Raw genomic sequence first — 57,671 nt, 5'->3', positions numbered from 1 at the left:
GGCTCTACAGTGAATTATTTCATTGAAGAGTTGGGTAAGATAAAACATAGGATTGATGCTTGTGTTGCCAGCTCAAAAGATACGGAAACACGGTTGCGCGCTTTAAATATTCCCGTCATTGATTTAAATGTGGCGGATGAAGTGGCAGTGTATATTGATGGGGCTGATGAAGTTACTGTCAGAAAGGAAATGATAAAAGGCGGTGGTGGCGCTTTAACACGGGAAAAAATCATTGCCACCGTAGCCAAGCAATTTATTTGTATTGTGGATGAAGGCAAGCTGGTGCGGCATTTGGGGTTTTTTCCTTTAGCAGTGGAAGTAATCCCCATGGCCCGCAGTTTCGTGGCACGGGAAATTGTAAAGCTGGGCGGCGACCCGCAATATCGCGAAGGATTTGTAACCGATAACGGGAATATTATTCTTGATGTTTTTAATTTGACCATGGAGCAGCCCCAAGCCTTGGAAACGGCGCTTAAAATTATCCCAGGCGTGGTAGAGACTGGCTTATTTGCCAAGCGGTTGGCAGATAAGGTGCTCATAGGCAAACAAGAGACGGTTGAGACTTTGTAGCTATTAAGACTGCATATAAAAGGATTTTAATATGAGTGAAAGTTGCGATGTGCTCGTTGTGGGAGCAGGGCCTGTCGGTTTATTTTGTGCTCATGAACTCATAAGAAATGGATTAAGCTGCCGCATTATTGATAAAAAGTTGACTCTGAGTGAACGATCCAAGGCATTGGGGATACATATCCGCACTCTGGACATTTTTGCGGATTGTGGTGTGATTGGAGATATTCTTGGCGCGGGGCATAAAGTTCAGCGGGTGATATTTAAATCTCAAGGAAAAGAATTGGGCGAAACTTCATTTGCCGACCTTGATGCGAATTACCCTTATTTAATTGATTTGCCGCAAAGCAAAACTGAGCGCATTCTACATGATCACCTCTTGCATAAAGGCACCAGCGTGGAATGGCAGACGGAATTGCTTGACATTAAGCAACTGGACAATAAAGTCCGGGCCATTCTTAAAAAAAGCGATCATACGATTGAAAACTTGGAATGTTGCTGGATTATAGCTTGTGATGGAGCGCATAGCACCACAAGAAAACTAATGGGGGTTCCATTCCTTGGTTCTGCTTATAAGCAAAACTGGTGGTTGGCTGACGTGCAAATCGATTGGGCGCTTCGCGAAGATTACATGTTGGTATACGTTAGCGAGCATGGACCATTGGCGTGTTTTCCTATGGGTGATAAGCGTTACCGTATTGTGGCGACAGCTCCTAAATATAATTACAGCGAGCCGAATTTGGATGACATCACGGCTATGTTTACCCAACGCTGTTCTGATCCTGCCCGTTTGTCCCACCCTGTTTGGATTAACAAGTTTCTCATTCATCACCGTCAAATTAAGAATTATCGGGCTGAGCGCATATTTTTTGCAGGCGATGCCGCGCATGTGCACAGCCCCATTGGAGGGCAGGGGCTTAATACGGGCATACAGGATATATATAACCTCATTTGGAAGTTGGCATTAGTGCAGAAAGGACATGCCAGAGAAGCGTTATTAGAAAGTTATCATTTGGAACGTTTCCCTGTTGGTAAAGACGTGTTGAAGGAAACTCATCTTATGACCAAGATGATTTTGTTAGAAAATACCGTGGCCATAAAATTAAGAAATACAATGGCATCATGGCTGTTATCTTTAGAGTTTGTGAAAAACAAATTGGCAAGACAACTGGCTGAACTGGAAATTTCCTATAAAAAAAGTCCTATCGTAAAGGCTTTAGGCAAGCGTAAAAAATATTTTAAAGCTGGTGCTATCTCTGCCAATTATCACTTTTATGCCAAAGAGCGCGCGAAAACTCATGCGCTGTATGAAATCCTGCAGGGGACAATGCATCATTTATTTTTATTTTCTGGAATGGGTTATGTTGATATTGGTCTGTTGGCGGAAGTGGCAAATACGGTTAAAGAGCAATATCCGCAAATTATTGTTCCGCATTTAGTGTTAGGTGAGAAGCAACCAGAGCCTAGTTGCTGTGCATATATATGGAGAGACGAGCAATCGATCAATCAATTCATTACGGAGCCCACAGCCGTCTTATTTCGGCCGGACAAATACATTGCTTTGACGCAAACTCCCATAGATTTGGAAGCTTTATTACATTATCTATCCAAATGGTTCGTCGCTGCGACGAATAAATAGGTAATTATGGGTAACTTACGTGTATAATGCGTCATTTAGTCGGGATTTATGATGAATCATCTGCCTAATTGCCTCATGTGCAACTCAACGTATGTTTATGAAAATAATGGCTTTTTTATTTGCCCAGAATGTGGGCATGAATGGGCTGTCACAGAAGAAATGCCTTCTGCTTCCGAAAAAGCGGTAACCGATGCTTTTGGCAACGTATTACAGGATGGCGATACGGTGATTGTCAGTAAGGATTTAAAAGTAAAAGGGTCTTCTGCCGTGGTTAAAGTAGGTACAAAAGTAAAAAATATAAGATTGGTTGAAGGGGATCATAATATCGATTGTAAAATTGAAGGCATTGGGCCGATGAAATTGAAATCCCAGTATGTAAAAAAAGCATAATCACTAAGAGCGGTTCCTTGGTATTGTATTTTCATTATCCTGGTCTATATTAATTTTGTAGTTAAAAAAACAATAACCATTATAAGGAGATGACAATGGCTAATACACCTAATAACAATAAAGGAACCAAGGAAGCTTCACAACAAAACCGTCCAAACCAAGGCCAACAAAAACAACAACCAGGTAAAACCCAAGATTGGAATTCTACCCATAAAAATGGCAGCAACCCAACCAAGCGCTAATTTTTGTTAGGAAGAATGACTAAGATGGTGCGATGGGAGCGGTTGCAGCTGCTTCTTCCGCATGATCTTGGCAGCAGCTAGAGATACAGCTTATAGAATAAATAGGACTTTTAAGTCCTATTTATCATTGCCCAAGGTTGGCCTGCAACATTCCATAAAAAACTGCCAGCCATATAAGTATTAATTACAAATCTGCGCCTGCATAGTGCTATGTGCAAAATCAAAAGATGCGAGATTGCGTGAAACAGTCCGCGAAACCATCGGTGTAGTCATGTATTTCTGTGTCGTTCAAACATGCCCATCATCACGGTTTTGGCTAAGACAAATAGAGAATCGAACATTTTTGGGTTATAAGTCAAATGTAATCTTCGAGCCGTGCAAGGCTTTTTTCAAATTTTTCTTCATTAAAATTAAGTTTTTCTTAAGCTTCTGTGTTTTATACTCCTCTTCTATCGGATAGGAGGAGCAGTGATGCAAGTATTAGTAGTTGAAGATAGCCCATTTAATGCGTTTTGTTTGTCTCGCTTGTTTCAGTTAGCTTGTTCTAATATCCGTGTTTCTGTAGCACTTGATAGTGAAGATGCATTAAGGCAATTGCGGGAAAATGAGCCTGCCTTAATCATTTTGGATGGAAATCTGAATGCTGCCAACGGGCAATATTGTAACGGTCCTGCTTTGGCGGATGTAATTTGGAGAAATTATCCAAATCTTCCTATTATTGCCTGGACGGATTGTGAAAAAATGCTGAAAGGATTTGCCGAAGTATTCAAACAGCATGACAAACCGTTTAATGAATACAGCAGTTGGGCTAAAGTTATTTCGCCAGCTCATATCCGGCAATCATTGGCTAATTTTGCCTTTGAATTCACTGCTGAGGATGAGCAAAATTCTGCACTTAATGAGCTTCATCCCAGTTCGGCCCCACGCCAATTGACACCACTAATGGAACCGATAACTCAACCGTGGTTTCCATTAAGCGCTGGATAACTGGTTTTACGCTTTCCACTGCTTCTTGTTTTACTTCAAAAATTAATTCGTCATGTACTTGCATGATCATGCGACAGCTTGCGGCTTGCGTTGAATCTTCCCATTTGGCTATAGCCAGCATGGCTTTTTTAATAATATCAGCAGCGGTACCTTGCATGGGCGCATTGATGGCTGTCCGCTCAGCCGCTTTCTGGCGCATCATATTGCGGGCATTTATTTCAGGCAAGTGCAGTCGCCTGCCAAATACCGTTTCTACATAACCTTGCTGATGCGCTTGTCGCCGCGTTCTTTCCATGTAATGCAAAACGCCAGGGTAGCGTAGAAAATAACGATCAATATACATTTGCGCGTCTTCCCGCTCTACACCGATTTGTTTAGCAAGACCAAAAGAAGACATGCCATAAATTAACCCGAAGTTGACTGCTTTGGCCCGACGGCGTTGTTCATGAGAAACCTTATCCAAATCGATGCCGAATATTTCGCTGGCTGTGGCGGTATGAATATCCCATCCTTGTGTGAAAGCATTTAACAAGTTTGCATCCTGGGATAAATGGGCCATGATGCGCAATTCAATTTGCGAATAATCGGCGGCGAGCAATACGTGGCCTGGGGGAGCGATGAATGCTTTACGGATCATGCGGCCTTCTTCCGTGCGGATGGGGATGTTTTGTAAATTGGGATCACTAGACGACAAGCGCCCAGTGGCCGCTACGGCTTGATTATAAGAAGTGTGGACACGCTGCGTTTTAGGATTAATGCGCTTGGGTAAAACATCAATGTAAGTACATACCAGCTTATTAAGGCTGCGGTACTCAAGAATAACGGCTGGCAAGCGGTAATCAAATGCAAGTTCCTGCAAAACGGCTTCTGCAGTGGAAGGCTGGCCTTTGGGCGTTTTAGCAATTACGGGCAATTGCAGTTCGGTAAATAAAATATCTTGCAGTTGCTTGGGTGAATTTAAATTAAAAGGTTTGCCGGCCAACTGCAGAGCTTCTTTTTCAAGCTCGGCCAGTTTTGTTTTTAGCCGCGAACATTGCTTCGCCAATGTTTCCGTATCAATAAGTACACCATGGCGCTCCATATCGGCAAGAACGGTCAGCAAGGGCATTTCTATTTCATGAAATACGGATTGCAATTTTTCATCAATCATTGGGTAGAGCGTTTGATGCAACTTTAAAATAATGTGTGTCTTTTCCGCGGCATAGGGTGCAACGGTGACGACAGGCAATTGATCAACCCGCAATTGCTTGCTGCCAACCCCTGCGATATCAATAAAGGCGATGGGTTTATGTCCTAAATATTTTAACGCCAGCGATGCCAAATCATGGGTTGCTGCGGTACTGTTGATAACATAAGATTCAAGTAATGTATCAAAAGCAATGCCTCTTAGTGTGATGCCATAATGCTTCAGAATGGTGTAATCGTTTTTTAAATTGTATCCAATTTTCTTGATATTTGGGTTTTCAAGAACAGGCTTTAATATAGCCAGGGTTGCATCGCGCTCCAATTGGATGCTGCCATCCTGATGGCTTAAGGGCAGGTAGACAGAATGCTCTTCATTTTCCAGGGTAAATGCAATCCCGGCTAAATCAGCACGCATGGTATCCAAATCGGTAATTTCCGTATTTAAGCAAAATTCTGCAGAAGATTGTAATTTATTTATCCATGGAGTTAATTGTTCAATTTGGGTAATGACGTCAACCGTTGGTCGCACAAAATTTTCAGCCAATGCTTCTTCTGTTGCTTCTTCTTCACTCAGTAATTCCTTCAACCACGTTTTGAATTCGAATTCGCGCGTCAAGGCCAGCAATTGTTGCCGGTTTTGCATCCGCGGTTTTAAATCGGAAATAGTAACAGGAAGATCGATATCCGTTTTAATGGTGACCAATTGTTTGGATAAAGGCAATTGCGGTAAGCTGGCCCGTAAGTTTTCCCCAATTTTTTGTGTAATTTTCCCTGCGTTGGCAGTTAAGTTTTCCAGTGTTTGATATTCTTCCAGCCATTTCGCCGCCGTTTTCGGCCCGCATTTGGCAACGCCAGGAATGTTATCGATGGAGTCGCCAATCAAAGTTAAATAATCAATGATTTGGTCGGGCCTTACCCCAAATTTTGTTTTGACTCCAGCTGAATCCAGCATTTGGTTAGTCATGGTATTGATGAGGGTGACGTGTTCATTCACCAATTGCGTCATGTCTTTATCACTGGTTGAAATGAGGACGGGTAAGCCTTGGGCTACTGCTTGCTGTGCCAGGGTGCCTATGACGTCATCTGCTTCAACGCCTTCAATCATGAGCAGTGGCAAGCCCATAGCTTCTATTAAAGTCAATAACGGAGCAAACTGGCAGCTTAGCTCAGAAGGCATGGGCGGGCGATGAGCTTTGTATTCAGGATATAAATCCTCTCTGAATGTTTTACCTTTGGCATCAAATATAACAGCAATGTGTTGAGGTTGATGGTCTTTAATTAACCGCTTAATCATGTTGGCAACGCCATAAATGGCGCCGGTGGGTTGCCCTTTAGAAGTTACTAAGGGAGGCAAGGCATGAAAAGCCCGGAAAAAATAAGAAGAAGCGTCAATTAATACCAAAGGATCAGACATTATTGCTGGGTCTCCTGCTGCTTTAAACGCAGCGCAAGTTCATCAACTTTTTCGCTAAGCGTTTTTAAATTTTTGCGCATGATTGGAATACGGGTAGTAGCCAATTCTTGCTCAATTGCTTTATCTTTTGGCCTTGCAGGATTGCCTAAATAAATATTGCCTTGTTTGAGGTGTTTTTTTGGAGGTACGCCTGCGCGTGCGCCTAAAATCACACCATCATCAATACGTACGTGGTCGCTGACCCCTACATTTGCAGCAAAAATTACATGGTTTCCACTGGTCGTACTGCCAGCAATCCCAGTAAATGCACAAAGAATATTATGTTTTCCCAATTTCACAGAATGCGCAACTTGCACCAAATTGTCTATTTTCGTACCTTCGCCGATTACAGTGGCACCAAGAGTGGCGCGATCAATTACTGTATTAGCACCAATTTCAACATCATCTTCAATGACCACACATCCGACGTGCGGGACTTTTAAATGTTTCCCATCATCCACAGTATAGCCGAATCCATCCGAGCCTATGACGCTTGAGGCATGAATATTGACGCGCTGGCCAATCTGGCAATTATCATAAACGGTTACATGAGGATGAATGGTCGTATTTGCACCAATCGTGACGCCGTGACCTAGGTGAACATGACTTTTAATAACGCAGTTATCCCCCACCTTGCTCCCTGCTTCAACAATAACGTAAGGACCAATGGCAACATTCTTGCCTAATACCACATCAGAAGCGATAACTGCCGTGGGGTGCACTCCGCTTGCAGGTTTTTGTTCGGGATAGAAATGTTGTATTAAAGTGATGAATGCTTTGAAGGGTTCTGAGACTTGTATAATAGGCTTGTTAAGACCATTTACATGTTTGGCCACCAAAATGGCAGCGGCATCCGAGGCTTCTGCCTGTTTAATGTTATCATCGCCTTCGGCAAAGACTAACGAGTTTACGCTGATGTTATCAATTGGAGATAGAGTCGAAATTTTTAACCGTTCGTTACCGCCAACAACCACCCCTTGCACTAAAGCTGCTATCTCAACAAGTGAAGCATTCATGTATTACCTTCTGATTTTACAAAATTCGACAATTATAACTCGATGTGGATAAAGTTGCGAATTTCTATCAGCTGCGCCAGCTGGCAATAAATGGCGGTTATTAGCATGGTTGCAAAACAATTCGGTATAGTTTAGTGAAAGTCATATGGCATTATGTATGCCCGCATCTTTTTCTATGGGTGAAAAAATGAGTTGGGCTTGTGGCAATGGTTGACTTAAAGACAGATGCAAGCCTTTTACCCCCATTATTCGTTGGTTCGCCTTAAGATCAGCGTCGCGTTAGCGCCGCCAAATGCAAAATGATTGGATAATGCAATATCGACATCCTTTCGCCGTGCTTCATTGGGTACGTAATCTAAATCGCACAACGGATCGGGATCGTTTAAGTTAATAGTGGGAAGCAGGATGCCATGTTGTAAGCTTAAAGCAGTGGCAATAATCTCCATGGCCCCGGCAGCACCAATCGCATGGCCGGTCATTGCTTTTTGTGCTGTGACAGGGATCTCATAAGCACGCTCCCCAAACACATTTTTTATGGTTTGCGTTTCCGTGATATCATTTAATTGCGTGCCAGTACCGTGTGCATTGATGTATTGGATGTCGCCTATGGAAAGTCTTGCATCATCAAGGGCCATATTAATGGCACGAACTTGCCCGTCGCTGTGTGGGGCGGTGACGTGATATGCATCGCAACTGGCGCCAAAACCAATGACTTCGGCATAAATCTTGGCACCGCGTGCTTTTGCATGTTGTAAATCTTCCAGGATTAAAATTCCCGCACCATCCGCCATCACCATGCCATCGCGGTTTTTATCAAATGGTTTGCTGGCAGTAGCCGGGTTTTCATTTTGAGTGGACATTACCCGCAGCTTGCACCAGGCAGCCATAATGGTTTCCCAAACCAGTGATTCCGTGCCTCCACATACTGCCACAGCTAATCTGCCTTGCGAAATTTGCTGATAAGCCTGGCCAATGGCTTCCGCAGAAGACACGCAAGCATTGGAAACGGTCGAATTGGGGCCGCCTATGCCAAAGGCAATGGCAATATGATTTGCAACCGAATTGGGCATGCCACGGATGACGCTTAAAGCGGGTACTTTCTTCCAGTTGTCTTTAAAAAACAATTCATAGGCAGATTCCAATTCTGGAGTGCCGCCTAGGCTGGTACCGATATAAGTTCCAGCATGGCTTAATTCTTGCTTGGTTAATCCGGCTTGTTCAATGGCGTGGTGCGTGCAAAATAAGGCGTATTGGGCGGCACGGGGATAACGTTTCCTTTTGTCAAATTCTGGTAAGTGTGCCAGCGATAGGGAAGTGATTTCTCCGGCGATTTGGGTAGTATAAGGGCTGGGATCGTAAGCCTGGATGCGTTTGATTCCACATGTGCCACGAATTGCGGCTTGCCAAAACGTTTCTAAACCGCAGCCAATGGAAGAAGTAATTTCCATGCCTGTAATCACAACCCTTTTTTTCATGCGCTATCCCCAATTTGGTGCCGGCTATTCCGTAGTTTTGACTTCGCAGTCATTTAATAAGAGGCTGAATCGCAATACTAAAGGGCGGCTTTAAAATCTGTCAAGTAAATTCTAAGGGTCAGGAAATATTATATTTTTTTAAAAGATTGTTTAGCTGAGTGCTCCAATAATCGCAAATATTGGTAATGATAAAACCTAAATTTGTGTAAATATTCAGAGCGTGTTGATTTCGTGTTTCAACATTCAGGGTGATGGGGGTTTTTCGCATCGTGCGGATGTAGCGAATGCATTGCCTAAGAAGCTCGCTGCCATGTCCTTGCCGTTGTTCCTTAGGCAAAATAGCGATATCGGTTAATTGCGCACTGTTTGCGAGCCAGTGGATATGCGCCTTGCCTATCGGAATGCCAGCATGGCGGGCCAGAAAAATAGTATAGGTATCATCGTTTAGCAAATTGAGAAAACGTTCAACCATATTATTTTGCCCCATAGATTGCTCTGGGAAGCAAAGGCTGTCTATAGAGCATAAAAAGGGTATGTCAACTTCTGAAGCCTGAAAAACCTGCAGTTCTGATTCGTCTGTCTCAGGAAGTTCGGCAATATCCCAAACCATCTCAAACTCGCTTTTCAGATGAGCAAATTGGTTTTTGTTAAACCATGGCTTATGCGTGCTGTGGATGCTGGAAAAAATAACGGTATTCAATTGCAAAGTTGCTAAAATCGGGAGCATATGCAGCAGCATCGCCCGGGCAATACCTTGTTTTCTTACTGACGGAGCTACCATTAAAGCCAGTTCGCAAGCATTTTCATAAAAGCCAAAAGCACTTAAAAAACCTATTAATTGTTGATCTTGATAATAAAGAAGACTAGGCAGCGTCCGCTTGCGGGTTAATAAATGCGCATAGACAGGAATCACATGACCATCGTAATGTTTACACTGTTCAAGGAGGGCACCTAATGCCTGTAAATCCTGGGAAGACAGTTGGTGTGCTTGCTTTAACATAGTTTTAAAGTAAGTAAATGCATCATCAATTTCGAACAGCTGACTATGGATGGTCAGCCACATGGGTTGCGAAGCACAAACGATGCCCGTCCAAATCTTTCAAATTGATTACCCGATCTCCCCAGAATTCATTGGTGGGTGGAGCATCGACACCGACATTGTTGTTTTGTAAGAAATCATACAAGGCATCCACATCGTCATGGTAAAAATAAAGGGTAACTGGGGACACGAAATGACCTTGCAATGGTGGTTTGGCTGTATCGCCATCGACGCCGGCATTGCCACACATGATGACGATGTCTTTATATCTTAATTCAGCATGGAAAATCTTGCCGGCATCATCCTTGGCGGTGCTTAGAATTTCAAATCCAAAATTATGCTGATAAAAGTGCGCAGTCGCTCCTGCATCGGAAACGATAAGATAGGGGATGAGCCAAGACATCTTTTCAGGTTTTGCAGATTTTTGTGTCATTTAGTTGCTCGCTTGCCTTAAAGAAAAAATTCTAACAGCTTAACTTATAAAAAAGAACACCACAAAAAGTAAGCTTAAAACTAATAGCAATGTATTGACACGTTGACGTGTGAGCAATTTAAGCAATACATAAAGGATGAGGCCGGCGCCTATCCCGTCGGCGATGGAAAAAGTAAACGGGATCATCATGATCGTGACCATGCATGGGGCAATTTCGCTAATATCAGCCAATTTTAATTTTCCCAAATGCCGCATCATGCAGCACGCTACATACAAGAGTGCCGGGCCTACTGCAAAATTGGGGATGGCTTTTGCCAGGGGGAAAAAGAACAGCATTAACAAAAAGCCTGCAGCAATCACTAGAGCCGTTTTTCCTGTACGCCCACCCGCTTCTATGCCGGCGGCGGATTCAATGAAAGGGGACGTGCTGGCAGAGCCAAGCAATCCTGCCACGGCAGATGCAGCGGCGTCTGCAGTCAAGCTTTTGCTCATGCGCTCTGTATAATTGGGTTGATCTTTAAAAATGGAAGGGTGCAATAATCCTATCAAGGTTCCTGTCGCATCAAACACTGCTATCAGAAAGAAAGTAAAGATGGCTTTGATGGCATTTGTGCTGCCTAATCCCGAAAAATCCAATTTAAAAAGTGTGGGTTCCAAGGATGGCGGCAAGCTCATTAACCCATACCACGGGGTTATGCCGACCAACAAGCTGAAAACGCTAATAATGAGGATGCCGATTATAATGGCGCCGCGCACCCGATAATAATCCAGCGACAGGATCAATAAAAAGCCTGTTAAAAATAACAAAGTTTGTGGACGGCGTATATTGCCTAAGTGCATGAGGGTGTGCGGGCCGCCGACAACGATTTGGTTGGTTTGCAAAGCAATCAATGCAATCAGGAGGCTGATGCCGATTAAAATGGCAATTTGTAAATTATAGGGGATAGCTTCAATCAATAACTTGCGCAAAGGCGTCAAGCTTACTAGGAAGAACAAGGTGCCCGAGATGAAGACCATGGCTAAAGCGTGTTGCCAATCGATGCCTAAAGTTTGCACAACGCTATAAGAAAAATAAATATTGAGTGCCATACCTGGGGCCACGCCAATGGGCGTATTGGCAAACAAGCCGGTCAACATACAGGCAAAAGCGGTAACTAAACAAGTTGCTGTAAAAACAGCGCCTTGATCCATGCCGGCATCCTGCAAGATAGCAGGATTAACAAAGGCAATGTAAGCCATGGTAAGAAACGAGGTGATGCCGGCTACTATTTCGGTTTTTAAAGGGTGGGAAAGGGAGCGGGATTTTAATTCGGCCATGAATAGTTCCAAAGAAACCGCAAGTTAGGGCATTAAAAATGGAAATTCGCTACATTGAAGATAATTTCAATTGCAATGAGTATAATAATTATCACTTCCAAGCTATGGGCATGCCGATTTTCCAAATACCCATTAAACATATCAAAAATTTCGTTTAATGTATCCAAGCGGTGGTTAATGGCATTTACCCGCCTTTGCATGTGAAGATAACGTTCGAGCATGGTGTAGTATTCTTCCAGCGTGGGGTGTTGCCAGAAAAACTTTGGATGATACAAAAAATTACTGATTAAATTCATCTCACTTTTTGCCCCAAGGATTTCTCCAATCACTTGTCGAATTTGCTTGCGGGAAATACGCATTGCACCCTGCGTGGAAAGACTATGGATTAAAGGCGTATATTTCTCAATCAGTGCTTCCAGAATGGTTTCAAAATATTGTAATTTTACCGATTGCGAAAAACCGTAGGAAAGGCTTAGCTTTAAGTCATCGCTTTCCGTATCAATGCTGATGCAATCGACATCAAAATAATCATGCGGCTCAATGGCAGTTCGGTCACTGATTTGGTAACTGAATTCATCGTGCACCATTAAATTGATGGGTTTATCGGCAAAGAGGCGGATGGTGTCTAGATAAGCATGGATTTGATGGCGTTTGACCCCCCAGGAAACGACAGTACCATTCTTAAAAACAAAAACGGTAGTATTCGAATTATGATGGTTTAATTTTAATGTATCGCGAGAACGGGTAGACGCATAATCACCCAGTTTGGTCTTATAGTGATTATCCAAACGGGTGAGATCAATGCTGTTAGCAATACAATAACTTAGACATTCCATATTACAATACTTGTGGACAAGGGATTTTCAAACTGGCAACGGCCATAATCATGCAAATCATATCAATAAATGCAGCATGCATGCATAGTATACCCTAATCTGGCTAACACTACACGTTTTACGACTCTACCGTTTCGCGCCCCGGATACGTTTTTTTTCTATCAGTGGCGCCGCTTAACCATAACGGACACACTTCAAGGATTTCCGCAATCCGGTCGAGCTGTTCGGAGGAGGGTAAAACATGACCGAAGATCATGGCATTGGCCAAATGGCGGGTAACATTGAATACTTTGGCAACTGCTTTCGTTTTTTCGTTAAGATCTTCCGGAAATCCTAATAAAGATAATTCACGATTAAACCGTTGTGAAAACACCTTGCTGTTCATTTTTCACTCCTTGAAAGAAATAATAACTTATCCTTTTTCACAGCTATTCAGATCCTTCAGTAGAAACACTGCTGAAATTTCACGTATCTTGCGGAAATAATTTGCTTTAAGAGGCCTCTTGCTTGCTTTTTATAACTTATTTTTACTGAACAGAAAAGTAGTTTATAAAAATAAAATTAATTATTTTTTAGTTAGTTATCTTCATTTGGTGCATAAAAATTTAAATCAAGCTCCCGTGCGGCCTTTACATCATCCAAGCGTTTAACCGGCATGGTGAAGGGCGCATTTTGCAAAAGATCCGGCTGGTGCTCAGCCTCATGACGGATAGTTTTCATTGCGCGGACAAATGCATCGAGTTCTTCCTTGCATTCTGTTTCGGTAGGTTCAATGAGTAAACATTCTGGTACAAGCAGCGGGAAGTAAGTGGTTGGCGCATGGAAACCATAATCCAGTAAACGTTTGGCCACATCCATTGCCGTGATGCCAAATTGTTTTTTTTCAGATTTTAATGTCAATAAAAATTCATGGCTGGCACGTCTTGATGGATAGGCGGGTGTAAAACCTGCTTTAGTCAATTCATGCAACAAATAATTTGCATTCAAAGTGGCATATTCTGAAACTCGTAATAACCCTTCTTTCCCCAGGACGCGTATATAGAAATACGCTCTTAACAAAATGGCAGCATTTCCCATAAAACAAGACAACCGGCCTATGCTTTGTGGTAAATCATTTTGATCTGCAAAGCGAAATTGCTCTTTTTCTTGAATGACCATGGGTAAAGGTAGAAAGGGTAGCAAGCGTTTACTCACTGCCACAGGTCCTGAACCTGGGCCACCGCCGCCGTGTGGGGTGGCAAATGTTTTGTGCAGGTTTAAATGCATGACGTCAAAGCCCATATCACCTGGTCTTACCTTGCCCAAAATAGCATTTAAATTTGCCCCGTCGTAATACAGCAAACCGCCGGCTTCATGGACAATGGCCGCTATGTCTTTAATCTGGCGCATGAATAATCCCAACGTGGATGGATTGGTTAACATGATGCCAGCCGTATTGGGGCCCACTTTTTTGCGTAATTCCTGCAAATCCATATCACCATCAGGAGCCGTGGGAATTTCTACTATTTTAAAGCCACACATCGCGGCGGATGCAGGGTTAGTGCCATGTGCTGCATCGGGGATAAGCATTTCTTGCCGGTGCGAGTGACCACGCGATTGATGATAAGCTTTGATCATGGCAACGCCTGCGAATTCGCCTTGCGAACCTGCCATGGGCGTCAAGCATACGCCACTCATACCGGTGATTTCAGCAAGGTAAGTTTGCAGCTCAAAAAGAATTTGCAGGAAACCCTGGCTGTCTTTGTCCGGCGTCAAGGGGTGACGTTGGCTGAAACCGGGCAAGCTTGCCGCTTTATGGATACCCCGCGGATTGTATTTCATCGTGCAGGAACCCAGCGGATAAAAATTAGTATCAATAGAAAAATTATGTTTAGACAAGCGGGTAAAATGACGAATCACTTGCAATTCAGAGCAAGCAGGCCAGCGGGGAAGGGTTTTGCGCAAAAAATTTTCAGGGATGTGGCAATCCTTTGCTTCAAAGTGAGGGAGTTGTGCAGTTGCTTGCCGGCCTGGTTTTGATCCTTCAAAAATCAGCATAATTTCCCTTCCGTCGTTTGAATCAAATCTTTAAGTTCGTTGCAATGTTTTACGGGTGTAAATTCAATAAATTCGTAATCGGCAATTTCCGCTAAAAAATAGGGATCTTGCTGAAAAACCGCTTCCAGTTGCGCTTTGTCTTTCGTCAAGGCGATGATGATGCCACCCGTGCGGGGGTTCATAGGCCCTGAGGCTAGCAGTAAACCTTGTTTGTAATAATAATCCAAAAACTCGCGGTGGGCTTGCAAGTATTTATCCACTTCCGCGATGGGCGCTTTATAAGTTAATTTTATGATAAACATGGGTTATCCACCGACAGAATATGTTTAAGGGCTTGCGCATAATGCGCGATTTCTGCATGGGTGCGCATTTCCGTTGCGCAAACCAACAGCGTGTTGCTTAATTCAGGATAATGTGCGGCAACTGCATAACCGCCGGCAATACCCGCTTGCTGCAATGCGGTTAAAACATAATCCACCGGTTTTTTCATCCTCAGTAAGGCTTCGTGGAAATAAGGAGAGTTAAAAACCAATTCCACTCCATCAATGGCAAGTAAGGATTGCACAAGGCGATGCGTATTGCTGTGGCAATTGCGCGCGACGCTGGCAAGACCTTCTGCCCCCAGTAAGCTCATGTGGATGGTTGCAGCGGTTACCAGCAAACCTTGGTTGGTGCAAATGTTTGAAGTAGCTTTACCTCGACGAATGTGTTGTTCTCTGGCTTGCAGAGTTAGTGTAAAGCCGGTACGGCCATCTTTATCCAGGGTGCGTCCGACTAAACGGCCCGGCATTTGGCGTACATATTCCAAGCGCGTGCTAAAAAAGCCAAAATAAGGACCGCCTGAAGCCATGGGCGCACCGAACGGCTGCCCTTCTCCACAGACAATGTCTACTCCTGCTTTCCCCCAGTGGCCAGGCGGTTTTAGTAAGCCTAATGAGATTGGATTAACACAGGCAATGGCAATACTTTGATTTGCATGCGCCCAATTGCATAACTCGTCTACCTGCTCAAGGCAGCCAAAGAAATTGGGTTGCGCAAGCACCAGGGCGGTAATGTCTTCGCCCCGATATTTTTCCAGCAAATTCAAGTCAATAATCCCTTTTTGCAAATCAAACGGCAAGGTGATGATTTCAACGTGTTGATTGCTGACTATGGTATGTAAAGTTTCCCGATAAAATGGATGAATGGTGCCGGCCACCAGGATGCGTTTTGTTTTACTGTGCTGGTTAATGCGTATGGCCATAAGCACGGCTTCAGCCAGTGCTGTTGCCCCATCGTATAGCGAGGCATTGGCAACCTCCATCGCCGTCAATTCTGCAATCATCGTTTGGAATTCATATAATAATTGCAAAGTACCTTGGCTTGCCTCGGCCTGGTATGGCGTATATGCAGTAAGAAATTCGCCTCTGGATGCTATATCCCATACGGCTGCAGGAATGTGATGATCATAACTGCCGGCACCTAAGAAACACACGCCATTGTTATTTTTAGCGGCGATTTTTTGCGCATGCCGCAGCATATCCATTTCATTAAGCCCGTGGGGTATGCCTTTAAATTCCCCATAACGCAATGAGTCCGGGATTTCATCAAATAATTCTTCGGTATTTTCTGCTTTGATGCTGGAGAGCATTAAAGCGGTATCTTCGCTCGTATGCGGGATATAAGGCATCTTAGTGATCCTCTCCTATCTCAGCCTGATACATTTCGGCGTCCAATAAGTTGCCAACATCGTCAAAATTGCTGGCTTTTACTTTTATAAGCCAGCCTGCACCATAAGGATCTTTGTTTACCAAGCCTGGATTTTCAGTCACTTGCGGGTTAATGGCAATGACAACACCGCTAATGGGCGAATAAAAATCTGCAGCGGCTTTAACGGATTCAATAACGCCTATTTCATCACCGCCATTGATGACATCGCCCACTTTCGGCAATTCTATGAAGACTAAATCTCCCAACAAATTTTGGGCGTGATGGGTGATCCCCATCGTCATTTCTTCTTCATCCTGGCGTAGCCATTCATGCGTGCGGGTGTATTTAAGATTATTGGGAATATTGTTCATGACTTAAATTAATCCTCTTTAAGGGGTTTGCCATATTTTACAAAGCGGGGTTTGCCCACTTTCGCCGGAACAAGCTTGCCGCGTATGTCTATTTGTACCATTTCTGAGGTGTTGACAGGCACTCGGGCTAAAGCAATTGAAGTTTGCAATGTGGGGGAGTATGTGCCGCTGGTGATAATACCTTCTGTCTGGCCAGGAATAATAACGTGCTGGCCGGCTCGCATGATCCCTTTTTCCAATAAAGTTAAGCCTACTAATTTCCGGCGAATGCCTTGTTGTTTTTGGGAAAGCAAAGCTCCCATGCCGATGAAATCACGATCTTGCGGTTCGAGCTTTACTGTCCAGGCTAATCCCGATTCAAGAGGTGTTGTGGTTTCGTCCATATCCTGCCCGTATAGCAATAAACCAGCTTCCAGACGCAAGGTGTCGCGTGCTCCAAGACCGCATGGTTTGATGCCTGCCTGTAAAAGGATATCCCAAAGAGTGGTTATGGTCTCTTGCGGCACGACGATTTCCAGCCCGTCCTCGCCTGTATATCCGGTCCGTGCGAAAAACCAACCGTCTACATCGACGCATTCGAAATGGGTCAGAGTTGAAATAGCATCGCTTTGGGCAGGATTTAGGATAGCCGTCATTTTGGCAATGGCATCAGGGCCTTGGACTGCCAGCATGGCTAAATCGGTGCGTTCTTGCAAGCCTGCGGAAAAGCCATGAATCTTGTCGCGAAGCCAAGCCAAATCACGTGCGCGCGTTGCAGAATTTAAAACCAGGCGATAATTATCGGGAGCTCTTTGGTAGACGATCAAGTCGTCAATAATGCCCCCATGTTCGTTGCAAAGGCAGCTGTATAACGCTCGTCCCGTATGTTCCAGGGTATCTACATCGTTGGCGAGCAGTTTGCGTAAAAATTGTCGCCCGCCTGCTCCCAAAACATCAACAACCGTCATATGGGAGACATCGAACATGCCGGCATGTTGCCGGACGTGATGATGTTCTTCTACTTGCGAGCCATAGTGCAGTGGCATTTCCCAGCCGTAAAAATTAACCATTTTTGCACCTAACGCCACATGTCTGCCATGCAGAGGTGTTTTTGCAATCATTGCGGTCCCTTCCTTAAACAATTGTTCTGATTATACCGTGATGGTTATGGGCAGCAAGTGTTTGTCGGCGGATGAGCAAAACCTTGGCTGCACGGAGTGAAATCTGTTTTAAGTATAACTGATTGTAATGGGTGCGTCGCTTTTAAGAAAATTATCCGGAAATGCATGCTTATGGAAATCCATGCATCACAGCCAGGGGCTTGGTTGTTTGCATAAAGAAATTTTTTTTGGGGTGTATTGTCTTTTTAATTTTGTAATGGTAGCTTAACCGTGGCTTCGCAAAGGAATATTTGGAAACATTTTAGCAAGGACAAATTATGGATATTCTTCAATCCCTTATCTCTGTTGCAATTTACTCAAACTTTCTAACTCCCATTCATTTTTTTACGGCACCTGCCATCACGGTTGTAGCCTGACGTTTTTAATTTATCACACTGCGGCTTTACTGTTTTCAGGAAGAAAAAGTTAATGCTTGACGGGTTAAAGGGATTTTTCCTTGTTAAGAACACACAAACTGGAGTTTTAAAATGGAAAATAAAAATAAGCGAGTCCTCGGTTACACCTTAGCAAAACAAATCTCCAATGAGGAATTGGAGCAAGTGTCTGGCGGGGGAGGACCGCAACTCACCACGCGTCAAACCGTCAAAGTATCCGGAGTCGCTTCAGACGTAATTTATGATGTCGTAGTCGATGGTGATTTATAAGCGAAAGCCCTGGCTAGCTCAGGGCGCTTCATGACAGCAAGTCCAGTTTTTACAGGAAAATAAATGGAATATTTAATTGCGACAGAACCTGATGATACCGATGCAGTGTTGGTGAAGCTGGCATTGGAGGAGTCAGGAGAAACCGTCAGGTTGTTATTTACTGCCGATCATCCCACAAAACAAAAAAATTCCGTGTACGTTACACCCGATAGTTATTGTTGGAAAAGCTCGGATGCCCAAGCTTCTTTTGTACAAAACCAATATGATGTCGTGTGGTGGCGGCGCGTGCGCAAACCTTATCTGCCAACTGGCGCAGTACATGTTGCTGATCATAAATTTGTATTGCGTGAAAATGTCTTGTTCCACGAATCCATGCTTTATAACCTGGCGCCTGATGCATGGTGGGTTAATCCTAAAGAAGCGGCCACCAGGGCCAATGCAAAATTATATCAATTACAAAAAGCCATACAATGTGGCTTATTAATTCCCAAGACTTTATGCTCCAATGATCCGGATGATATTGAGCATTTTATTGCTGGCCATGAAGACAGTGTAATTTATAAGCCATTATGTGCGCATTTTTGGTCAGATGAGAAGAGTATAAAGATTGCTTATACCGCAAAAATACACGGTAGGGATTTCCCAGATAAAGAATTACTGCAATTGTCGCCAGGCATATATCAAAAAGAAGTGCAAAAAGCTTACGAATTAAGAATAGTTTGCTTTGGAGATCATGTCGTTGCCGCAAAATTAAATTCTCAGGAGCATCCCGAGGGGAAGATGGATTGGCGTGCCATTCCGGAAGGTAAGCTTAAGGTAGAACCTTATTTATTGCCCGCTTCGGTTGAGCACAAGATAAAAAAATTTATGCAAAGCATGCAACTGGTATTTGGTTCTTTGGATTTCATAGTCACACCCGAGGGGGAATACGTCTTTTTGGAAGTCAATGAGCAAGGGCAGTTTTTATGGCTTGAAGCGTATTGTCCCGAGTTGCCAATGCTTGATATGTTTATTCATTTTTTAATGCAAAAAACCAGAAATTTTCGCTGGGTGCCCCCACAACATCGGCGGATGATTTCAAGTTACCATGAGGAGGTGGCAAAAATTGTAGATGAAAACATGCAATATCATGTGTATTTAAATGGGCTTTAATATTAATAAAGGATGAGTTAATGAAATATATCGTTGCTTTTTTAACCGGGTTTTTTCTTTGCACGCCTGTATTTGCGCAAAGCATTGTAGATGTGTATGGTGTAGATGAAAAAAAATCAGAGAAAATTTTAAAACAACATGCGGCACAAATAGGTCAGCTTGAAGAAGCCCTGCAAAAAAAAATTTTTAGCGCGCAGGGTAAAGTGGATAAGTCCCTGGAAAAATTATTGTTGCAAAAGTTGCAATTAACGGAATCTATCAAAAAGCAAGGTAATTTTCTTTTTGTTGAATTTCAAACTGTATTTTATCCCACCGAACCTGCTGGAAAACAATTTTATACGACTATAGAAATAATCGAAAAGCAACAGCCTGAGAGAATGCGCTTTGTGACGCCCAAGCCATTTTTTACGGGAAAGCGCAAAGCAAAGAATAATTTAATCGATTCGATGATTGAATACACGCGGCTTGAAACTCAGCTCATAGGAAATAATGAGATAGATGAGAAAAAGATGGTATGCCCTTTTTACCATTGCGCGGCAGGGTTTGCGCATCCTAAATTAAAACCATATTTACAGATTTTTAAAACACACACGCCTCAGGAAAAGCCATTGATTATAAGCACAATGAATGAAGATGAAGATCCGGAACGGCGCGCGGCAGCGGCTTTTTTAATAGGTCAATTCAACGACCCGCAGGAAATTATCACCCTGTTACTTCCGCATGTGCTTGATGCAGATGACGGCGTACGCAATAACGTGATACGTGTCATCGATATGACCATGTTAAGAGCCAATATAAATAAAATTAACGTAGAGCCATTCATCGCTTTACTGGATTCTCCTTATGTATCCGATAGGAACAAGTCCTTGTTTGTATTGCTGCAAGCTTCTAAAAATGGCGAAACCCAAAAAATATTGATTGAAAAAGCAGGAAATAAATTATTGGCTTTATTAAAACTTAAGCAGCTCAACAACCATGAGATTGCCTATGCCATTTTAAAGTCCCTGAGTGGAAAAAATTATGGTGAAAATGATCTTGTATCTTGGCAAAAATGGTTGACCCAGCAAAATAAACCCGCCTGATTATTCACTTCGCATGCAACTGCCTGCGTAAATAGCAGGCGGTTGGCATCGCTTTACTTATTGAAAATAAAATGAATAAAAATTTATTTCGCCAAGCCGTTATCGATAATAAAAAACTGCAAATTTATGGCTCGGTATTTATTAATACGCCAGTGCAATACCGTAACATGGCCTTGGCTGCAATGCTTACTGTGATTTTAATCATTTTATTTTTCACATTTGCCGAATTTTCAGAAAAATTTGTCGTATCAGGTTATATCAATACCAGCAAAGCAGTTTCCAAAGTTTACGCCAAAACCAATGGCTTGATTATTAAGAGTTATGTATCGCAAGGGAAAGAAGTCAAAAAGGGAGACGCGCTTTTTTTAATTGATACTGCTTTGGATGGGTTAAGCGGGCATGATAAAGAAAAGTTATTAAAAGAATTGCAAAAGCAAAAAAGGTGGGTTGAAGAAGAAATTGTTTATAAGACGCAGCATTTACAAGCAGTAAAAAAATTGCTGCAAAAGCACTATGCATCGTTAAGTTCTTTCAATGAAAAACAGGAAGAATTGCTGCAATTAAAACATAAATTGAGCTTGCTTGAGATTGAAATTTTCAAATATCGGCAAAGCCAACTTTATTGCTTGCGAGCGCCTGTTGATGGGGTAATTGCCAGCATAATGTTCACTCCCGGGCAATACCTCGATGTGGCTAAACCTTTGCTGAAAATTATCCCAAAAAACTCGGCCTTGCGTGCAGAGTTATTTATTCCTGTCAAAAAAGCGGGTTTTTTACAGAAAAATACAGCCATTTTAATCCATTATGATGCTTATCCTTACACCCGGTTTGGTACCTACCGTGCCGTTATTGATGACATTAGCGCGAGCATACTCACAGACGCTGAGGAAGAAAAACCGATGCAGGTGGGCGAGCCTTATTATAAGGCTACGGCTAAGTTGCAACAACAAACGGTATTAATTTATGGGAAAGAAAAAGAAATCCAGCATGGCATGACATTAACTGCAGTAGTTATTGGGTCCAAGCGCAAGGTTTGGCAATGGATATTGGATCCTCTTTACAGTTATTACGGAGCACTGTTTGTATGACGAATAATCCAATGTTAGTTTTTAAGCAACGCTTGCGCTTACCTTTAATTCTCCAAGATGAAGCGGCTGAGTGCGGGCACGCTTGCGTTGCCATGGTAAGCAATTATTGGGGGCATGAACTGGATATGCATGCCATCCGCAAGCTTGATAAACCAACGCTGCATGGGGTGACGTTAGCAACGCTAAAAAATTTATTCGAAAAGCTTGGTTTTGCTGCACGGGCCTTAAAAGTGCCATTATCTGAATTGGCGCTGGTAAAATGCCCGGCTATCTTACATTGGAATTTAAATCATTTTGTGGTTCTTAAAAAAGTGAATCGCAATTCGATCACAATTTATGATCCGGCCATGGGGATCCGTCACTGTAATATGCAAGAAGCATCGGCTTCGTTTACGGGTATTTTGCTTGAAGTTGAAAAGAGTGATGGTTTTGAAAAGATCCGCAGCAAAAACAAGCTGGGGCTCCTGGACTTGGTCAAAAGCACGACAGGCATACAGAAATTCATTGTTTTTCTGTTGCTTCTCTCTTTGTCGATAGAGATTTTAGGCTTGTTAAATCCATTATTTATTCAATATGTAACGGACAGCGTATTAATATCTAATGAATTGAACAATTTATTGGTTATCGCATTGGCTTTTAGCATTTTGCTGTTGCTGCAAATCATCATTGAATACACTCGCGGCCACATGGTGATTTATTTAACCAACCACTTAACAGAACAATTTTCCAGTAATGTCTTGCAACATTTACTCCATTTACCGCTCAATTTTTTTGAACAGAGAAATAAAGGGGATATTTTATCCAAATTTCAATCGATTGACCAAATTCAGAAAAAAATCAGTACCGATTTCGTAAATACTGTACTGGATGGCTTCATGATTTTCATCAACGTCTTGGTCATGTTTATTTATAATCAGGTGCTTACGTTTTTTGTCCTAGGCGCTTTATCCGTATACGTCGCTATACGCTATGCCACTTACCAGTTTGTGAGAAAGCAAAGCGAAGCTTCCATACACTTGCATGCGAAAACGGCATCGATATTCCTTGAAACCTTACAAGGTATTTTACCCGTCAAATCCTTTTTAAAAGAACGGTTACGCCTGCATACCTGGCGTAATTCCTATATCCAATCGTTAAATGCAGATATAAAAGTTGCTCGCATGCAAGTGTTTTATCAGACGTTAAGCCAGTTTTTGTTTCACCTTGAGCACTTAGGCATCATTTGCCTGGGCGCTTATTTCGTGTTTGCCAATAAATTTTCCATTGGGATGTTGATGGCTTTTCTTTCCTATCGCTTGATGCTTATAAATAAAGCTTCCTCTTTTATTCAGAATGTATTTGATTACAAGTTGATTTCTATCCAGTTGAACCGTTTAGGCGATATTGTATTCCAGCAACCTGAGTGCATTGGCGAGGCTGGCGCTAAAAGGCAAATACGAGGTTCATTGTTGGCCAAACAGGTATCATTTAAATACAGCGCACATGCGCCTTATGTGCTGCAGGGGATAAATTTTGAGATAAAAGCAGGGGAGAAAGTAGCCATTATTGGGCCATCGGGTTGCGGAAAGTCTACTTTATTAAAAATTTTAATGGGTTTGTTTACCGAAATTGAAGGTGAAATTTTAGTAGATGGCATGGCTCTTGGGGATTTTGGTTTGAAAAATTATCGTGAGCTTACTGCATCCGTGATGCAAGAAGATACTTTGTTAACCGGTTCTATTCTGGAAAATATCTCTTTTTTTGAAGAATGCATAAACATGGATGCACTGCATCATGCAGCAAAAACCGCCTGTATTCATGAAGTAATTTGTCAATTGCCAATGGGATATGAAACGTTAATAGGTGAAATGGGTGCCGGTTTGTCAGGCGGACAAAAACAGCGCTTATTATTGGCTAGAGCCTTATATAAAAATCCGAAAATTTTATTTTTGGATGAGGCGACAAGTCATCTCGATGTAGAGAATGAAAAAAAGATCAACCAAGCTTTAAAAGAATTGGGCATCACGCAAATCATAGTCGCGCACCGCCAGGAAACAATCGATATGGCGGATAGGGTTATTGATCTTAATACATTTAAGAAGCTTAATTATTGAATGCCGAACCAACCGCCGCTATCGCCCCCTGCCCAACAAATTAAATTGCGGCAGGTTGGAATTTTTTTCTTGCAAAGTTGCTTAAAGAAAGTTTCATTGCTGATGTCTTTTCTTTCATAACCGTGAGGACGGCATAACCTGCCTACATAGGTACCCTTTACCCTGATTTGCCCAGTAGCATATATGCCTGGGGAGACTGGATATAAGCCTTTATGTCTCGTATAGCAAAGGATGTAGCAGCCGGGATTTCCCTTATAAGTATTATCGGTAGGCAAAAGTACCTGTTGCATCCCCGGATAGAATTGATTAGCTACCCCAGTTTGCGAAAAATATACTGGAAATGGCTCCGGTAAAAGCGTTGTATTAGCATCCATACTGCAAGCTAAAGAAGGCAGTAAAAAGCTAAGAAGAAAAGTAAACGAGATTTTCATATAATGCGGAAATTTATCATTCTATAATATATAGTCTAAATTTATCTGCTTACTTAGTCTATGAGGCGGTCACGTGACGCAGTTTTTATCCTGGCAGATCCTGGTCGATATAGGTTGGCTGCTTTTTTTGCTCCTGCTTTTTGCCTATTTTTGGCGGGCGCGGCGGGAAATAGTACAAACGCGCTCATGGTGGGTAACCAAAGGGCAGGTAACCCGCTGCGAATGGATGGCCCAGGGGCATCGTTTATGGCCCAAAATTGAGTATATTTATAAAGTGAATGACCGTGAATTCATCGGGGAGCATTTATTTTTTGATACCTTGCACAATAATCCGAATACTCGCTATGCAAGAAAAGTAGCTTATGAAGTTGCCCATGCTTATAAATCCAATGAGAGTATTGATGTATTTTATAATCCGGAGAAGCCCGAGCAATCGGCGATTAACATTACCATTCCGTGGAAATTAAATTTTATACTCCTATTGATAGGGGCTTTTACTCTAGCGCACGTAACATATCTTGTGCTCAAAGTAACGTCTTAATTGCTTGCAAATTTAAAGATGACAGGAGCGGTTGTGATGCCCGCTGCTATCTTCTTCTTCCAATACAATTTTTAGCACTTGCTCGATTGTATGTTCAGTCAACAGATGAGTTAACTGTTCTTCCAAAGTGGAAAGCGTTGGCCTTTTTACCGGGTTTTCCTGCTGGCATAGCACCGCAAGCTGTTTAATTTGGGGATGAATATAAAAGCCTAGCATCCGCTCCATCATGGTACCCAGCGAATAAATATCCATGGTGGGAGCAGCAAGCACGGAATGTATTTTCAAATGCCAGCATTCTGGTGGCAATTGCTTGTATTTAACCTTTTTATATTCAAGCTCAGATTGCGTATCGCATTTAAAAACCCCAGTCAAGGGCGCTTGGGAACAGTGGGATAAACCGCCATCAATGAGGTAACTTACCTTGCTCTCATCCTCGAAAAATATATTTTTTTCGTGTAAATCCATCACGATTATTTTTGCATCATGTGCTTTTTTAAGCGCTCTTACGGCAGACAAAAAAAATTCGGCTTGTTGCACTTTGGTTATAAAAGATTCTTTATAATGTCTATACAATTTGCCGGGAACTTCAGGTAAAACTAAGCGATAAGTATTTTCAAGTTTAACCAAATGGCATTGTTTTGGATGTAGGGCATTGAAAAAGCAGAATTTATTTTGTGCTTCAGAAAAATCTATTTTTTCTTTTTCCTTTTCGTTGGGGCTTAAGACTGCTTTCGTTTTGCCGGAAAAGGGCGAGATGAAACGCCTGGCATAAGCATACTTGCCTTGCCCGATAATTTTTTTTGCATTTTCCCAGCGATAGGTCGTGCCCCCCTCACTTTCATATTCAGAATCATCGCTGCTTTTTGAAGTAGTGTATTTCATCTTATTTATTATCAAGTGTTGGGGCGTCGCAAGTGTAAGTGAGCCCTACCATGACTGTATTGACGATGGGTTTGTACCTTGCGCTTAAGCTTTCTGCCGATAGAGGCTCCATATTTGCCCACTGCGCCGTATTATAATTAGTGTATTGGTAAGTCAACACCAATTCTGTTTTAGGATGGATGTGAATACCAGTCCCTGTCTTAAGCCCCCAACCGGTTAACCATTTGTTAAAATCCCCGGTAACCCCGACATTTCCGGCAGTACTTCCTGAATTCACCGCAAATTTGGCTTGCGAGATGCCTGGCCCTATGAAGAAGCGGATATTGTCTTGATAATGATACTGCGGCAGTAAAAATAATCCCCATCCCGTTTTAAGCTTTTCCTCAGCTCGGGCATCGGTGGTTAAAAACCAGTTATCAATAATAAACTTGGAATTTCCGGTAAACCAGTCAACGTTACCTTCCAAAGCCAAACTGTATTTGTCTTTTATGTGAACGTCATAACCTGCCAACAATTGTCCATGAAAATTATTGTAGGCGCTGCGAAAGCTTGCTGTGGTAGGAGTTGCGCCGCTCAATGGGTAAATGAGGTCTTTTTCAATTTTGACAAAATTGGCGCCTAAATTAACGCCGGCGTACCATCCGGCATGCAAGGCGCTTAAAGGTAGCAAACTCGATGCCGCGAATAAGATGAATTGTATTTTTTTATGCATGTTAAGTCCCTTATAGAATCGCGGGTATGGTTACAGAGTTTGATTGCTGCATAATACCAAAATGACTCGTAATGGATATTGTTACAGCACGTGGAGTATTAACGCCGCTTACGACAAAGCGGTTATGCATTGCATCAAAACTAGCACTTGCTCCAGGCAAGCCATTCACGGTATAGCTGATGCCTGATTGAACAGTTCCAAAATTGCTGAAATAAATGAATGCCACGGTTTTATTCAAAGGGTTACGCACTGCTTGTGTTAATACCGGGGCTGCAAGCAAAGGTTTTTGTCCGCTGCTGACGGAGAGTATTTTTCGGTAATCACTGGCAAACACTTCCACCGTATAATTGGTATTCGCCGCCAAATTACTCAGAGTACAAGTAAAGGTCAATAAATCGGTGCATCCAGGCACAGGTATGCCATTTAAGTAAACCGAATAAACAATAGGAGTAGAGCGCTTAGGCAGCCAGCGCGCCGGCAGCCAGCTGATGGTGGCAAAATTGCTACTTAGTAAATTTATGGTTAAGTTTGCGTTCCATTGTAGTGCGGGAGCAATACTTTGTGCTTGTTGCAGCGCATTGCCTGTATTCAGTATGCCGGCGCCGCAAGATTTAACGCCCACGCAGCTTTTTTCCGGATTGGAGCTTGGCGGGAAAGGGGATACGGTACTAGTGAGAAGCTTTCTTACTCGTTTAGGAGTCAGGGTCGGGTCTATGGAATATAACAATGCAACCACGCCGGCAACATGAGGAGAGGCAAAACTGGTTCCGGCAATACTGATATATTCATTAAGTCCTGTGGTGTAAATAAGGCCATCATTGGGGCCAGGCACGGTCGGGTCGCCTCCCGGTGCGGCCAATGCCACCAAATTACCAAAATTTGAGTAATAAGTACGCAGCCCATTGACATCCGTTGCCGCTGTTGCAATTACGCCACGGCAGTTGGCTGGGAAACTCGTCTCTGTATTGAGGTCTTCATTTCCTGCTGCGGCAGCTACAGTAATATTTTTAGCTAAAATTTGATCAATTAACTCTTGTAAAAGCGGTTCGCATTCATTGGGTATACCATAGCTGGCATTTAATGCTACTAATTGCACGGGCGGGGTTGGCAGGTCTGTAAAAGGTTCTCCAGCTACCCAGGCTAAAGCATTTATAATATCAGCAGCGACGGTAAGCAGGCATGGTGCAGTGAGGCCTGCCGCATTACATCTTGCCGTATCGTCAATTGGAGTGGTTTGATTGACAGGAAGAATTCTAAGGCTGGGTCCAACCCCGTAAACTCGCTCACCATACGCCAATCTTCCTGAGGCAGCTGCTACGCCTGCCACGGCAGTTCCATGGGAAAAGAGTTCGCCGGAACACTCAGGGCCACAGGTTTGTTCAGCACCGACACTGGTTTCCCCGCCATCAAAAAAATGTACGCCGACAACCAGGTTTGGGTTCAGCGAATTATTGTTTACTACACCGGAATCATTAACGGCAATCATGGCATTCGGGTTACCGGTGGTTATTCCCCAAGCTTCTTCGATATTCACTCCACCAGGCGGATTCATCAAGTTCCATTGCTTGGCTTCGATTTGCAGTATTTGCTGCTGAAAGGGAGACTTACCCGTTAAGCCAGTTGCTGCATGAGGAATGATGAAATTTGGAATAACACTTTCCACTTCGGGGTGTTTTTTTAAGTAATTGACGAGTTGCCGCACGCTTTCTCGCGTAAAACAGTTTTTTCGCAAAGTTTTTAATTGAACGGGAGGGTTGGCCATATCTTGTTTTTTATCGAGTTCGAAAAAAACAAGGTATAAGCCGCGGCTTAAAGTTTTAGCGTTAACAAATTTTATGCCAGGGAGTGAGATTTTTTGCAAAATTGTCTGTGGCAGTGGTTTTTTTGTTTTTAAATTAGAAGTGTAATGTTTGAATTTTATAATCAGGGAAGGCTCGCCTCCCAACAAGACGCACTGGGGTGTTTTGTACAAAGGCAGTGCGAATAGGGGTGCTGCAAAAAATAAAGGAAATAATAAAATCCCGTATAGTAGGGAAGACGCCTTCCTGTGCATTTTCCTCTCCCTGGAAAACAAACATATACAGTAAGTGATTCTAAGCATTGAGTAAATACTTTTATGCACACAAGAATTTTAAGTTGTTTTCCTAGGATGAAGGTGCATTTTCTGCGGTACCTACGGATTCATTGGCACATTTGCAGGGCGGTTCAATGACTTTAGACTGGAGGCTTACGATAGCCAAACCCCGAATACCTTGCCCTTTCGGAACGGCAGTAAATTCAATGCTTACTGCAAGCATTTGTTTTTGTACGTATTGAGGGTTTTTATAAACCACCAGCAAGGGCATTACCGCTCGCCAATGGTTATCGCGCAAGCTCGTAATCTCGGGCGGCATGGCGGCAACGGCACTCACCTCATAGGCATTTTTTTGCACGGTTTCAGGCAATTTGGATTCGGTAAATGCCTTGCTGTAATTTATCCAACCCTGGGATGTAAAATAACGGGCAATTTCTTTTTGACGCTGCAAAAAATTTTTATAATCATAAGTATAAGTGGAGACGATGGCTTCATTCACCCACACAGAAAGAGCGGGATTTACAATCGTTTCTGCCCAGGCATTTAAATAAAAAAAACATCCCAAAAAACCAAACAGCACTTTTTTTAGATAAGACATGAAGTATCTCCAGACCATAAGCCATTTTAATTACCGCCTCTCCATTTTACTCCCACAAAAGGCCCTTGCGGTGAAAAGCTCGTTTCATCTATTTGGTCTTCATTTACATGGCCAATTTGCAAGGCATTAAAATAAGTGATCCACAAATAGCCGAGTGTCAGTTCCAGCGTCCCATGGGTGAAGAGATGTGCATATTGCATACCCAGGCTGCCTTCCAATTCCGGGACCAAGCTGGTTTGTCGGCCTGTGGCGCTTCCCGTAACCTCTGCAACCGTGAGGGAGCGGGCAAATTTGTTGGTGCCTAGCAATAAGGATGAGCCTCCTTTCGCGTAAACAGCAAAAGCTGGTAATACGTCATAAGCTAAATCCAAACCAATGCGTGGCCCGGCGCCGCTAAATTTTAATGTATCCTTTTGCATAGTGGGCTCCCCAAGGGTGCTCACATTGTTTTGCGTGATTTTAATCTGGGTATATTGTATTCCGCCATGAAAGCGTATGTATTTCTTCACGTGCAATTGCAGCATTTGCCCGAACTCAAGGTTTACTGCATCCCAGCGGGGATGGAAATTTGCCGCGTCAATGCTGGGAGTAGTAGTGTCTCCGGTAAGATATTGCTTGCCGTAGGATTTATCATAATGATACCAACTGAGTTGCAAATCCCGGCCAGCTTCGAAATGGTAAGCTCCTTGTAAATTAAAAGCCCAGGCATGTCGGGGGCGCTCGGGGTTATAAAGTCGGTTGCCGCCGGCATCAACAAATGAACCGAAATAACTATAGGAATCTGAGTACAAAGGTTGTAAATATAAAGCTTGAATACCTAGATCCCATTTGTTTTCAACACAAGGAGTTGCGACGTTACCCGCGACACAGGCGCCCCCAGTAGTGCCTGCTGCAACCGTTGCGCTTATAGAAAAAAGAATAGCCATGCAGCTTATATTAAATCTCATTATGCATCCAAGTTGTAATTACTTATAAAAACAAAAGCTTAATCATATGCAAGGCAAATGGCGCAGGCAAGGAAAAGCATGCATTGTGCGCAATATTCTTGAAATAATTCCTTCCTGTTTTTTGGGGATTAATTGGCTGGACAAAATAAATTAACTTGCAGGCATTTATATTTTCAACTATTGCCGGGCAGAAAATGAACCAGGCAGGCCAGGTTATTTATAGTTGCAGCCCTATTTGATTTGTTCAGGGAAGACGTCTTAACTCTATTATGGGTTTTTTAACATGATTAAGGACGATAAATGAACGCCATTGACTTTTTAATTCAGGAACACCAGCACGCGCGAAAAATGTTTGCCGATATTATTGACCCCTCCCATCGCTTTGAAACCCAGTTAAAGTTATTTGATGAGCTTGCCCAGACTCTCATTCGTCATGAGAAGATGGAGCAGACAGTCTGGTATCCTCATTTTAAGGATGAATTACCAGACATGGTGAAGCATTTGCTTAAAGAAGAACGGCATGCCGAGCAATCTATAGAAAAGATAAATAAGCTTAAAACGGAAGAAGCCTGGAAAAAGCATTTTCAGCAGTTGAGGGAAGATGTTGATCACCATGCAACGGAAGAGGAAGAAGAACTTTTCCCACAAGTAAAAAAATTGCTCGATGAAGAAGTTCTCCTGGAAATTGGGAAGGAAATGAGGATATTTAAAAAAGAGCACGTAGGATAAAGTAGCTGCGACTGCAAATATGCTAAAGCTTGTCGCTGCTAACGAGAATGCAGCATCTTAAATTGAATAAGGATATTTTATGGCTGATTTAAAGGATTTGTACAAAAAAATAAATCTTGATGATGAAACCCTGCTGCAAGGAATTGGCGGGGAGACGCATAGGATAATGGATAAAGACACCGCATCTTTGACAACGCAGCAAGGGGTACCTGTTTTTGATGATCAAAATACGTTAAGGGTTGGCGGCAATGGCCCGGCTTTAATGGAAGATTTTATTTTCCGTGAAAAGATTTTTCACTTTGATCATGAGCGTATACCAGAGCGTGTCGTGCATGCGCGTGGATTTGGCGTGCATGGATTTTTTGAAAATTATGATACTTTATCTGATATCACTTCGGCACATCTTTTTCAAAAAGCCGGGGAGATAACGCCCGCTTTCGTCCGTTTTTCTACGGTAGCGGGAAATAAAGGCTCGGTCGATTTAGCCAGGGACGTTAGGGGTTTTGCAGTTAAACTATATACCCAAGAGGGTAATTGGGATCTTGTAGGAAACAATATCCCGGTATTTTTTATTCAAGATCCCATCAAATTCCCCGATGTCATCCATGCGGCAAAAGATGAGCCAGATCGCGGTTTCCCCCAGGCGCAAACAGCTCATGACAATTTTTGGGATTTTATTTCCTTGACCCCGGAAAGCATGCACATGGTCATGTGGATTATGTCTGACAGGGCAATCCCCCGCTCGTTTAGGTTCATGGAAGGTTTTGGCGTACATACCTTTCGCATGATTAATAAAAAGGGAAAATCCAGTTTTGTAAAATTCCATTGGAAACCTAAATTAGGCTTACAATCCGTTACTTGGGACGAGGCAGTCAAGATTAATGGCGCCGACCCAGACTATCATCGCCGCGATTTGTGGAATGCGATTAACAGTGGGAATTTCCCGGAGTGGGAGTTAGGCTTACAGATATTCGATGAGCAATTTTGTGAAAAATTTCCCTTTGATGTACTGGATTCAACAAAATTAATTCCGGAAGAAGAGATATCTATCCGCATTGTCGGACGTCTCGTATTAAATAAATGCGTGGACAATTTCTTTGCAGAGACAGAACAAGTCGCGTTTTGCACCCAAAACATAGTGCCGGGTATTGATTTTACAAATGATCCATTGCTGCAAGGAAGAAATTTTTCGTATCTCGATACCCAATTGAAGCGGTTGGGCAGCCCTAACTTCACGCACTTGCCTATCAATGCCCCTAAATGCCCGTTTGCAAATTTTCAACAAGACGGGCATATGGCTTTTTATAACCCTAAAGGCAGGATTAATTATAATCCCAATTCCCTGCATGAAGGACCGGCTGAAAACACCACGTCAGGTTTTAAAACCTACCCCCAATTCATTGAGGATAATAAATTGCGGATTAGGCCTGAAAAGTTTGCCGATCATTATAGCCAGGCGCGGCAATTTTACATTAGCCAAAATGACATAGAAAAAAATCACATCAAAAATGCTCTCGTTTTTGAATTGAGTAAAGTAGAAAATGAGAAAATCCGCATCCGCGTGGTCGCGCATTTGTTAAACATAGATAAAGAATTGGCTCTAGGTGTAAAAAATGGTTTGGGCTTAAAAGAACTCCCTAAACCTTGCCAGGCAGCTAAACCTACCTTGGAACTTCCAGCTTCGCCTAAATTAAGCATATTAGCCAATAATCCGCAAATTTTGGCAGGCCGCCATATAGGCATTTTGCTTGGGGAAAGTGCTGACGCCACATTGTTCAATGCATTAATCCAAAAAATACAAAAAGAAAAAGCGACTTACACCATCGTTTGCCCAACGATTAGCGGCGTTACTTTAAACGATGGGACTGTTGTTGCCGCGCACGAAAAAATAGGCGGGGCGCCGGCTGTTTTATTTGATGCAATTGTCTTATTAGTGGCAAAAGACGATCCCATATTAAACGAGATTAAGGTAAATGAATTTATTTTGGACGCTTATGCCAATTTTAAATTCATTGGCTTTAATGCAGATTTAGAACCTGTTCTTAGCAAAAACCCTCTGGTGAAATTAGACAAAGGGTTGATTCCTTTCAGCTCTGCATCTGCTGTTGCATCATTTATTAAAGAATGCCGCCAGTTGAGGTTTTGGGCAAGAGCTAATCATGTGAAGATTTAAGATGCTAGTGACAGGGCCTGCTTCCGTTTGGAAACGCTTGTTTATGTATGTATTGGCTCTGAATTCAAGGTCCGCGGCTAAATGCTGCAGACCTTGGGTTTAACAGTTACATCATGCAGTCTGGACCAAAAAATTTTTTTCTCGTGCAAACGCCCATGATTAAATTTTGCTTACAGTGAATTTTTTGTTATCTTTCATTCCCTGACAAAACGGAGCATGATTTTTAAACAACTTATGTTAGAATACATCGTTGGATTTACTCTTAAGGTATTGTAAAAATGCTTTGATGAACAAGGGCTTAAAGCCCGAAAGGCTGGCGTGAGGAGAGGCTTGTGATTAATAATCGTTTTTATTTTGCCAATCGTGAGAATGTCAGCCGCTACATCAACCGTTGGGATTTATTGCTGCTTATCCTGATTTTTTCTGTACTCTTCTTCCTGGCCTGGGCTGCCAACCAAATGGCAACCCCTTATGAAATCGGCAAACCACTTCCCATTTCACTGGATCCTGCCAAATTGCCTTTCTATGCATTGCGGACCGTGTTACGCATGTTTATTGCCTTGATTTTCTCACTCTTTTTTACGTTTGTGATCGGTACATTGGCCGCCAAAAGCCGCCGTGCGGAGCAACTTATCATCCCTGCTATTGATATTTTACAGTCGGTGCCGGTATTAAGTTTCCTGGCAATAACGATTACCGGTTTTATCCATCTTTTTCCCGGCAGTTTGCTGGGCCCGGAATGCGCTGCCATTTTTGTAATTTTCACCGCCCAAGTGTGGAATATGACGTTTGGTTTCTACCAATCGCTGAAAATGGTGCCACATGATTTGCGCGAAGCTTCCGACATGTTTCAATTGTCCTCCTGGCAGCGTTTTTGGAAAGTCGAAGTACCTTATTCCATGTCAGGCTTGTTATGGAATATGATGATTTCCATGTCAGCCAGCTGGTTTTTTGTGGTTTTATCGGAAGCCATTGTCGTGGCGCATCAGGATATCCGCTTGCCTGGCATAGGTTCATACATTGCCTTAGCCATTGAGCAGCGCGATTTACATGCAGTAGGTTACGCTATTTTAACCATGGTATTTGTTATCTTTCTTTACGACCAAATATTATTTCGCCCCCTGATTGCCTGGTCGGAAAAATTTAAAATGGAGCAATCCCCGGATGAGGATGAATACCAGTCCTGGTTGGTAGACTGGATGCGCAGCAGCCGTTTAATGAAGCGGTTTGGCCATGGCGGCCGTTTCTTGAAAGACTGGTTTGTAAATCCGCCATGGATTAAAAAAACCGGGCCGAAATTGGCTAAGGAGGTAGATTATACCCGGCAGCGCCACATGGATTGGATATGGAATGGCTTGGTGCTCATCGGGGTGCTTACTGGCGGTTATTTGTTATTGAAATTTATTTTGGCAGAACTTTTGGCCAGCGAAATTTTCCATGTGTTTTTTTTAGGGGCTATTACGGCAATACGGGTTATTGTCCTCATTATTTTAAGTTCGCTGGTTTGGATTCCGGTGGGCGTTTGGATAGGATTGCGACCACGGGTAGCGCAAAAAATACAACCTGTGATTCAATTCGTGGCAGCGTTTCCAGCCAACCTTTTTTATCCATTATTCGTCATTGCCATTGTGCGTTTCCATTTAAATGTAGAAATATGGATAACGCCGCTTATGATTTTAGGCACGCAGTGGTACATTTTATTCAACGTGATTGCGGGCGCGTCCATGATTCCACGGGACTTATGTTTGGCTGCAGATAATTTCGGTGTAACAGGCTGGCAATGGTGGCGGCGCCTGGCATTGCCGGGCATATTTCCTTTTTATATTACCGGGGCAATTACTGCCGCAGGCGGGGCCTGGAATGCCAGTATCGTTGCCGAACTGGTAAGCTGGGGAAATACAACGCTGAAAGCCACCGGGCTTGGCGAATACATCCAAGCCAGCACGCTTGCAGGGGATTTCCCTAAAATTGCCTTAGGTACCGCAATGATGTGTCTTTATGTATTATTCTTTAATCATATTCTTTGGCGCCCGCTTTACCGTTTGGCGCAGGAACGTTTTAATATTTATTGAGAAGCTTCATGCCCGAAACTATTATTGCAATTGAAAATCTGAGCAAGGCGTTTAAAAAAGCTGCCATCCAGGATTTATTGGTGCTTAAAGACATCAATTTTGAATTACATGAAGGTGAAATTGTGGCTTTGCTTGGGAAATCGGGCTCTGGTAAATCCACTTTGTTGCGCATTATCGCCGGCCTTATTTCCCCAACCAGCGGCAGGGTATCCTATCGCGGGTATCCTGTTGTCAAACCTGTGCCCGGTATTGCCATGGTATTTCAATCATTTGCCTTAATGCCTTGGCTGACGGTACTGGAAAATGTGGAATTGGGTTTGGAAGCGCAAGGGATCCCAAGGGAAGAACGGCGCCGCCGTGCCATTGAAGCCATTGATATTATTGGGCTTGATGGATTTGAATCCGCTTTCCCGAAAGAATTATCCGGCGGCATGCGGCAGCGGGTTGGTTTTGCGCGCGCTTTGGTAATTAATCCGGATGTTTTATTGATGGATGAACCGTTTTCCGCCCTGGACGTGTTGACTGCCGAAAATTTGAAATCGGATTTATTGGAATTGTGGCAAGAAAAAAAGACTAACACCAATGGTATTTTATTAGTTACCCATAATATTGAAGAAGCCATCATGCTGGCAGACCGTATTGTCATTTTAGGCAGTGATCCGGGCTATATACGTGCAGAACTCTCGGTTCCCTTGCCACACCCACGCGATGCCGAAACTCATGAATTCCGTACTTTGGTCGATCGCATTTATACCTTGATGACGACCGGGCCAAAAGGCAAAACAAGGCATGCCTTGCGCGAGCGTCACATCGGTTTGGGATATCGATTACCGGATGTGGAGCCTTCGGAATTGTCAGGATTGATTGAAACGATTAAGTCCTTTAAAGACCGCATTGACTTGCCTGAGTTATCCGATGAATTGATGATGAATGTGGATGATTTATTCCCAATCCTGGAAACGCTGGAAGTATTGGGTTTTGCCAGAATTTTGGAAGGGGATATCCAACTTACCGAATTGGGCAAAGAATTTTCGGAAGCCGATTTACAAGAACGCAAGCGCTTGTTCGCGCAAAGCTTGTTGGAAAAAGTGCCGCTGGCCCGTTACATTTGCAAAATTCTGGATGAAAAAAGTGGCCACCGTGTTTCTGAAGAACGGTTTTTAAGCAAACTTGAAGATTATTTAAGTGAGAAAGAAGCGGACAGAGTGTTGCGGACCATGATTGATTGGGGGCGTTACGCCGAACTTTTTGCTTATGATTTCAACACGGGAATTTTAAGTTTGGAAAATCCAGGATTTTATTCAGGTTGATTATTTCTCAACTAGCTTATTAATGTTACAATAACGCTATTTGTAATGGGGCTATTGAGTGATTAGTGACGGTAATCATGACCTTATTGGGCCAAAGGAAGAAAAAAACAATAGTTTCTACACGTGTGCCCAAATTTCAATAAAAAAGCCTGCAGCGCGCGATTTTTTTATTTGCGAGGCCCTGCCGCAAGAACCTTATCCCAACTCATTCGTATTGTTAAAAAAAGAATCATGGCAGCTTGTACATTACAATCATGCAGTCCAGCCCGCTTTTTTGAAGCCGGAACAATTCGCTGATAAAACGTTTCTTACTGTCTTGGAGCGTTTGTCCAAGGCTAACATTGAGGAAATTATATCCGCGCATTTTGATACACTTCGTTCTGCCTTGATTGCTACCATCCGTTATGAAAAATTTAACCGTGGCATTCGTGTAGGGATAGCTCATTCCAATCGGGGGCGCCTGCTTTATTCTAGTGATTTTGGTCCATGTCAGGCTGTTTTTGCCCGCTTGAAAAATGAATTTGCCCTCTACCATGCAGTCGTCATGTCTGAAGGTGATTCATTAATGGGTTTTGTAGAACTGATAAAACAGGATGTTATTGATGTCTTTGTCGTGCAGAAAGCAACCGTGAAGAGTAATGCAACCAAGGCTCCCTATCTTGCAGTTGCCCTGGCGAAGCATTTACCTGGGATATCAGTAAAAAGAATTTGCGTAGAAGATTATCGTTGTATTTATCTCGACGCTGCCAGGGATTTAATTATTTTGAGTTCCAATTTGGTAAAAGATAAACAGCAAGCAACCGAAATTATTACTTCAGAATTAACTGAGCATGATTTGAATAATGGTATCCCGGTTGAGCAAAGCGTCTTGGATATATTTATGAACTATGAATATGAATACAGATTGATCGAAGAAAATGAAGAAATTACCGTGCAATTTCCTGCAATGAGCATCCCTGCCCAGCTGGTAATTCATGCTGCCAAACATTTTTTAAAACACACGGCAACGCAACGCAGCCGCAATAGTTTAACGTTTTATAAACCCGTGGAAGACGATGTTTCCCTTTCCCTATCGGATAGTTTACGCATAATTTGCGGGCAGGAACAAAAGCAGGAAGCTTCATGCTGCAGCTTATTATAGCGCTGCAGCATGTGGCAAATTAAGCGGATGGCTTATTTTGCTTGGCTTTATCAACCAGGAAGTCGAGTATGGCAAAAAAACGCTCTTCGGTTTTTGCCAATTGCAAATCCGTTTTATATTGATTATTTACCAGGACAGCGGGGACGGCATTGATTTGGTAAAGCCCCATCATTTTTTTGCTGTTGCTAATTTCCATATCAATATTGGGCGAATGATAGAACGCACTGCGGATAATTTCCGCATCCATTCCCTGGCTTGTAAAAAAATCTACCATAGCCTGGTTGCTGCTTAATGGCAACTTGTCTTTCAGAATGGCTTTAAATAATACGGGTGTAAGTTGGTTCCCCATGCCCAGTGCTTCGGCAGTATAGTAAGCTTTTGCATAATACTCCCAGTTTTTATTAAAAATAACGGGAACTTTATGGTAGGAAATTTTATTTCCTTGCTGTTCTACCCATTTCATTAAAGGCGCTTCCAGGCGATAACACCAAGGGCAACCATAACTGAAAAATTCAGTAACCGGTACGGCTTTTGGGTTTTGCGTTGTACTGTTACTGGCAATAACCGTGTAATCCGTGCCTTCTGTGAAGGGTTCAGCCAATGCACTGACTGGCATAAGGATTATTAAAATGAATGCAATAAAATATTTAAACATACACACACCTTGGTTTTTTAATGTAATCCCGCGACATAATATGCGACTGCTTCCATATCTTCTTTACTCATACGCACGCTGATATCGCGCATGATTTCATTGAAATCATTACTGCGCTGATTGTCTTTAAAAGCTTGCAATTGTTGCATAGTATACACGGCTTGTTGTCCAGAGAGTACTGGGAAGCCAGCTTGCGCATTACCAGTGCCCCGCGGTCCGTGGCAAGCAATGCATGCCGTGATATGACTTTTAAAATCACCGCCGCGGTATAACTGCTCGCCGCGGGCAATAAAGCGCTGTGGAGTCTGTCCTTCCGGCAAAGGCAGCTTGGAATAATAAACAGCCAGATCCTCAATGTCTTGGTCGCTTAATTTGGCTACTATAGGCGCCATGATGGGCGAATTACGCGTGGAAGCCTGTTTATAATCACGTAATTGTTTAGCTAAATAACCAGCATGCTGGCCTGCCAGACTTGGCCATTGCGGATTGGTGCTGATGCCTTTCGCGCCGTGGCAAGCCACGCATGCGGCGGCTTTAGCTTCGCCATCCTGATAATTGCCCGCTGCATAGGAAGAAAAGCACAACAATAAAAGGATAAAAACCATTTTTTTCATGGTTATCTCACCGGTTGAATCTGGTTTAATGGTACACTGCAATAAAGCGTATCTGCAATTCCTGCATCACAATAGGGGGTATTCAAACGATATGCAGCGGCCGCTTGACCTTGCAAACCGTTAAGCCACTCCTGCCGTGAGATTTGCATCTTGCAAGTTATGTAGCGATAATGCGGGGCTTGGCTTTGTAATTCCACGCTAATTTCATCATGCGAAACCCTTATACTAAAACTATTTTTCTTAAAAGCGCTGCTAAGGTTGAACAATTACCGGAAGACAGCGGTTATGAAGTCGCTTTTGCTGGCCGTTCCAATGCTGGGAAATCAAGTGCCTTAAACCGGTTGACCGGTATCCGCCAACTGGCCCGCACCAGTAAAACGCCCGGACGCACGCAATTGATCAATTTATTTACCATAGGAGATACCGACAGGCGTTTGGTCGATCTGCCGGGTTACGGGTATGCAAAAGTAGGTTTGGCCATGAAGCGGGATTGGCAGCAAAATTTAGCGCATTATCTGGAAGTGCGGCAAAGCTTAAAAGGCTTGGTTTTGCTTATGGATATACGCCATCCGCTGAAAGAATTGGATACGACGATGATAAACTGGGCCATCCATCGGGAATTACCGGTGCGTATATTATTGACCAAGGCGGACAAGTTAAGCCGCGGGCAGGCACAAAGCACGGTATTAAATGTGCGCAAGCATTATCAGACTGTCGCGCACTTGCTTAGCGTGCAGGCATTTTCCTCACTAAGCGGCCTGGGTGTTGATGAGTTAATCCATGCACTTAATGAATGGTTCGCCTGGGATGATATAGAGGCCCAAACCGGTTAATTAGCCCTTCCGGGTGTCATATTGGCAGCATGACGGGGCGCATCATCTTCTGCTTTTATTTGGGCAACTGCCTCACGTTGCTTCTTTTTTAACAAATTTTGCGGAGATGCTTCAAAAAAGTCGGGTGTACCTGGAAATTTTTGGCCCTGCTTCTCAGGGGATTTTTTTGTATCGATGCTTGGTTCGTGCAGTCTTAGTTTATACATGTTCATTCCTTGGCAGTTGGGATGGCTAAATTGTTTACTGATTAAAAAGATTCAAGAAGCTTTATAATCGCTGAAAAATCCAGGCTGCTATTGCCCTGCTCGGCAAATTGTTGATAAAGCTCTGTCGCATGTGCACCCATGGGGGTTTTTACGCCAACCGCAGCAGCGCACGTTTGACTTAAATTTAAATCCTTTAGCATCATGGCACTGGCGAAACCGGGCTGATAGTCATGGTTGGCCGGTACATTTTCCAATATTCCCGCTACAGGAACGTATTTGCTCATGGCCCAGCATTGCCCAGAGGAATTGCTGACCACTTCAAATAATTTGCCAGCCTCCAGGCCTAAATGTTTGGCCAGAATAAAAGCTTCGCTTATGGCAATCATGGAAATGCCCAATATCATATTGTTGCAGATTTTGGCTGCCTGCCCGCTGCCTGCTTTCCCCGTGTGGATAATATTTTTTCCTAGGTGCCTGAGGATGGGGTTGGCGCGGTTAAAACTTTCCCTGGTGCCGCCTACCATAAAGGTTAAGCTGGCTGCACTTGCGCCGGCAACTCCCCCAGAGACTGGCGCATCCAAATACGCATGCTGGTAAGTTTGTGCGGTTTGGTGCATCGTTTGTGAACTTTGTACATCGATGGAAGAGCAATCTATGAACAGCGTGTTTTTGCCTGCCGAGGCAAACAAGCCTTGTTCGCCTAGACAAACTTGCTGCACTTGTTCGCCGGTTTGCAGCATGGTGATGACGGCCGTTTTATCTCTGGCCGTTTCCTGTACCGTATTGGCCGTTTGCCCTCCAGCTTCGGCAAAGCTTTGCAAGGCCCTGGGGTTTACGTCATAACCGGTTACCTGATAACCGGCTTTAAGCAAATTAACCGCCATTGGCAATCCCATATGCCCCAACCCAACAAATCCTATGTGCTCCATGTCCCCTCCACCTGCAGTGAATTACCTATTAGTGAGCCGGCATGACAAATGTGGATCCATCCATCTCGCTTACCGGCCATTTACAGGTAACCGTTTTTCTTTTTGTGTAAAACTGGATGCTTTCCAAACCATGCATGTTGGTATCGCCAAAAGATGATTGTTTCCAGCCGCCAAACGGGTGGTTGGCTACCGGCACCGGAATGGGGATATTGATGCCAACCATTCCTGCCTGCACCCGCTGGCTGTATTCACGTGCGGTATAGCCGTCGCGTGTGAAAATCGCGGTGCCATTGCCATACTGGTTACGGTTCACTAAAGCAAGCGCTGCAGAAAAATCTTGCACACGCACCACAATTAAAACAGGCCCAAAGATTTCTTGTTGATAAAGCCCCATGTTTTCGCTGACTTTATCAAATAAAGTGGCACCCAAAAAATAACCTTGCGGGTATTGTGCGTGTTTAAAATCGCGCCCATCGATGATCAGTTCTGCGCCTTCAGAAATGCCGTTATTAATGGCAGTTAACACCCGTTGCCTATGGGTGCTGCTGATTAGCGGCCCCATGTCTGCATAAGCTGCATCGCCGGCATCAATCCGCATGGCTTGAATCAAAGGTTTCATTGTCCCGATGAGTGCATCGGCAGTATGCTCGCCCACCGTCACTACGACCGAGATAGCCATGCAGCGCTCACCGGCTGAACCAAAGGCGGCACCGACAATTGCATTGGCGGCCTGTTCTATATCCGCATCTGGCATGACCACGCAGTGGTTCTTGGCGCCGCCGAAAGTATGGGCGCGCTTCCCAAGTTTTGTTGCCGTAGTATAAATATGTGCCGCCACCGGGGTGGATGCTACAGCCGTGAAGGCGGCAATGTCCGGGTGGTGCAGCAGGTAATCCACTGTCGATTTGTCTCCTTGCACACAATGAGCAACCCCCGCGGGCAAACCTGCCTCACTCAATAATTCCAATAAGCGCAGCGGGGCTGACGGGTCTTGTTCGGAAGGTTTTAATATGAAGGTGTTGCCGCAAGCGATGGCAGGTATCATCATCCACACCGGCACCATGACCGGAAAATTGAAAGGCGATACGCCAGCACATACACCTAATGGTTGGCGCATGGTGTAAGAATCGATTTGACTAGCCACATTTGCTGAATACTGGCCCTGCAATTGTGAGATAATCCCGCAGTGGAATTCCACCACTTCAATTGCACGTGCAATGGAGCCTCTTGCATCCTCAAGTGTTTTCCCATGCTCGCGTGTGACGATTTGTGCAAGCTCGGATTGATGTTTTTCTAAAAGTTCGCGAAATTTAAATAAAACCCGCGCTCTTTTCAAAGGCGGTGTATCAGCCCAGGTTGGCCATGCTTTGCTGGCAGCTTCCACAGCATGGGCGCAGACTCGTTTATCGGCGATAAAACACTGTCCGATTTTTTCACCCAATGCGGGGTTATAAATATCCAGCGCATGAGTTTCATCATCACTATAAGCTTTGCCGTCAATAAAATGAGGGACTGTGTACACCATCTTAAACTCCTTGTCATCGAGGTTTTTGTACAGCATGTAAAGCAATGTAAAACAGTGTAGCAAGGTTCTTGCTATTTATCATTGAGCAAATGTTCAAGTCCATAGTGAAGAGAATTCAAGCGCTGTACGCGTTGGCAGGCGAGAAGCAAGCCAGGCATAAAACTGATGCGATCAATGCTATTGTGTACAATCGACAAAGTTTCACCGGGATTTCCAAAAATAACTTGCTGGGCAGCAAGGATGCCAGGCAAGCGTATGGAATGAATGTTGACGTTGCGGTGTGTGCCGCCGCGCACACCGGGCAGAAGCTCTTTTAAAAGCAGCGTATTTTTTTCCTGCCGCCGGGCGGCATCGATCATTTCTGCGGTTTTCATGGCGGTACCCGAGGGGGCATCGAGCTTCTGCTGGTGGTGCGCTTCAATGATTTCCACTTCCGGTAGAAAGCGGGCCGCCTGGGCTGCGAATTGCATCATCAGCACCGCAGCAATGGAAAAATTGGGCACAATGATCCCGCCTAAATTTTGCTCACTGCATAAATTTTGCAAAATGCGGATTTCTTCATCCTGCAGGCCGCTGGTGCCAATGATGGGGTGGGCGCCACTTTGAATAATAGCGAGGCTATTTTGATAAACACAGTCGGCGCGGGTCAAATCAATGACAATTTGTGCAGCGGTTCTGGCAATTTCTTGCTGCAAATTGTCTGCGCGCCCTAAAGCGGCAACCAACTCAAAATCGGCATGATTGCGGATCGTCTCGGCCGCTAAAGCTCCCATTTTCCCATGGGCACCATTCACAATGACGCGCGTTTGCATAAATTCTCCAGCAGTGGGTAAGAAGATGATTTACTCATTTTTCATCGGTTTTGCATCACTATCAGGTGCGGTAGCAGCATTAGGGGCGTGCACGATGCGCCACGCCCACATGCTTGCCGGAATCCAGCCAACCACCGTGGCTTGCAGGATCAATGCAATCAGAGCGCCTCCGGGGTTGTCATTGAGGAATAATACTACCCATGGGAAGAAAATAGCCAGTAATGACATGAATAAACGTTTCATAATGTATCTGCCTTTTTTAAAAGGAATACAATGCCAAGAATGCTTTTAAAAGCATATCATAAGCCATTTAGAATCACTTGCAAATTAAGGTTAAACGCTGTAGATTGTAGCTCTTTTTACCCCCATCCCCCCGATTTAATTGACACGCACAAGGGTTATTGCATGAGAAAACAGGAGCTGCATCCTCGTACAGCAGTCGTTAACAAAAAGCAAAAAAATGAATCCAAAAAAGCGCGTTATGATGCCTTGCGCTGGCTTGCAGTAAATTTTCCCAAAGCATTTGATAACAGTGTGAGCATCCAGCCTTTAAAAGCAGGCATTATGGACGATATTTTAGCTTATGCTGACAAGGCTGAAGCGGATGGTATCTCCCGCAGCAAACTGCGTGAGGCTGTAGTGGTGTACACCCGACGCGTTGATTATCTCGCCACTTTAAAGGCGCGCGAGATGCGCATCGATTTGCAGGGGAATCCTGTCGTTGCAGTCAGTGAAGAAGAAGCTGAGCGCGCGGCCAGCAAGCTTAAAAAACGTGTAGAGAAAAGTGCCAAGAATACCCGCAGAAATTTGCTTCCTGCCAAGACTTTGGGACAAGGCGAAGTAAAAACCATGAATCCGCAGGCTTATTCTTTCGGGCAAGATGGCATGTCTGCGGAACGTTCTTTATCTGCAGCATGGCAGGGTGGTACCCCACCGGCAAAATCAGCTCCAGTCATGATTAGACATAAACAAAGCCGCCAATATGATCCAGACGCGGTAGCGCGTTTAAAGGAAAAATTAGGCTTGCCTGCCAAGAGGGAAATTTCCGACTAATATTGCGCCCTAAAATGCCTAAGTGATTATTATTAACCTATCATGGATATTTTTTGATCTTTTATGGTATGATATGTCCATTTAGGTATTTAGGTAGTACGCAATGATTACGAAAGAAGCAGCACAGCAACAATTACAAGCGCTATTGCAGCGCGTTGAGCATTTGATAGAAAGCAATCCCTTTATGAAGCTCAGGTCGAGTTCAACAGTCGGCTATACCAATGTTGACAATTTCATATTGGGTAACCGGGTGTCGTTTAATGGCGCCCTGATTGCGCAAGTACAGCAAATGCGTCAATTGTTAAGTGTAGAAGCGAGTGAGTTAAGCGCTAATCTGAACGATCAATTTGAATTACTGAATGTAGAGAAAGTCAACCTTGACCAGCATTTTTTCATCCAGAACAAGGAATTAACCCGGTATATCAATGACTTGACTCCTTATAATTACAAATTTTTCCTGCAAAATATTTATCGCGGCGAGGCTGCATTCCGTTTGAATGTGATGGTGTTTTGTCTCAAATTCACAAAAATTTACCAGGATTTGCTACCAATGTTATCATCATTTGATGATAAACAGATGTTGGCTCTGGAAAGCAAGATAAGTGGCTTGAAGGCAGGGGTTGAACTGCTGGAAGACTCCGTAAAGTTATATAATGAATTCAACCCGCTCCTGAAAAATTTTGTTAGCGAATACGATAAGACGATTGCTGAAATTGATAAGGAAAATGCCCTTAAGTCATACGTTCAACAAAAAGCCAAGGAAGAAGCGCTGCAACGCAGGCCGAAGATCATCCAGGCAGAGCAAGCTGCTATAAAATGGGATCGGCGCCGGAAAACATTAACCGAAGAAGAATTACAGCAGTTAACAAAACTGGGAGAGCAAATAGCCTCTTCCTTTGCGCCACAAAAAGAAGAATTTATTAAAAAATTTACGCAGTTACACGATGCTTTTGTAAAACCTAAAACTGATTTTAATTTGTTCATGATCAAGATGGAGCAATACCAAGTCCGTTTGGAAGAGAATGTGTCGCATAGCTCGGATTATGCGGCCATATCTGCAATCGCCGCAGAACAAATCCGCTGCCTAAAGCAATTGCAGAATAATTATTTTGTCAAGCGCAGCATCGATAGAGATTTATTTAAGCAACAATGCGAAGTAGCCGTCTTTAAAGCACTTCCATTCTTAAATATATTGCAAGGCAATTATGAGCGTTTGAGCGCCTTGGCTGCGTCTGATTCTGCTTATGCCAAGGAATATAAAGAAGCAGAAGGCACCGCATTTACCTTAATCCAGTCGCTGCAGGAAATCGAGAAAGAATTTTTCGTGGAAAAATCGATTGATTTGGCAACTTGCCTAAAGCGCTGCAAAGAAGCGATCGAACTGGCAAGACCGGTGTTGGCGACCCACCGCAGCTGGTTTAGGCCTTTTGCAGTATTGGCATTCTTAGCCGCCAGTGTTTTCACGCTGGGGTTGGTGCCATTAGTCAGCTACCTGCAAACAGGCGATGCATACTATTATTTCCGCACCACTTCTGAGCAAAATTTAAATGCCTATGCAAAAAAATTAAGCCAGTTTTCATTGTTCACGGCGGAGCCCAAGCCAAAATCGATCGTTATGGAAGAAGAAATCAAATTTGATGAAGAAGATCCGGCTCCTTTGACAGCGAATGTACACTAATCAATCAGGCGCGAATAATTTCCATATTGTTCGTGCCACCCGGTTCGCCAATTTTGCTGCCGCGGGTTAGTAATAAAAAAGTATTTTTTGCAATCAACCCTTTTCCCAGTAAGATACGGATGGCTTCGCGATTGATTTCTTCCTCAGCCAAGCTGCGGTAATCAAGAAATACAGGGAAAACATTATTTGCCAGGCTTAATCTGCGCACCGTGGTTTCATTGGCGGTGATGGCATAAATAGGTACGGTGCTATGCAGCCGCGACATCCAAATCGCCGTGGCACCTGATTCAGTTAGTGCCAAAATTGCTTTAATCGGGAAGTGATTAGCCACTTGCATGGCGGCCATGGCAATGGCTTGATCAGCGCGCTGGTAGGAACACTGCTCTACGTCATTATGATAAAAAAAAGCGGCATGTTTTTCGGCACTTAAACAGATTTTATCGACCATTTGGATGACTTTTACCGGAAAAAGGCCGCTGGCAGTTTCTGCGGAAAGCATGACGGCATCGGTTCCATCCAATATGGCGTTGGCCACATCCGAAACTTCCGCACGCGTTGGCTGGGGATGAGTTATCATTGATTCCATCATCTGCGTTGCGGTGATGACGACCCGGTTCAAACGTCTGGTTTGCTCAATGATTTGCTTTTGAATCGCAGGAACTTCAGCAGGGCCAATTTCCACGCCAAGATCACCACGCGCTACCATCACTGCATCTGCAGCAAGGATGATGTCAGTCAGGTTAGCCAATGCTTCCGTGCGTTCAATCTTGGCAATGACAGGCAAATCGTTGGCTCCCAAATCCGCCAGCAACTTGCGTGCAGCCATAATGTCGTTTGCATCTTTTACAAAAGACAGGGTAATGTAATCGACCCCGGCGCTTATGGCTGTGGCCATGTCTTTTTTATCTTTTGCGGTGAGCGTCCGCGCAGCCAGCCCGCCACCTTTACGGTTAATTCCTTTGTTGTTGCTTAAAATCCCGGCTTCAATTACTTCACATTCAATGACTGGCGGGTGGATAGCCGTGACTAACAATTCGATTAACCCATCATCGAGGAGCAGCCGATCACCTGCCTGTAGCTCGTGGCAAAGTTGCGGGTAATCCACGCTGACACCGCAGGCATCGCCCAGTTTATCATCAGGCTGGCAGCGTAGGGTAAACATTTGGCCCGTGGTCAAGGTGACTGAATTATTGATAAAGCGGCCGATGCGGATTTTGGGACCCTGCAGATCCGCCATAATGGCAAGAGGGCGCTGCAACTGTGCAGCTAAGGCCCGTGTTTCCTTAATGATATTCACGACTTCTTTTGTGGCATGGGAAAAATTGATGCGCAGCACATCTACGCCGGCCAAGAGCATGGCACGCAAAGTTGCTGGCTCCTGGCTTGCGGGGCCGATGGTTGCGACAATCTTAGTCCGCCGTGGCATGTCCCCGTTCCTTAAGGATGGCAACAGCAGGCAGAGTTTTCCCTTCCAGGAATTCCAGAAATGCGCCGCCGCCCGTGGAAATATAAGATATTTGCTCCGTCAGGTCATATTGATCAATAGCCGCCAACGTATCGCCACCGCCTGCAATGCTAAACGCATCGCTATCTGCAATAGCAATGGCAAGCGCGCGCGTGCCATAGGCAAATTGCGGAAATTCAAAGACGCCAAGAGGGCCATTCCAGATAATTGTTTTTGCGCCGTCCAGCGCATCGGTGTAGCGGACGATAGTATCCGGGCCAATATCCATGATCATGTCGTCGTTGGCAATATTTTGCAGCGATTTGGTGAAAGCAGGGCATGCATCTGAAAAGGATTTGCCGACGACTACATCCGATGGCAGGGGAATTTGGCAACCATTTTCTTCAGCCAGTTTGAGGATGTAACGGGCTTCGTCCAACAGATCAGGCTCATAAAGAGATACGCCTATTTCCTGGCCTTTTGCCTTTAAAAAGGTATTGGCAATGCCACCGCCCGGGATAAGCACGTCCACCATTTCCACCATTTTTTTAAGCAGGGTTAATTTGGAAGAAACTTTCGCACCGCCGACGATTGCAACAATAGGACGTTCAGGCTCATGCAACACGTGTTGCAAAGCTTCGAGCTCACGCAATAACAGTGGGCCTGCCGCCGCAACCGGCGCATATTTGGCTACCCCGTAGGTGGAAGCATGGGCGCGATGCGCTGTACCAAAAGCATCCATGACGAAGATGTCGCAAAGGCTGGCCAGTTTTTTAGCCAGGGTGTCATCGTTACTTTTCTCGCCGCGGTTAAAACGTACATTTTCACAAATCACCAATTCACCGGGATTTGCCTCAACGCCATTTAAATAATCGCTGACAAATTTAACCGGGTAATCGAGGTGTGACGCCAAATATTTTGCCACAGGCTGCAATGAGTAGCGGCTTTCCTCGCGCCCTTCTTCCGGGCGCCCGAGGTGGGATAGCACGATAACGGCCGCCCCTGCCTGCAGTGCGGCGGTTAGGGTAGGAAGCGCGGCTTGCAGGCGCTGATCACTGGTGATCATCCCGTCCTTGATGGGCACATTTAAATCTTCACGAATTAAAACCCGCTTCCCGTGCAGATCAAGCTCGCTCATCTTAATCAAATTCATGGCTTTTCCTTACAGGTTCATCATGTAATAAGCGGTATCCAGCATGCGGTTTGAAAATCCCCATTCATTGTCATACCAGGCAACGACTTTCACCAAATTACCCAAAACTTTGGTTTGCGTGGTGTCAAAAATTGCAGAAGCAGGATGGTGGTTGAAATCACAAGACACCAGCGGCTCATCATTGATGTGCAGGATATCGCTTTTGGCGCCCTGCATGATGTCATGGACTTCGTCCACACTGGTAGGCTTTTTGCTGGTAAACGTTAAATCAATCACGGAAACATTGAGAGTCGGCACGCGCATGGCAAAGCCGTCCAGTTTACCGGCGAGTTCCGGCAATACCAGGCCCACCGCACTGGCGGCGCCGGTCTTGGTCGGAATGATCGAATGCGCGGCCGCGCGGGCACGGTGCAAGTCGGAATGACTGCCATCCAGCAACATTTGATCCTTGGTATAGGCATGCACGGTATTTAACAAACCATATTCAATGCCCAGGGCTTCGTGTAAAGGTTTCACCACAGGCGCCAGGCAGTTTGTCGTACAAGAGGCATTGGAAACAATCGTATCGGATGCACGCAAGTTCTCGTGGTTCACACCATACACTATGGTCGCATCAGTATTTTTCCCTGGTGCGGAAATCAATACTTTTTTTGCACCTGCGGCAATGTGTTGCATGGCTGCGTCATGGCTGGTAAAACGGCCGGTGCATTCGAGTACCACATCAACATTTAACGCCCCCCACGGCAGCTCCGCCGGGTTGCGTTCTGCAGTCACTGCAATGGCATGGCCATCCACAATGAGTTTATTGCCTTCCACGACCACCTTGCTCTGAAACCGGCCATGGGTTGAATCGTAGCGGGTTAAGTGTGCAGTGGTTTCAATACCGGACAAATCGTTAATGGCAACGATTTCAATCTCGTGCTGGCGGTTGTATTCAAACACTGAGCGTAAAATGCAACGGCCAATGCGGCCATAACCGTTAATTGCTACTCGTATGGTCATATACTTCTCCGAATGGTGGGTATTGCAGATATACCCTCGAATTAATACTTGCGGGCTTTATTAAAACTGCAAGCAACATTATTTAAACAAGGCACGCAGCGCAGCCAGGGTTTTCTCAACGGTGATGCCCAATTCGCGATAGGCATCGGCGGCAGGTGCCGAAGTGCCAAAAGAATCAAGGCCAATCACCGCGCCATCCAACCCGGTAAAGCGGTACCAGTAAGCTGTGGCGGCGGCTTCAATTGCCACTCGTTTGCGTACCGCAGGCGGCAGGACATGCTCTTGATACGCTTTGTCCTGCTCCAAAAAGCGTTCCGCACAGGGCATGGAAACAACCCTTACCTGCAAGCCTTCTTGTGCGGCAAGTTCGGCCGTGGCAAGCGCCAATTGCACTTCTGAGCCTGTGGCGATGAGGATTGCATCCGTGGTTTTACCACTTTCTTTAAGGATATACCCGCCTTTGTGTATATTTTCCAGCGCCCCGACATGCTTAAGTACCGGCAAGTTTTGCCGCGATAACAGCAAGCAAGTGGGGCCATGGTGGCGTTCAATAGCCTGTTGCCAGGCGACTGCGGTTTCGACCAAATCGGCAGGGCGCCATACATTAATGTTGGGCGTCATGCGCAGCATGGCTGCATGTTCAACCGGCTGGTGCGTAGGCCCGTCTTCTCCAAGGCCGATGGAATCATGGGTGTATACGTAAATGACCCGTTGCTTCATCAGGGCGCTCAGGCGCACGGCATTGCGTGCGTAATCTGAAAAGACTAAAAAGGTGCCGCCATAGGGAATAAAACCGCCATGCAGGGCGAGGCCATTCATGATGGCCGACATGGCAAACTCACGGACGCCATAATAAATGTAATTGCCGTTAAAATCTTCATGGGTAATGGCTTTACTGCCTGACCAATCCGTATTATTGGAACTGGTCAAATCGGCAGAGCCGCCCACTAATTCCGGCAGCAAGGCAGCAAATTCTTCAATGCATTGCTGCGAAGCCTTGCGCGTGGCCACTGCTTTTTCATTATGGGTACATTGCTCGATGAATGCTTGCGCGGCAAGCGGCCAGTTATCAGGCAGATCGCCATTGATGCGCCGTAAAAATTCATAATAATCCGCAGGGAACTGCTGCTGATACGTCTGGCACAGCTCAAGCCAGGTTTGTTCCGCCTGTTTGCCTTCTGCTACATGGTTCCAGGCTTTATAAATTTCCTCAGGGATATGGAATGGTGTATGCGGCCATTGCAATTGCTGGCGCATGGCATTGATATCGCCAGCCCCTAAAGGCGCGCCATGGCATTTTTCACTGCCAGCGAGCGCTGAACCATGGCCGATAATGGTTTTGCAAATGATTAATGAAGGCTTAGCTGTTTCTTTCCTGGCGGCGTCGATGGCTTGTTCGATCTGTACTGGGTCATGGCCGTCTACCGCTTCTACCACGTGCCAGTTATAAGCGCGGAAGCGCATGGCAGTATCATCGGTAAACCAGCGATCCACGCAGCCATCAATGGAAATTTGATTGTCATCGTAAAAGACAACCAGTTTCCCAAGCCCTAATGTTCCTGCCAGCGAGCATGCTTCATGGGAAATACCTTCCATCATGCAGCCATCGCCTGCGAATGCATAAGTATAATGGTTGACCAGCTGCAAACCCTGTTTATTAAATTGCGCTGCCAATATTTTTTCTGCAACCGCCATGCCTACGGCATTGGCAAGGCCTTGCCCCAATGGCCCGGTCGTGGTTTCAACCCCAGGCGTATGAGTGCATTCAGGATGCCCCGGTGTTTTCGAATTCAGTTGGCGGAAGCGTTTTAATTCTTCCATGCTTAATTTATAGCCGGTCAAATGCAGAAGGGCATAAAGCAGCATCGAACCGTGCCCGTTTGATAAGACAAACCGATCGCGGTCAAACCAGTGCGGGTTTTCCGGATTAAATTTCAGGAATTTTTTCCACAAGACAGTGGCGATGTCAGCCATGCCCAACGGCATGCCAGGATGCCCGGATTGAGCAGCTTCCACAGCATCTATGCTTAAGAAACGAATGGCAAGGGCCAATTGTTTGAGTGAACTCATACGCTTTCTTTTGCTAGCAACGGGGGCACTATTGTCGCTCAGAAGAACGCATTCGGCAAGTTTATCCCGTGCAGGCTATCCGCCAGTGAAGGTGTTGGTATTTATTGGCGGATGCAATGCAATCTATTTGATAAAAAGGGATTTATAAAAATAAGGAGTCTGGATTGTTAAAGCCGCACTTGCGGATGTTATCATCCCGGTTTTTAAAGGTTTGAGTAATTGTAAGAGCCGCTGATGATCACAGGGTATTATATTTTTGCAGGAAATGGTGATTACCATAATTTGGCAGGCAATAGGGAGCCTGAGTGGACAGCTAATTGGGACTTTAAGCAATGGAAGCAATTCGTTGATGACTTGGCAGACAAAAATATAAACCTTCTCATGATTTATTTAAATGGCCACTCCCTTCCTTATAAATCTCAAGCATACCCGGAGTTAAGTGATTCAGGACATCCCAATGTAAAAGATGAGTTTTTCCCAAAATTATTTTCATATATCAGGTCAAAAAACATTCAATTGGTTGCAGTCATCACCACGACTGGCCATGCCGGAAAATTTTCTGAATTAAACCCAAATGTAAAAATTGTAACTAACTACGTTGATGAAAACTTGGAAAGCGCGCTCATTTCATTTCCCGAACATTTAAGGAAAGGAAAAATAAAAAAAGTCATGGGGCAAGCGCAGCTGGGCTATGGGGTCGTATGCCATAACAAGCCGAAAGCTCGGCGTTATGCTGTAGGTATCATTTCGGAAATTCTTAAAAAGTATGGTAGATTTTTTTCAGGGGTAGCTATTCATCCACCTGAATCTTTATTCGGTTGCCAATGCAGATTTTGTGGCAATGCGTTGTTAACGCTACATGGAAAATCGATAGAGTTTGCCTCACAAAATGAACTGCGCAGGTTTTTTATTACTTCCTATCTACAATTTCAAAAAGAAATAATTTTTAAGCTTCTCCCGGATAGCAAACTTTATACATTCACCATCCCTTGGCTTTTTGAAGAAAACATCGTGTTGATGTGCAGCTATATCCCTAAACATGTCACGATTATTGATTGGGATTATAATTTAGCACAGAAAAGATTGGCAGAGCTTGCAGCAAGGCTTAACGCGTATCTTTCAACCGATCATGAAGTATTGTTTATGCCAACAGCAGGATTTTCCTTTGATACTTCCTCTAATCTTGAAGAACAGATTCAGGCTGTACATAAACAAATCAAAGCAGCCAGGAATACTGATATAAGCGGCATTATTAGTTTTCTAGGGCCGAAATTATCTTGTTATATGGAGGAGACTGCTGGGAATGAAATTTAGTTAAGTCCCATTGCATGGGACTTGTATTTCGCATAGGAAGGCTACTTAATGATATTATTAATGCTTCGCGCTATTGTGATAGGACAATAGTAACAAGTAATGAGCAAATTCAGGATCTTCATGTGAACTATGGCGGTAATTTACCGCCATAATTACATGTCACAAGGTGGGAGCCAATGCTGGTTGGACTGCTATGGTCAATCCCACTTCCTGTTCTTGGGAGCAATTGTATACAAATATTAAGAGCGTTTGTTACAAAATATATGCTAATATTTACATCAACGTAATTAATTACATCAATGTAAAGCTATTACATTGATGTAACTAAGTCAAGCTTATGTTAATAAAAAATTTAACTATATCGAGCCATTTGTTATTAGCTCAAACCTTAGACAAACTCCTTAAGTATGATAAAAAGCTTACGCCAGCTGCGCTTGCGCGCGAATTAGGCATTCCCACAAATAAAATCACTAGAATTTTAAATGGAGATGTTACAGACCCAAAAGCTAGTACATTGTTACAAATTGCAAATTACTTTGAAATTACTATTGGACAATTGTTAGGAATAGAACCACTTAGCTCTGATATAAAACAGGTGCAAGATGAAGGAAAGATGCTACCTGTTTTTCAGATAAATAAATCAGGGTACCAAAAAATTTACAATGATTGGTATCGTTGGGCAGGTGGTGATGTTGAGGGAGTATGCTATGCGCTTTCTATTGATACAGATATATATGAACCAACATTCCCACAGGATTCTTTATTAATTATAAATCAAGATATTGCTCCTGATGATCGTTCCTATATTGTGGTAAAAAAAAATACCTCGGCTCATTATTTTATTAGGAGGTATGTAGAAGATGGTAATAAGATATTTTTCTACCCTATTAACCCCCAGTTTTCTATAGAAATCTATGATAAGTCTTTATATACTATTGCCGGTGTAATTCTTGAGATACACCAGAAATTACGTTCGAAAAAATAATATCAAGCAGGATGTGGCATATGAAAAAATGGAGCTTAGGAAGCCAGTATTTAAGCTTTATTTATAAAGAAATAATATTGCGTTTTTCTGGACAAATTAGGGAACCTTACCTCATTAGAATTGATAAAATTTTTACTTGTCCTGTAACCAATGAGTTATCTGTAGCTTTTCATCTAGCTAATAAACGCATTAATCAAGAAATGACTGTAGCTAAATTTGTTAAATCGGAAATGATTTATCTGATTGATCCACGTATTGTATTTAATATAGGGGAACAATATGGTGCTCATTGTGAAAAACTTAATTTCCAAAAAAGGAAGTCTGATTTTGGTAAGAAATGTATTACTGGTATAAAACGCATTTTTATAGATGAGTAACCCTCGCAGCAAGTCAAAAATACCCCTTCAGTTTAAAGTATTCCATACATTACTTGGTTTTGCTGTTTTTTTTAGCTTAGTTACATTACCAGCTGAGACTCAACTAATAAAAGTGGGAGGTATATTAACAACTTCTGAGCTATTGTGGTGGCCTGTTGTATTTTTTATTTTTCAATTAATTTACACAGTATACGGCTTTGCATATCTAAGGCATGCCGTATATTTAGTAATTCTATTCCATACAATTTACATTTTATTCCTGAGACTTGCAATTTGCTTACCTTCTTCATCTTTTTGGAAGATGCAAGAGATTTATGCACAAGTGCTTTATAGAGATTTCTCATATCTTTTAAAAAGCGCATTTTTTTTGTGGATTTGCGCTTTATTTCTAATAAAGCTTTTTGCTAAAGCGAATAAAGAATTTGAGCGCTATATTTTTTTGATGGCTCTAATTATCTTTACATTTTTAAATTTATTTTGGTTAAATTCGAAATCAAACGTTAATTCATCACAGATTTTAGTATCAATATTAATTTTTTATTTCCTAAATATTTTTTTAAATAAACTGCTAATTATCATTTTACGGATAGAACATGTTACTTATGCTCAAGAAACGCAAAAACAATTGTTTAAATTTCAATTGCCGAAAAATATAAATTCTTATGAGGAAATGTTCAAATTTCATCACATACTTTTTTGTTTCAGCATAGTTTTTTTTATTACGTCAAAAACTGTATCAGCTAAATTTATTTCAATTGGTTTCTTAACCATAAATGTTGGGGGAGTTGTCTTTTCTTTAGTCTATCTCACGGCGGATATGATGACTGATGTTTATGGAATTGAACGAACGAAGCAAATGATTTTATTTGTTATTTTTTGTAACTTACTATTTATTTTTTTTATTTGGATAACTAATCTACTTGCTCTGAATGATAAAGGAGAGTTTCAATTAATTTTACACAATCAGACCAGGATGTTTATAGCCTCAGCCATTGCTTTTTTTCTAGGGATGACCATTAATTCTACCGCTATATCCATAATTAAATGGAGACAAAGAAAACGTGGGATTTCCCTAAAAAAAGAGTTCCTTACAACTGTATGGGCAAGAATTGCAACTTCTACCGCCTTTGGCATTATCATCGATGTAAGTTTTTTTTCTTTAGTGGCATTTTACGGCATAGTACCAAATGAAAAACTTACTAGCATCATTATTTTTGAAGATATTTATAAAATTTCTTATGAATTTCTATTGGCACCGGTGTCAATTTTATTAATTTATTTACTTAAAGTAAAAGAAAAGGTAGATATTTACGATGAACTTAATAACTTAAATCCATTTCGAATTAATACTAACTATAAAATGGGTGCCAATAAATTCTATGAAAATTATGTGAGCTATCGAAATGAAACTGATGAATAATTATATATATAACTTCATGAGAGAAACTATAGAAGTTGCAGCGTTAAACCCGAAGGCCCCATATGCTTCTATTCTAGTTTATGATGATAGAGATATTCTTGTAAAATCTGTGAATAACTCACACGTTCATCCTTTAATGCACGGAGAATTATCTGTTCTGAATATATTATTTAATGATGGTTTTAGTGATGATCGTACTAAGTTAAGTATTTATAGTACCGCAGAGCCCTGTCCCATGTGTGCTGCAGCTATTTACTGGTCAATGATTCCTAAAATAATTTATGGAACTTCCATCCCATTTTTACATAATTTGTTTGGTAGACAAATTCAAGTTAGAGCCAAAGAAATTTTTTCAAAAACTCCTAATTTTTATAATTGTAATTTAATTGAAGGAGTTATGGAGAATGAATGTAATTCCTTATTTATTAAAGCTAAAGAAATAAGAGATTTAGAGAGTATAAGTTAAATGATCTCCCCCCTAAAAATAGTGATCTCCCCCCTAAAAATAGCTCCACTTTAAAGTAGAGGAACTGTCGAAATATGAATTAAATAAAAAGGGGGTATTTGGAATGAAACGCAGTAAATTTACAGAAGAACAAATATTATTTGGTCTAAAGCAGGTTGAATTAGGAACGAGTGTTTCGGAGGTATGTCGGAAGCTTGGAATCAGCGAAGCGACGTTTTATATCTGGAAGAAGAAATATGGTGGTCTTGGTGCCTCGGACCTTAGAAAGCTGCGTCAGCTGGAAGATGAAAACAAGCGGCTGAAACAGCTGGTTGCTGATTTAAGCCTGGATAAACAGATGTTGCAGGATGTTCTGTCAAAAAAGCTTTAAAGCCACGTAAGAAGCGTGAACTGGCAGTTTTTCTTCAGGATGGGTATCGAGTAAGTATCCGTAGGAGCTGTGCAGTTTTAATGATGAGCCGGAGCGTATACCAATACCGCTCCTGCCGTGGCGAAGATACTGCTATAAGACACCGCATCAGGGAAATCGCTGAGACACGGGTTCGTTATGGCTATCAGCGTATTCATGTGTTGCTGCAACGAGAAGGCTGGGTAGTCAACCATAAAAAAGTTCACCGTATTTATTGTGAAGAAGGCCTTAATCTTCGCAGGAAGCGCCCTCGCCGGCATGTGACAGGTGCTCACCGGGAAGAGCGGCAACTGGCCTCTACGTTTAATGAATGCTGGAGCATGGATTTTGTTGCTGACAACTTGTTCAATGGCAAGAAAATACGGGCATTAACTATAGTGGATAATTTTAGTCGCGAATGCCTTGCCATTCATGTAGGGAAGGCCATCCGAGGCGAAGAAGTTGTCGGCGTTCTTGAAGGTCTTAGGGTGCTTGAGAACAAACAGCCAAAATCCATACGCATTGACAATGGTCCTGAATTTATTTCAAAGAGTTTGGATAAATGGGCTTATCAGAATCACGTGACTCTGGATTTCTCAAGGCCTGGAAAACCAACAGACAACGCGTTCATTGAATCATTTAATGGCAGTTTTCGGGATGAATGTTTGAATAGCCACTGGTTTCTATCTCTTGAAGATGCTAAAAACAAAATTGAAGAATGGCGGCAGGATTACAATGATTTCCGCCCTCATTCTTCATTGAACAATTTGACTCCAAATCAGTTCAAACACAAGGTGTTAAGCGCCAGTTTTTCTAGGTAAGGCTGGATCAATTTTTGGGAGAGGATCAATATTATATTGAGTGAGCCAAATTTATGTACTGATTATGGGGGGCAAGATGCTTTTGATTCCTAATCATACTTAATCGAGCCTGTAAATAATTTGTGTAACTGCAATTTTTATAGAGATATTCTGCCTTCACTTTCAATAGAACCAATATGTCACGATAGTATGGCGTTAAGTAGAAATTATAATTAGCAAAGCTTTTAGGTTGTTGTAATAGAAGAAAAAATAGATATAATCACCCTAGATGTTTGATCCCTCCTCGATTAGCCGTACACCTTGTTTAAGAGATATAATCTCATCAACAAGGAGTAGCAATGGTCAGAAGTATCTACACAAAAGAGTTCAAAGTTAAAGCAATTGAATTTCTAGAGCAAAGTAATAAGCCATTAAGACAAGT

56 protein-coding genes (1 of these 56 running past the window's edge) are annotated in these 57,671 nt (G+C 43.3%); 25 read left to right on the top strand and 31 right to left on the bottom strand.

All coding sequences use genetic code 11. The annotated features are described in order from the left end of the window. From rpiA to ELY11_RS00260, 5 genes are all read left to right on the top strand, one after another. On the top strand, positions 1 to 570 hold the 3' portion of the coding sequence (gene rpiA, locus ELY11_RS00275; RefSeq protein ID WP_127032292.1) for a ribose-5-phosphate isomerase RpiA. 78 nt of this gene lie to the left of the window's left edge; 570 of the gene's 648 nt are visible here — the last part of the coding sequence; its start codon lies beyond the left edge, outside the window; the stop codon is at positions 568 to 570. Positions 571 to 601: 31 nt separating this feature from the next. Next, positions 602 to 2,206, top strand: coding sequence for an FAD-dependent oxidoreductase (locus tag ELY11_RS00270; RefSeq protein ID WP_126953183.1), 1,605 nt, complete (start codon positions 602 to 604; stop codon positions 2,204 to 2,206). A 51-nt stretch (positions 2,207 to 2,257) separates the two neighbouring features. Continuing rightward, complete coding sequence (locus ELY11_RS00265; protein ID WP_127032291.1) at positions 2,258 to 2,596, top strand: zinc ribbon domain-containing protein YjdM; 339 nt, start codon at positions 2,258 to 2,260, stop codon at positions 2,594 to 2,596. Between the two features lie 95 nt (positions 2,597 to 2,691). Beyond that, the gene (locus ELY11_RS12335) at positions 2,692 to 2,838 is read left to right on the top strand and encodes a hypothetical protein (RefSeq protein WP_158614953.1); all 147 of its coding nucleotides are present in this window, start codon (positions 2,692 to 2,694) and stop codon (positions 2,836 to 2,838) included. 471 nt (positions 2,839 to 3,309) lie between these two features. Then, positions 3,310 to 3,825: a response regulator gene (locus ELY11_RS00260; protein WP_126953182.1), complete on the top strand. Its 516-nt coding sequence runs from the start codon at positions 3,310 to 3,312 to the stop codon at positions 3,823 to 3,825. On the opposite strand, the gene polA is transcribed toward ELY11_RS00260, so the two are convergent. From polA to gcvT, 13 genes are all read right to left on the bottom strand, one after another. Further along, positions 3,734 to 6,424: a DNA polymerase I gene (polA, locus tag ELY11_RS00255; RefSeq protein ID WP_127032290.1), complete on the bottom strand. Its 2,691-nt coding sequence runs from the start codon at positions 6,422 to 6,424 to the stop codon at positions 3,734 to 3,736. The two genes, ELY11_RS00260 and polA, sit on opposite strands and share 92 nt — an antisense overlap. Beyond that, positions 6,424 to 7,479: a UDP-3-O-(3-hydroxymyristoyl)glucosamine N-acyltransferase gene (gene lpxD / locus ELY11_RS00250; protein WP_126953180.1), complete on the bottom strand. Its 1,056-nt coding sequence runs from the start codon at positions 7,477 to 7,479 to the stop codon at positions 6,424 to 6,426. The genes polA and lpxD overlap by 1 nt, the downstream gene beginning before the upstream one ends. A 245-nt stretch (positions 7,480 to 7,724) precedes the next feature. Beyond that, on the bottom strand, positions 7,725 to 8,954 hold the full coding sequence (locus ELY11_RS00245; RefSeq protein WP_126953179.1) for a beta-ketoacyl-[acyl-carrier-protein] synthase family protein: 1,230 nt from the start codon (positions 8,952 to 8,954) through the stop codon (positions 7,725 to 7,727). 118 nt (positions 8,955 to 9,072) lie between these two features. Further along, on the bottom strand, positions 9,073 to 10,017 hold the full coding sequence (locus ELY11_RS00240) for a GNAT family N-acetyltransferase (protein WP_126953178.1): 945 nt from the start codon (positions 10,015 to 10,017) through the stop codon (positions 9,073 to 9,075). Further along, positions 9,998 to 10,426: a VOC family protein gene (locus tag ELY11_RS00235; RefSeq protein ID WP_126953177.1), complete on the bottom strand. Its 429-nt coding sequence runs from the start codon at positions 10,424 to 10,426 to the stop codon at positions 9,998 to 10,000. Before ELY11_RS00235 ends, ELY11_RS00240 begins: the two co-directional genes overlap by 20 nt. A gap of 39 nt (positions 10,427 to 10,465) precedes the next feature. Then, positions 10,466 to 11,743, bottom strand: a complete 1,278-nt coding sequence (locus ELY11_RS00230) for an NCS2 family permease (RefSeq protein WP_126953176.1) — start codon at positions 11,741 to 11,743, stop codon at positions 10,466 to 10,468. Positions 11,744 to 11,775: 32 nt separating this feature from the next. Continuing rightward, positions 11,776 to 12,579 (bottom strand): RMD1 family protein, encoded by an 804-nt coding sequence (locus tag ELY11_RS00225; RefSeq protein WP_126953175.1) that lies wholly within the window; start codon positions 12,577 to 12,579, stop codon positions 11,776 to 11,778. Positions 12,580 to 12,697: 118 nt separating this feature from the next. Beyond that, on the bottom strand, positions 12,698 to 12,964 hold the full coding sequence (locus tag ELY11_RS00220; RefSeq protein WP_126953174.1) for a hypothetical protein: 267 nt from the start codon (positions 12,962 to 12,964) through the stop codon (positions 12,698 to 12,700). 191 nt (positions 12,965 to 13,155) lie between these two features. Further along, complete coding sequence (gene gcvPB, locus ELY11_RS00215) at positions 13,156 to 14,616, bottom strand: aminomethyl-transferring glycine dehydrogenase subunit GcvPB (RefSeq protein ID WP_126953173.1); 1,461 nt, start codon at positions 14,614 to 14,616, stop codon at positions 13,156 to 13,158. After that, entirely contained in the window at positions 14,610 to 14,918 is a 309-nt protein-coding gene (locus tag ELY11_RS00210; RefSeq protein ID WP_126953172.1) for a YciI family protein, read from the bottom strand. Before ELY11_RS00210 ends, gcvPB begins: the two co-directional genes overlap by 7 nt. After that, entirely contained in the window at positions 14,906 to 16,285 is a 1,380-nt protein-coding gene (gcvPA, locus tag ELY11_RS00205) for an aminomethyl-transferring glycine dehydrogenase subunit GcvPA (protein WP_127032289.1), read from the bottom strand. Before gcvPA ends, ELY11_RS00210 begins: the two co-directional genes overlap by 13 nt. 1 nt (position 16,286) lies before the next feature. Then, on the bottom strand, positions 16,287 to 16,676 hold the full coding sequence (gene gcvH, locus ELY11_RS00200) for a glycine cleavage system protein GcvH (protein WP_126953170.1): 390 nt from the start codon (positions 16,674 to 16,676) through the stop codon (positions 16,287 to 16,289). Positions 16,677 to 16,684: 8 nt separating this feature from the next. Continuing rightward, positions 16,685 to 17,776: a glycine cleavage system aminomethyltransferase GcvT gene (gene gcvT, locus ELY11_RS00195; RefSeq protein WP_127032288.1), complete on the bottom strand. Its 1,092-nt coding sequence runs from the start codon at positions 17,774 to 17,776 to the stop codon at positions 16,685 to 16,687. A gap of 527 nt (positions 17,777 to 18,303) precedes the next feature. Between gcvT and ELY11_RS00190 the strand changes: the two genes are divergently transcribed. From ELY11_RS00190 to ELY11_RS00170, 5 genes are all read left to right on the top strand, one after another. Continuing rightward, positions 18,304 to 18,480 carry a bacteriocin gene (locus tag ELY11_RS00190; RefSeq protein WP_126953168.1) on the top strand — a complete coding sequence of 59 codons (177 nt, stop codon included), beginning with the start codon at positions 18,304 to 18,306 and terminating at the stop codon, positions 18,478 to 18,480. Positions 18,481 to 18,543: 63 nt separating this feature from the next. Continuing rightward, the gene (locus ELY11_RS00185) at positions 18,544 to 19,632 is read left to right on the top strand and encodes a hypothetical protein (RefSeq protein ID WP_127032287.1); all 1,089 of its coding nucleotides are present in this window, start codon (positions 18,544 to 18,546) and stop codon (positions 19,630 to 19,632) included. A gap of 20 nt (positions 19,633 to 19,652) precedes the next feature. After that, the gene (locus tag ELY11_RS00180) at positions 19,653 to 20,714 is read left to right on the top strand and encodes a HEAT repeat domain-containing protein (protein ID WP_126953166.1); all 1,062 of its coding nucleotides are present in this window, start codon (positions 19,653 to 19,655) and stop codon (positions 20,712 to 20,714) included. Positions 20,715 to 20,785: 71 nt separating this feature from the next. Continuing rightward, entirely contained in the window at positions 20,786 to 21,802 is a 1,017-nt protein-coding gene (locus tag ELY11_RS00175) for an HlyD family secretion protein (RefSeq protein ID WP_126953165.1), read from the top strand. Beyond that, positions 21,799 to 23,895, top strand: a complete 2,097-nt coding sequence (locus tag ELY11_RS00170) for a peptidase domain-containing ABC transporter (protein WP_158614952.1) — start codon at positions 21,799 to 21,801, stop codon at positions 23,893 to 23,895. Before ELY11_RS00175 ends, ELY11_RS00170 begins: the two co-directional genes overlap by 4 nt. On the opposite strand, the gene ELY11_RS00165 is transcribed toward ELY11_RS00170, so the two are convergent. Then, complete coding sequence (locus tag ELY11_RS00165; RefSeq protein ID WP_233579531.1) at positions 23,889 to 24,269, bottom strand: hypothetical protein; 381 nt, start codon at positions 24,267 to 24,269, stop codon at positions 23,889 to 23,891. The genes ELY11_RS00170 and ELY11_RS00165 overlap by 7 nt on opposite strands. Before the next feature lie 130 nt (positions 24,270 to 24,399). Between ELY11_RS00165 and ELY11_RS00160 the strand changes: the two genes are divergently transcribed. Further along, positions 24,400 to 24,867 carry a DUF3592 domain-containing protein gene (locus tag ELY11_RS00160; protein WP_126953162.1) on the top strand — a complete coding sequence of 156 codons (468 nt, stop codon included), beginning with the start codon at positions 24,400 to 24,402 and terminating at the stop codon, positions 24,865 to 24,867. A gap of 12 nt (positions 24,868 to 24,879) precedes the next feature. On the opposite strand, the gene ELY11_RS00155 is transcribed toward ELY11_RS00160, so the two are convergent. From ELY11_RS00155 to ELY11_RS00135, 5 genes are all read right to left on the bottom strand, one after another. Further along, a complete protein-coding gene (locus ELY11_RS00155) occupies positions 24,880 to 25,749 on the bottom strand; it encodes a protein kinase domain-containing protein (RefSeq protein WP_126953161.1) in 870 nt (289 codons plus the stop codon). A gap of 1 nt (position 25,750) precedes the next feature. Continuing rightward, positions 25,751 to 26,461 carry an outer membrane protein gene (locus ELY11_RS00150; protein ID WP_126953160.1) on the bottom strand — a complete coding sequence of 237 codons (711 nt, stop codon included), beginning with the start codon at positions 26,459 to 26,461 and terminating at the stop codon, positions 25,751 to 25,753. A 10-nt stretch (positions 26,462 to 26,471) separates the two neighbouring features. Then, positions 26,472 to 28,514: a S8 family serine peptidase gene (locus ELY11_RS00145; RefSeq protein WP_158615155.1), complete on the bottom strand. Its 2,043-nt coding sequence runs from the start codon at positions 28,512 to 28,514 to the stop codon at positions 26,472 to 26,474. A 91-nt stretch (positions 28,515 to 28,605) separates the two neighbouring features. After that, entirely contained in the window at positions 28,606 to 29,133 is a 528-nt protein-coding gene (locus ELY11_RS00140) for a DotI/IcmL family type IV secretion protein (RefSeq protein ID WP_127032285.1), read from the bottom strand. A 26-nt stretch (positions 29,134 to 29,159) separates the two neighbouring features. Then, positions 29,160 to 30,080: an Lpg1974 family pore-forming outer membrane protein gene (locus tag ELY11_RS00135; protein WP_127032284.1), complete on the bottom strand. Its 921-nt coding sequence runs from the start codon at positions 30,078 to 30,080 to the stop codon at positions 29,160 to 29,162. Positions 30,081 to 30,380: 300 nt separating this feature from the next. Here ELY11_RS00135 and ELY11_RS00130 point away from each other — a divergent pair, with 300 nt between their 5' ends. From ELY11_RS00130 to ELY11_RS00110, 5 genes are all read left to right on the top strand, one after another. Next, positions 30,381 to 30,809 (top strand): hemerythrin domain-containing protein, encoded by a 429-nt coding sequence (locus tag ELY11_RS00130; RefSeq protein ID WP_126953156.1) that lies wholly within the window; start codon positions 30,381 to 30,383, stop codon positions 30,807 to 30,809. Positions 30,810 to 30,888: 79 nt separating this feature from the next. Further along, a complete protein-coding gene (locus ELY11_RS00125; RefSeq protein WP_126953155.1) occupies positions 30,889 to 32,982 on the top strand; it encodes a catalase in 2,094 nt (697 codons plus the stop codon). A gap of 332 nt (positions 32,983 to 33,314) precedes the next feature. Continuing rightward, positions 33,315 to 35,054, top strand: a complete 1,740-nt coding sequence (locus tag ELY11_RS00120; protein WP_126953154.1) for an ABC transporter permease — start codon at positions 33,315 to 33,317, stop codon at positions 35,052 to 35,054. 8 nt (positions 35,055 to 35,062) lie between these two features. Then, positions 35,063 to 36,364, top strand: coding sequence for an ABC transporter ATP-binding protein (locus ELY11_RS00115; RefSeq protein WP_126953153.1), 1,302 nt, complete (start codon positions 35,063 to 35,065; stop codon positions 36,362 to 36,364). Positions 36,365 to 36,422: 58 nt separating this feature from the next. Next, a complete protein-coding gene (locus ELY11_RS00110) occupies positions 36,423 to 37,505 on the top strand; it encodes a hypothetical protein (RefSeq protein WP_126953152.1) in 1,083 nt (360 codons plus the stop codon). A gap of 19 nt (positions 37,506 to 37,524) precedes the next feature. On the opposite strand, the gene ELY11_RS00105 is transcribed toward ELY11_RS00110, so the two are convergent. From ELY11_RS00105 to ELY11_RS00095, 3 genes are read right to left on the bottom strand one after another with little or no spacing between them, the layout of a single operon-like run. Continuing rightward, positions 37,525 to 38,160, bottom strand: coding sequence for a thiol:disulfide interchange protein DsbA/DsbL (locus ELY11_RS00105; RefSeq protein ID WP_126953151.1), 636 nt, complete (start codon positions 38,158 to 38,160; stop codon positions 37,525 to 37,527). 17 nt (positions 38,161 to 38,177) lie between these two features. Then, positions 38,178 to 38,774 carry a c-type cytochrome gene (locus tag ELY11_RS00100; protein ID WP_126953150.1) on the bottom strand — a complete coding sequence of 199 codons (597 nt, stop codon included), beginning with the start codon at positions 38,772 to 38,774 and terminating at the stop codon, positions 38,178 to 38,180. A 2-nt stretch (positions 38,775 to 38,776) separates the two neighbouring features. Beyond that, on the bottom strand, positions 38,777 to 38,971 hold the full coding sequence (locus ELY11_RS00095; protein WP_126953149.1) for a hypothetical protein: 195 nt from the start codon (positions 38,969 to 38,971) through the stop codon (positions 38,777 to 38,779). 12 nt (positions 38,972 to 38,983) lie between these two features. Between ELY11_RS00095 and yihA the strand changes: the two genes are divergently transcribed. Beyond that, a complete protein-coding gene (gene yihA / locus ELY11_RS00090) occupies positions 38,984 to 39,607 on the top strand; it encodes a ribosome biogenesis GTP-binding protein YihA/YsxC (protein WP_253351079.1) in 624 nt (207 codons plus the stop codon). Here the strand turns inward: yihA and ELY11_RS00085 are convergent. The 5 genes from ELY11_RS00085 to ELY11_RS00065 form a co-directional block, all read right to left on the bottom strand. Then, the gene (locus ELY11_RS00085) at positions 39,604 to 39,813 is read right to left on the bottom strand and encodes a hypothetical protein (protein ID WP_126953147.1); all 210 of its coding nucleotides are present in this window, start codon (positions 39,811 to 39,813) and stop codon (positions 39,604 to 39,606) included. The two genes, yihA and ELY11_RS00085, sit on opposite strands and share 4 nt — an antisense overlap. 41 nt (positions 39,814 to 39,854) lie before the next feature. Further along, complete coding sequence (gene mmsB / locus ELY11_RS00080; RefSeq protein ID WP_126953146.1) at positions 39,855 to 40,742, bottom strand: 3-hydroxyisobutyrate dehydrogenase; 888 nt, start codon at positions 40,740 to 40,742, stop codon at positions 39,855 to 39,857. Between the two features lie 28 nt (positions 40,743 to 40,770). Then, the gene (locus ELY11_RS00075) at positions 40,771 to 42,267 is read right to left on the bottom strand and encodes a CoA-acylating methylmalonate-semialdehyde dehydrogenase (protein ID WP_127032283.1); all 1,497 of its coding nucleotides are present in this window, start codon (positions 42,265 to 42,267) and stop codon (positions 40,771 to 40,773) included. Between the two features lie 71 nt (positions 42,268 to 42,338). Then, positions 42,339 to 43,079 carry a 4-hydroxy-tetrahydrodipicolinate reductase gene (gene dapB / locus ELY11_RS00070; protein WP_126953144.1) on the bottom strand — a complete coding sequence of 247 codons (741 nt, stop codon included), beginning with the start codon at positions 43,077 to 43,079 and terminating at the stop codon, positions 42,339 to 42,341. Between the two features lie 30 nt (positions 43,080 to 43,109). Next, positions 43,110 to 43,322 carry a YqaE/Pmp3 family membrane protein gene (locus tag ELY11_RS00065; RefSeq protein WP_126953143.1) on the bottom strand — a complete coding sequence of 71 codons (213 nt, stop codon included), beginning with the start codon at positions 43,320 to 43,322 and terminating at the stop codon, positions 43,110 to 43,112. Between the two features lie 162 nt (positions 43,323 to 43,484). Between ELY11_RS00065 and ELY11_RS00060 the strand changes: the two genes are divergently transcribed. Together ELY11_RS00060 and ELY11_RS00055 are read left to right on the top strand one after the other, a co-directional pair. Further along, positions 43,485 to 44,132 (top strand): ProQ/FinO family protein, encoded by a 648-nt coding sequence (locus ELY11_RS00060; protein WP_126953142.1) that lies wholly within the window; start codon positions 43,485 to 43,487, stop codon positions 44,130 to 44,132. A 103-nt stretch (positions 44,133 to 44,235) separates the two neighbouring features. Continuing rightward, positions 44,236 to 45,810: a hypothetical protein gene (locus tag ELY11_RS00055; protein ID WP_126953141.1), complete on the top strand. Its 1,575-nt coding sequence runs from the start codon at positions 44,236 to 44,238 to the stop codon at positions 45,808 to 45,810. 4 nt (positions 45,811 to 45,814) lie between these two features. Here ELY11_RS00055 and pyk read toward each other — a convergent pair whose 3' ends face one another. The 4 genes from pyk to tkt form a co-directional block, all read right to left on the bottom strand. Then, on the bottom strand, positions 45,815 to 47,236 hold the full coding sequence (gene pyk / locus ELY11_RS00050; protein WP_127032282.1) for a pyruvate kinase: 1,422 nt from the start codon (positions 47,234 to 47,236) through the stop codon (positions 45,815 to 45,817). Next, complete coding sequence (locus tag ELY11_RS00045; protein ID WP_127032281.1) at positions 47,220 to 48,407, bottom strand: phosphoglycerate kinase; 1,188 nt, start codon at positions 48,405 to 48,407, stop codon at positions 47,220 to 47,222. Before ELY11_RS00045 ends, pyk begins: the two co-directional genes overlap by 17 nt. A 9-nt stretch (positions 48,408 to 48,416) precedes the next feature. Then, on the bottom strand, positions 48,417 to 49,409 hold the full coding sequence (gene gap / locus ELY11_RS00040) for a type I glyceraldehyde-3-phosphate dehydrogenase (RefSeq protein ID WP_126953138.1): 993 nt from the start codon (positions 49,407 to 49,409) through the stop codon (positions 48,417 to 48,419). A gap of 78 nt (positions 49,410 to 49,487) precedes the next feature. After that, positions 49,488 to 51,479, bottom strand: a complete 1,992-nt coding sequence (gene tkt / locus ELY11_RS00035; protein ID WP_126953137.1) for a transketolase — start codon at positions 51,477 to 51,479, stop codon at positions 49,488 to 49,490. Between the two features lie 234 nt (positions 51,480 to 51,713). Here tkt and ELY11_RS00030 point away from each other — a divergent pair, with 234 nt between their 5' ends. From ELY11_RS00030 to ELY11_RS00005, 6 genes are all read left to right on the top strand, one after another. Further along, complete coding sequence (locus tag ELY11_RS00030) at positions 51,714 to 52,793, top strand: hypothetical protein (RefSeq protein WP_127032280.1); 1,080 nt, start codon at positions 51,714 to 51,716, stop codon at positions 52,791 to 52,793. Between the two features lie 337 nt (positions 52,794 to 53,130). Further along, on the top strand, positions 53,131 to 53,778 hold the full coding sequence (locus tag ELY11_RS00025; protein WP_126953135.1) for a helix-turn-helix domain-containing protein: 648 nt from the start codon (positions 53,131 to 53,133) through the stop codon (positions 53,776 to 53,778). Between the two features lie 20 nt (positions 53,779 to 53,798). Further along, complete coding sequence (locus ELY11_RS00020; RefSeq protein WP_126953134.1) at positions 53,799 to 54,155, top strand: hypothetical protein; 357 nt, start codon at positions 53,799 to 53,801, stop codon at positions 54,153 to 54,155. Beyond that, on the top strand, positions 54,148 to 55,575 hold the full coding sequence (locus tag ELY11_RS00015; protein WP_127032279.1) for a VUT family protein: 1,428 nt from the start codon (positions 54,148 to 54,150) through the stop codon (positions 55,573 to 55,575). The genes ELY11_RS00020 and ELY11_RS00015 overlap by 8 nt, the downstream gene beginning before the upstream one ends. Continuing rightward, entirely contained in the window at positions 55,568 to 56,041 is a 474-nt protein-coding gene (locus ELY11_RS00010; RefSeq protein WP_126953132.1) for a nucleoside deaminase, read from the top strand. Before ELY11_RS00015 ends, ELY11_RS00010 begins: the two co-directional genes overlap by 8 nt. A gap of 103 nt (positions 56,042 to 56,144) precedes the next feature. Further along, positions 56,145 to 57,250 (top strand): IS3 family transposase gene (locus ELY11_RS00005; protein WP_127032278.1). Its coding sequence is split into 2 segments (ribosomal slippage): positions 56,145 to 56,397 and positions 56,397 to 57,250, totalling 1,107 coding nucleotides; the frame shifts between segments, so codons are not numbered across the junction. Positions 57,251 to 57,671 lie beyond the last annotated feature (421 nt).

This window comes from Legionella septentrionalis, assembly GCF_003989745.1.
GTDB classification, from domain to species: domain Bacteria; phylum Pseudomonadota; class Gammaproteobacteria; order Legionellales; family Legionellaceae; genus Legionella_A; species Legionella_A septentrionalis.
The sequence above is the reverse complement of the archived record's forward strand: the minus strand, read 5'-3'. Positions and strand labels throughout refer to the sequence as shown.

Coding starts and splice junctions, on each gene's coding strand:
- ELY11_RS00270 (WP_126953183.1), top strand. CDS start 602: ATGAGTGAAAGTTGCGATGTGCTCGTTGTGGGAGCAGGGCCTGTCGGT.
- ELY11_RS00265 (WP_127032291.1), top strand. CDS start 2,258: ATGAATCATCTGCCTAATTGCCTCATGTGCAACTCAACGTATGTTTAT.
- ELY11_RS12335 (WP_158614953.1), top strand. CDS start 2,692: ATGGCTAATACACCTAATAACAATAAAGGAACCAAGGAAGCTTCACAA.
- ELY11_RS00260 (WP_126953182.1), top strand. CDS start 3,310: ATGCAAGTATTAGTAGTTGAAGATAGCCCATTTAATGCGTTTTGTTTG.
- polA (WP_127032290.1), bottom strand. CDS start 6,424: ATGTCTGATCCTTTGGTATTAATTGACGCTTCTTCTTATTTTTTCCGG.
- lpxD (WP_126953180.1), bottom strand. CDS start 7,479: ATGAATGCTTCACTTGTTGAGATAGCAGCTTTAGTGCAAGGGGTGGTT.
- ELY11_RS00245 (WP_126953179.1), bottom strand. CDS start 8,954: ATGAAAAAAAGGGTTGTGATTACAGGCATGGAAATTACTTCTTCCATT.
- ELY11_RS00240 (WP_126953178.1), bottom strand. CDS start 10,017: ATGTGGCTGACCATCCATAGTCAGCTGTTCGAAATTGATGATGCATTT.
- ELY11_RS00235 (WP_126953177.1), bottom strand. CDS start 10,426: ATGACACAAAAATCTGCAAAACCTGAAAAGATGTCTTGGCTCATCCCC.
- ELY11_RS00230 (WP_126953176.1), bottom strand. CDS start 11,743: ATGGCCGAATTAAAATCCCGCTCCCTTTCCCACCCTTTAAAAACCGAA.
- ELY11_RS00225 (WP_126953175.1), bottom strand. CDS start 12,579: ATGGAATGTCTAAGTTATTGTATTGCTAACAGCATTGATCTCACCCGT.
- ELY11_RS00220 (WP_126953174.1), bottom strand. CDS start 12,964: ATGAACAGCAAGGTGTTTTCACAACGGTTTAATCGTGAATTATCTTTA.
- gcvPB (WP_126953173.1), bottom strand. CDS start 14,616: ATGCTGATTTTTGAAGGATCAAAACCAGGCCGGCAAGCAACTGCACAA.
- ELY11_RS00210 (WP_126953172.1), bottom strand. CDS start 14,918: ATGTTTATCATAAAATTAACTTATAAAGCGCCCATCGCGGAAGTGGAT.
- gcvPA (WP_127032289.1), bottom strand. CDS start 16,285: ATGCCTTATATCCCGCATACGAGCGAAGATACCGCTTTAATGCTCTCC.
- gcvH (WP_126953170.1), bottom strand. CDS start 16,676: ATGAACAATATTCCCAATAATCTTAAATACACCCGCACGCATGAATGG.
- gcvT (WP_127032288.1), bottom strand. CDS start 17,776: ATGATTGCAAAAACACCTCTGCATGGCAGACATGTGGCGTTAGGTGCA.
- ELY11_RS00190 (WP_126953168.1), top strand. CDS start 18,304: ATGGAAAATAAAAATAAGCGAGTCCTCGGTTACACCTTAGCAAAACAA.
- ELY11_RS00185 (WP_127032287.1), top strand. CDS start 18,544: ATGGAATATTTAATTGCGACAGAACCTGATGATACCGATGCAGTGTTG.
- ELY11_RS00180 (WP_126953166.1), top strand. CDS start 19,653: ATGAAATATATCGTTGCTTTTTTAACCGGGTTTTTTCTTTGCACGCCT.
- ELY11_RS00175 (WP_126953165.1), top strand. CDS start 20,786: ATGAATAAAAATTTATTTCGCCAAGCCGTTATCGATAATAAAAAACTG.
- ELY11_RS00170 (WP_158614952.1), top strand. CDS start 21,799: ATGACGAATAATCCAATGTTAGTTTTTAAGCAACGCTTGCGCTTACCT.
- ELY11_RS00165 (WP_233579531.1), bottom strand. CDS start 24,269: ATGGATGCTAATACAACGCTTTTACCGGAGCCATTTCCAGTATATTTT.
- ELY11_RS00155 (WP_126953161.1), bottom strand. CDS start 25,749: ATGAAATACACTACTTCAAAAAGCAGCGATGATTCTGAATATGAAAGT.
- ELY11_RS00150 (WP_126953160.1), bottom strand. CDS start 26,461: ATGCATAAAAAAATACAATTCATCTTATTCGCGGCATCGAGTTTGCTA.
- ELY11_RS00145 (WP_158615155.1), bottom strand. CDS start 28,514: ATGCACAGGAAGGCGTCTTCCCTACTATACGGGATTTTATTATTTCCT.
- ELY11_RS00140 (WP_127032285.1), bottom strand. CDS start 29,133: ATGTCTTATCTAAAAAAAGTGCTGTTTGGTTTTTTGGGATGTTTTTTT.
- ELY11_RS00135 (WP_127032284.1), bottom strand. CDS start 30,080: ATGAGATTTAATATAAGCTGCATGGCTATTCTTTTTTCTATAAGCGCA.
- ELY11_RS00130 (WP_126953156.1), top strand. CDS start 30,381: ATGAACGCCATTGACTTTTTAATTCAGGAACACCAGCACGCGCGAAAA.
- ELY11_RS00125 (WP_126953155.1), top strand. CDS start 30,889: ATGGCTGATTTAAAGGATTTGTACAAAAAAATAAATCTTGATGATGAA.
- ELY11_RS00115 (WP_126953153.1), top strand. CDS start 35,063: ATGCCCGAAACTATTATTGCAATTGAAAATCTGAGCAAGGCGTTTAAA.
- ELY11_RS00105 (WP_126953151.1), bottom strand. CDS start 38,160: ATGTTTAAATATTTTATTGCATTCATTTTAATAATCCTTATGCCAGTC.
- ELY11_RS00100 (WP_126953150.1), bottom strand. CDS start 38,774: ATGAAAAAAATGGTTTTTATCCTTTTATTGTTGTGCTTTTCTTCCTAT.
- yihA (WP_253351079.1), top strand. CDS start 38,984: ATGCGAAACCCTTATACTAAAACTATTTTTCTTAAAAGCGCTGCTAAG.
- ELY11_RS00085 (WP_126953147.1), bottom strand. CDS start 39,813: ATGTATAAACTAAGACTGCACGAACCAAGCATCGATACAAAAAAATCC.
- mmsB (WP_126953146.1), bottom strand. CDS start 40,742: ATGGAGCACATAGGATTTGTTGGGTTGGGGCATATGGGATTGCCAATG.
- ELY11_RS00075 (WP_127032283.1), bottom strand. CDS start 42,267: ATGGTGTACACAGTCCCTCATTTTATTGACGGCAAAGCTTATAGTGAT.
- dapB (WP_126953144.1), bottom strand. CDS start 43,079: ATGCAAACGCGCGTCATTGTGAATGGTGCCCATGGGAAAATGGGAGCT.
- ELY11_RS00065 (WP_126953143.1), bottom strand. CDS start 43,322: ATGAAACGTTTATTCATGTCATTACTGGCTATTTTCTTCCCATGGGTA.
- ELY11_RS00060 (WP_126953142.1), top strand. CDS start 43,485: ATGAGAAAACAGGAGCTGCATCCTCGTACAGCAGTCGTTAACAAAAAG.
- ELY11_RS00055 (WP_126953141.1), top strand. CDS start 44,236: ATGATTACGAAAGAAGCAGCACAGCAACAATTACAAGCGCTATTGCAG.
- pyk (WP_127032282.1), bottom strand. CDS start 47,236: ATGCCACGGCGGACTAAGATTGTCGCAACCATCGGCCCCGCAAGCCAG.
- ELY11_RS00045 (WP_127032281.1), bottom strand. CDS start 48,407: ATGAATTTGATTAAGATGAGCGAGCTTGATCTGCACGGGAAGCGGGTT.
- gap (WP_126953138.1), bottom strand. CDS start 49,409: ATGACCATACGAGTAGCAATTAACGGTTATGGCCGCATTGGCCGTTGC.
- tkt (WP_126953137.1), bottom strand. CDS start 51,479: ATGAGTTCACTCAAACAATTGGCCCTTGCCATTCGTTTCTTAAGCATA.
- ELY11_RS00030 (WP_127032280.1), top strand. CDS start 51,714: ATGATCACAGGGTATTATATTTTTGCAGGAAATGGTGATTACCATAAT.
- ELY11_RS00025 (WP_126953135.1), top strand. CDS start 53,131: ATGTTAATAAAAAATTTAACTATATCGAGCCATTTGTTATTAGCTCAA.
- ELY11_RS00020 (WP_126953134.1), top strand. CDS start 53,799: ATGAAAAAATGGAGCTTAGGAAGCCAGTATTTAAGCTTTATTTATAAA.
- ELY11_RS00015 (WP_127032279.1), top strand. CDS start 54,148: ATGAGTAACCCTCGCAGCAAGTCAAAAATACCCCTTCAGTTTAAAGTA.
- ELY11_RS00010 (WP_126953132.1), top strand. CDS start 55,568: ATGAATAATTATATATATAACTTCATGAGAGAAACTATAGAAGTTGCA.